Annotated in this window: 49 protein-coding genes and 1 tRNA gene; 45 read left to right on the top strand and 5 right to left on the bottom strand. The window is 61.9% G+C overall.

The window, feature by feature from the left end:
* Positions 1-314: 314 nt before the first annotated feature.
* From ACESMD_RS03675 to rplQ, 41 genes are all read left to right on the top strand, one after another.
* A tRNA-Trp gene (locus tag ACESMD_RS03675) sits at positions 315-390 on the top strand.
* Between the two features lie 70 nt (positions 391-460).
* The gene (secE, locus tag ACESMD_RS03670; protein WP_372610430.1) at positions 461-829 is read left to right on the top strand and encodes a preprotein translocase subunit SecE; all 369 of its coding nucleotides are present in this window, start codon (positions 461-463) and stop codon (positions 827-829) included.
* 8 nt (positions 830-837) lie between these two features.
* Positions 838-1,371: a transcription termination/antitermination protein NusG gene (gene nusG / locus ACESMD_RS03665; RefSeq protein ID WP_372610428.1), complete on the top strand. Its 534-nt coding sequence runs from the start codon at positions 838-840 to the stop codon at positions 1,369-1,371.
* An 88-nt stretch (positions 1,372-1,459) separates the two neighbouring features.
* Positions 1,460-1,891, top strand: a complete 432-nt coding sequence (gene rplK, locus ACESMD_RS03660) for a 50S ribosomal protein L11 (protein ID WP_372610426.1) — start codon at positions 1,460-1,462, stop codon at positions 1,889-1,891.
* 2 nt (positions 1,892-1,893) lie between these two features.
* A complete protein-coding gene (gene rplA, locus ACESMD_RS03655) occupies positions 1,894-2,586 on the top strand; it encodes a 50S ribosomal protein L1 (RefSeq protein ID WP_372610424.1) in 693 nt (230 codons plus the stop codon).
* 272 nt (positions 2,587-2,858) lie between these two features.
* Positions 2,859-3,359: a 50S ribosomal protein L10 gene (rplJ, locus tag ACESMD_RS03650; RefSeq protein WP_372610422.1), complete on the top strand. Its 501-nt coding sequence runs from the start codon at positions 2,859-2,861 to the stop codon at positions 3,357-3,359.
* Positions 3,360-3,448: 89 nt separating this feature from the next.
* Positions 3,449-3,820: a 50S ribosomal protein L7/L12 gene (gene rplL, locus ACESMD_RS03645; RefSeq protein WP_372610420.1), complete on the top strand. Its 372-nt coding sequence runs from the start codon at positions 3,449-3,451 to the stop codon at positions 3,818-3,820.
* A 232-nt stretch (positions 3,821-4,052) separates the two neighbouring features.
* Positions 4,053-8,189, top strand: coding sequence for a DNA-directed RNA polymerase subunit beta (gene rpoB / locus ACESMD_RS03640; protein ID WP_372610418.1), 4,137 nt, complete (start codon positions 4,053-4,055; stop codon positions 8,187-8,189).
* Between the two features lie 10 nt (positions 8,190-8,199).
* Complete coding sequence (gene rpoC / locus ACESMD_RS03635; RefSeq protein ID WP_372610416.1) at positions 8,200-12,420, top strand: DNA-directed RNA polymerase subunit beta'; 4,221 nt, start codon at positions 8,200-8,202, stop codon at positions 12,418-12,420.
* Positions 12,421-12,582: 162 nt separating this feature from the next.
* Positions 12,583-12,957, top strand: coding sequence for a 30S ribosomal protein S12 (gene rpsL, locus ACESMD_RS03630; RefSeq protein ID WP_372610414.1), 375 nt, complete (start codon positions 12,583-12,585; stop codon positions 12,955-12,957).
* Between the two features lie 142 nt (positions 12,958-13,099).
* Positions 13,100-13,570 carry a 30S ribosomal protein S7 gene (rpsG, locus tag ACESMD_RS03625; RefSeq protein ID WP_372610412.1) on the top strand — a complete coding sequence of 157 codons (471 nt, stop codon included), beginning with the start codon at positions 13,100-13,102 and terminating at the stop codon, positions 13,568-13,570.
* A 92-nt stretch (positions 13,571-13,662) separates the two neighbouring features.
* Entirely contained in the window at positions 13,663-15,783 is a 2,121-nt protein-coding gene (gene fusA, locus ACESMD_RS03620) for an elongation factor G (protein ID WP_372610410.1), read from the top strand.
* A gap of 30 nt (positions 15,784-15,813) precedes the next feature.
* The gene (gene tuf, locus ACESMD_RS03615; RefSeq protein WP_372610408.1) at positions 15,814-17,007 is read left to right on the top strand and encodes an elongation factor Tu; all 1,194 of its coding nucleotides are present in this window, start codon (positions 15,814-15,816) and stop codon (positions 17,005-17,007) included.
* Positions 17,008-17,170: 163 nt separating this feature from the next.
* Positions 17,171-17,482: a 30S ribosomal protein S10 gene (gene rpsJ, locus ACESMD_RS03610; RefSeq protein ID WP_372610406.1), complete on the top strand. Its 312-nt coding sequence runs from the start codon at positions 17,171-17,173 to the stop codon at positions 17,480-17,482.
* A gap of 153 nt (positions 17,483-17,635) precedes the next feature.
* Positions 17,636-18,274: a 50S ribosomal protein L3 gene (gene rplC / locus ACESMD_RS03605; RefSeq protein WP_372610404.1), complete on the top strand. Its 639-nt coding sequence runs from the start codon at positions 17,636-17,638 to the stop codon at positions 18,272-18,274.
* A gap of 15 nt (positions 18,275-18,289) precedes the next feature.
* Positions 18,290-18,898, top strand: a complete 609-nt coding sequence (rplD, locus tag ACESMD_RS03600; RefSeq protein WP_372610402.1) for a 50S ribosomal protein L4 — start codon at positions 18,290-18,292, stop codon at positions 18,896-18,898.
* Positions 18,895-19,191 (top strand): 50S ribosomal protein L23, encoded by a 297-nt coding sequence (rplW, locus tag ACESMD_RS03595; RefSeq protein ID WP_372610400.1) that lies wholly within the window; start codon positions 18,895-18,897, stop codon positions 19,189-19,191. Before rplD ends, rplW begins: the two co-directional genes overlap by 4 nt.
* A gap of 17 nt (positions 19,192-19,208) precedes the next feature.
* Entirely contained in the window at positions 19,209-20,039 is an 831-nt protein-coding gene (rplB, locus tag ACESMD_RS03590; protein WP_372610398.1) for a 50S ribosomal protein L2, read from the top strand.
* 30 nt (positions 20,040-20,069) lie between these two features.
* A complete protein-coding gene (rpsS, locus tag ACESMD_RS03585; protein ID WP_027337511.1) occupies positions 20,070-20,345 on the top strand; it encodes a 30S ribosomal protein S19 in 276 nt (91 codons plus the stop codon).
* A gap of 18 nt (positions 20,346-20,363) precedes the next feature.
* On the top strand, positions 20,364-20,696 hold the full coding sequence (gene rplV / locus ACESMD_RS03580) for a 50S ribosomal protein L22 (protein ID WP_372610396.1): 333 nt from the start codon (positions 20,364-20,366) through the stop codon (positions 20,694-20,696).
* Between the two features lie 11 nt (positions 20,697-20,707).
* Entirely contained in the window at positions 20,708-21,406 is a 699-nt protein-coding gene (gene rpsC / locus ACESMD_RS03575; RefSeq protein ID WP_372610394.1) for a 30S ribosomal protein S3, read from the top strand.
* Between the two features lie 15 nt (positions 21,407-21,421).
* Positions 21,422-21,835, top strand: coding sequence for a 50S ribosomal protein L16 (rplP, locus tag ACESMD_RS03570; protein WP_372610392.1), 414 nt, complete (start codon positions 21,422-21,424; stop codon positions 21,833-21,835).
* On the top strand, positions 21,835-22,026 hold the full coding sequence (gene rpmC / locus ACESMD_RS03565; protein WP_040183129.1) for a 50S ribosomal protein L29: 192 nt from the start codon (positions 21,835-21,837) through the stop codon (positions 22,024-22,026). Before rplP ends, rpmC begins: the two co-directional genes overlap by 1 nt.
* A 1-nt stretch (position 22,027) precedes the next feature.
* Positions 22,028-22,288 (top strand): 30S ribosomal protein S17, encoded by a 261-nt coding sequence (gene rpsQ / locus ACESMD_RS03560; RefSeq protein ID WP_089797138.1) that lies wholly within the window; start codon positions 22,028-22,030, stop codon positions 22,286-22,288.
* Positions 22,289-22,340: 52 nt separating this feature from the next.
* Positions 22,341-22,712: a 50S ribosomal protein L14 gene (rplN, locus tag ACESMD_RS03555; RefSeq protein ID WP_238978573.1), complete on the top strand. Its 372-nt coding sequence runs from the start codon at positions 22,341-22,343 to the stop codon at positions 22,710-22,712.
* A 14-nt stretch (positions 22,713-22,726) separates the two neighbouring features.
* On the top strand, positions 22,727-23,041 hold the full coding sequence (gene rplX, locus ACESMD_RS03550) for a 50S ribosomal protein L24 (protein WP_372610389.1): 315 nt from the start codon (positions 22,727-22,729) through the stop codon (positions 23,039-23,041).
* 18 nt (positions 23,042-23,059) lie between these two features.
* A complete protein-coding gene (gene rplE / locus ACESMD_RS03545; protein WP_372610387.1) occupies positions 23,060-23,599 on the top strand; it encodes a 50S ribosomal protein L5 in 540 nt (179 codons plus the stop codon).
* A gap of 10 nt (positions 23,600-23,609) precedes the next feature.
* A complete protein-coding gene (rpsN, locus tag ACESMD_RS03540) occupies positions 23,610-23,915 on the top strand; it encodes a 30S ribosomal protein S14 (protein ID WP_372610385.1) in 306 nt (101 codons plus the stop codon).
* Between the two features lie 32 nt (positions 23,916-23,947).
* Positions 23,948-24,340, top strand: coding sequence for a 30S ribosomal protein S8 (gene rpsH / locus ACESMD_RS03535; RefSeq protein WP_372610383.1), 393 nt, complete (start codon positions 23,948-23,950; stop codon positions 24,338-24,340).
* A 9-nt stretch (positions 24,341-24,349) separates the two neighbouring features.
* Positions 24,350-24,880, top strand: a complete 531-nt coding sequence (gene rplF, locus ACESMD_RS03530) for a 50S ribosomal protein L6 (protein ID WP_372610381.1) — start codon at positions 24,350-24,352, stop codon at positions 24,878-24,880.
* Positions 24,881-24,889: 9 nt separating this feature from the next.
* Entirely contained in the window at positions 24,890-25,240 is a 351-nt protein-coding gene (rplR, locus tag ACESMD_RS03525; protein ID WP_372610379.1) for a 50S ribosomal protein L18, read from the top strand.
* 12 nt (positions 25,241-25,252) lie between these two features.
* The gene (gene rpsE, locus ACESMD_RS03520; RefSeq protein WP_372610377.1) at positions 25,253-25,753 is read left to right on the top strand and encodes a 30S ribosomal protein S5; all 501 of its coding nucleotides are present in this window, start codon (positions 25,253-25,255) and stop codon (positions 25,751-25,753) included.
* A 5-nt stretch (positions 25,754-25,758) separates the two neighbouring features.
* Positions 25,759-25,941 carry a 50S ribosomal protein L30 gene (gene rpmD, locus ACESMD_RS03515; RefSeq protein WP_372610375.1) on the top strand — a complete coding sequence of 61 codons (183 nt, stop codon included), beginning with the start codon at positions 25,759-25,761 and terminating at the stop codon, positions 25,939-25,941.
* 3 nt (positions 25,942-25,944) lie between these two features.
* Positions 25,945-26,379: a 50S ribosomal protein L15 gene (gene rplO / locus ACESMD_RS03510; RefSeq protein ID WP_372610373.1), complete on the top strand. Its 435-nt coding sequence runs from the start codon at positions 25,945-25,947 to the stop codon at positions 26,377-26,379.
* Positions 26,380-27,711 carry a preprotein translocase subunit SecY gene (secY, locus tag ACESMD_RS03505; RefSeq protein WP_372610371.1) on the top strand — a complete coding sequence of 444 codons (1,332 nt, stop codon included), beginning with the start codon at positions 26,380-26,382 and terminating at the stop codon, positions 27,709-27,711.
* Between the two features lie 73 nt (positions 27,712-27,784).
* Positions 27,785-27,898 (top strand): 50S ribosomal protein L36, encoded by a 114-nt coding sequence (gene rpmJ / locus ACESMD_RS03500; RefSeq protein WP_372610369.1) that lies wholly within the window; start codon positions 27,785-27,787, stop codon positions 27,896-27,898.
* Positions 27,899-28,022: 124 nt separating this feature from the next.
* Positions 28,023-28,379 carry a 30S ribosomal protein S13 gene (gene rpsM, locus ACESMD_RS03495; RefSeq protein ID WP_372610367.1) on the top strand — a complete coding sequence of 119 codons (357 nt, stop codon included), beginning with the start codon at positions 28,023-28,025 and terminating at the stop codon, positions 28,377-28,379.
* Positions 28,380-28,418: 39 nt separating this feature from the next.
* Positions 28,419-28,805 carry a 30S ribosomal protein S11 gene (rpsK, locus tag ACESMD_RS03490; protein ID WP_372610365.1) on the top strand — a complete coding sequence of 129 codons (387 nt, stop codon included), beginning with the start codon at positions 28,419-28,421 and terminating at the stop codon, positions 28,803-28,805.
* A gap of 12 nt (positions 28,806-28,817) precedes the next feature.
* Positions 28,818-29,438, top strand: a complete 621-nt coding sequence (gene rpsD / locus ACESMD_RS03485; RefSeq protein ID WP_372610363.1) for a 30S ribosomal protein S4 — start codon at positions 28,818-28,820, stop codon at positions 29,436-29,438.
* An 82-nt stretch (positions 29,439-29,520) separates the two neighbouring features.
* A complete protein-coding gene (rpoA, locus tag ACESMD_RS03480; RefSeq protein ID WP_372610361.1) occupies positions 29,521-30,573 on the top strand; it encodes a DNA-directed RNA polymerase subunit alpha in 1,053 nt (350 codons plus the stop codon).
* Positions 30,560-30,952, top strand: coding sequence for a 50S ribosomal protein L17 (gene rplQ, locus ACESMD_RS03475; RefSeq protein ID WP_372610359.1), 393 nt, complete (start codon positions 30,560-30,562; stop codon positions 30,950-30,952). The genes rpoA and rplQ overlap by 14 nt, the downstream gene beginning before the upstream one ends.
* A gap of 106 nt (positions 30,953-31,058) precedes the next feature.
* Here rplQ and uvrA read toward each other — a convergent pair whose 3' ends face one another.
* Complete coding sequence (uvrA, locus tag ACESMD_RS03470; RefSeq protein ID WP_372610357.1) at positions 31,059-33,929, bottom strand: excinuclease ABC subunit UvrA; 2,871 nt, start codon at positions 33,927-33,929, stop codon at positions 31,059-31,061.
* A gap of 163 nt (positions 33,930-34,092) precedes the next feature.
* On the opposite strand from uvrA, the gene ACESMD_RS03465 reads away from it, so the two are divergent.
* The 4 genes from ACESMD_RS03465 to ACESMD_RS03450 all read left to right on the top strand — a co-directional run bounded on the left by ACESMD_RS03465 (position 34,093) and on the right by ACESMD_RS03450 (position 37,841).
* Positions 34,093-35,484 (top strand): MFS transporter, encoded by a 1,392-nt coding sequence (locus tag ACESMD_RS03465; RefSeq protein ID WP_372610355.1) that lies wholly within the window; start codon positions 34,093-34,095, stop codon positions 35,482-35,484.
* An 81-nt stretch (positions 35,485-35,565) separates the two neighbouring features.
* Positions 35,566-36,162 (top strand): single-stranded DNA-binding protein, encoded by a 597-nt coding sequence (gene ssb / locus ACESMD_RS03460; protein ID WP_372610353.1) that lies wholly within the window; start codon positions 35,566-35,568, stop codon positions 36,160-36,162.
* A 45-nt stretch (positions 36,163-36,207) separates the two neighbouring features.
* Positions 36,208-37,101 (top strand): sugar nucleotide-binding protein, encoded by an 894-nt coding sequence (locus tag ACESMD_RS03455; protein WP_372610351.1) that lies wholly within the window; start codon positions 36,208-36,210, stop codon positions 37,099-37,101.
* Positions 37,098-37,841: a lysophospholipid acyltransferase family protein gene (locus ACESMD_RS03450; RefSeq protein ID WP_372610349.1), complete on the top strand. Its 744-nt coding sequence runs from the start codon at positions 37,098-37,100 to the stop codon at positions 37,839-37,841. The genes ACESMD_RS03455 and ACESMD_RS03450 overlap by 4 nt, the downstream gene beginning before the upstream one ends.
* A gap of 132 nt (positions 37,842-37,973) precedes the next feature.
* On the opposite strand, the gene fabB is transcribed toward ACESMD_RS03450, so the two are convergent.
* The 4 genes from fabB to ACESMD_RS03430 form a co-directional block, all read right to left on the bottom strand.
* Positions 37,974-39,191, bottom strand: a complete 1,218-nt coding sequence (gene fabB, locus ACESMD_RS03445; RefSeq protein WP_372610347.1) for a beta-ketoacyl-ACP synthase I — start codon at positions 39,189-39,191, stop codon at positions 37,974-37,976.
* Positions 39,192-39,204: 13 nt separating this feature from the next.
* Complete coding sequence (fabA, locus tag ACESMD_RS03440; protein WP_372610345.1) at positions 39,205-39,720, bottom strand: 3-hydroxyacyl-[acyl-carrier-protein] dehydratase FabA; 516 nt, start codon at positions 39,718-39,720, stop codon at positions 39,205-39,207.
* A 204-nt stretch (positions 39,721-39,924) separates the two neighbouring features.
* The gene (locus ACESMD_RS03435) at positions 39,925-40,401 is read right to left on the bottom strand and encodes a DUF2878 family protein (RefSeq protein WP_372610343.1); all 477 of its coding nucleotides are present in this window, start codon (positions 40,399-40,401) and stop codon (positions 39,925-39,927) included.
* Positions 40,398-41,093: class I SAM-dependent methyltransferase (locus ACESMD_RS03430; protein WP_372610341.1), on the bottom strand; the 696-nt coding region annotated here is incomplete at its 5' end. The genes ACESMD_RS03430 and ACESMD_RS03435, both read right to left, overlap by 4 nt.

The following is a 41,093-nucleotide window of genomic DNA, read 5'->3' as shown; positions in this document are numbered from 1 at the left end:
TAAGCGCGTGTATTAGCTGCCACTTCTATCTGCCTTAGAGGGATGATTTAATGACAATTCCAAGCATTCCTTGACGTTGAGCGCCGCTGCTTTATCATGCCTGCCAGTCTTTGGTAAGGGTGAGGTCGACGGTTCAAATCCGTCCATGAGCTCCATATCGAAAAGGCGAGCCGCGGCTCGCCTTTTCTTTGGCTCTGGTGTACGAGTCCAGTCAGAGTAAGAGTGGCAGGGGTTGTCAAGGCCTCGTGCTTTCGCTATTATGGCGCCCGCTGTCGTGCTGGTCGCCTGCACAAGGGTGGGAGCAGAGCAGATACAGGCCAGTAGCTCAATTGGCAGAGCAGCGGTCTCCAAAACCGCAGGTTGGGGGTTCGATTCCCTCCTGGCCTGCCAGTCTTCCCCAGGCTGGCCGCCAGACTGAATTTCTTGTTTCGATTGCCGCACCCTGAGGAGTCTCGTTTTCATGAAGCACATCGCCGAGGTGCCGGAGTCGCGCCGCGACGGGCTCAAGTGGTCGGTTGTCGTTACCTTGCTGGTTCTGGCCGTGGTGGGCAATGCCTATTTCTCCGATCAGGCCATCCTCTATCGTGTACTGGGTGTCGTCGTGTTGTGTGCATTGGCGGCGGTCATTGCCTTTACCACGACCAAGGGTCAGGAGCTTCTGGAGCTTGCCAGGAGTGCCAAGAAGGAAATTCAGCGCGTGGTATGGCCGACACGCCCCGAAACCATACAGACCACGGGTATCGTCCTTGTTGCCGTTCTGGTAGTGGGTCTGATGCTGTGGATGATCGACACCCTTCTTGGCTGGGCGATGTCCGGCGTCATCGGTTAGGAGCTTCCATGTCCAAGCGTTGGTATGTCATTCACGCCTACTCCGGCTTCGAGAAGCATGTCATGCGCTCGTTGACCGAGAGCGTGAAGATGCATGGCATGGAGGATCGCTTCGGCGAAATTCTGGTGCCGACCGAAGAAGTCGTCGAGATTCGTGATGGCAAGCGCCGCAAGAGTGAGCGCAAGTTCTATCCCGGTTATGTCCTCGTCGAGATGGAGATGGATGACGATACCTGGCACCTGGTCAATGAGACTCCCCGTGTAATGGGGTTCATTGGCGGTACCAAGGAGAAGCCGGCGCCGATCAGTCAGAAGGAAGCCGATGCCATTCTCCGCCGTGTACAGGATGGCACCGACAAGCCGCGGCCGAAGACCCTCTTCGAGCCGGGCCAGTCAGTGCGTGTCGTCGATGGTCCCTTCGCCGACTTCAACGGCGTGGTGGAAGAGGTCAATTACGACAAGAGCCGCGTCCAGGTCAGCGTGCTGATTTTCGGCCGCTCCACGCCCGTCGAGCTTGAGTTTGCACAGGTCGAGAAGGAATAACGGTCTCGACATTTGATTGAGACGGTCGCCATGGGGCGGCCGACAACCCGGGGAGCCGAAAGGCGCTACTACCCAACTGGAGTGAATCATGGCCAAGAAAGTTCAGGCTTACATCAAGCTGCAAGTCGCAGCCGGTAAAGCCAATCCGAGTCCCCCCGTGGGCCCTGCGCTGGGTCAGCACGGTGTCAATATCATGGAGTTCTGCAAAGCCTTCAATGCGGCTACTCAGGACATCGAGCCAGGTCTGCCGACGCCGGTGGTCATCACCGTTTATTCGGACCGCAGCTTCACCTTCATCACCAAGACCCCTCCTGCAGCGGTTCTGCTGAAGAAGGCAGCGGGCATCAAGTCCGGCTCGGGTGAGCCGAACAAGAATAAGGTGGGCACCGTGACCCGGGATCAGCTCGAGGAGATCGCCAGGACCAAGGAGCCGGATCTGACCGCTGGCGATATCGACGCCGCTGTCCGTACCATCGCCGGTAGTGCCCGCAGCATGGGCCTGAACGTGGAGGGTCTCTGATCATGGCCAAGTTGACCAAGCGTGCGAAGCTGATTCAGGAAAAGATTGATTCGGCCAAGACCTATCCGCTGGAAGAAGCCGTGGCACTGCTCAATGAACTGTCCACCGTGAAGTTCAATGAGTCCCTGGATGTGGCCATCAACCTGGGCGTCGATCCGCGCAAATCGGACCAGGTCGTGCGTGGTGCCACCGTGATGCCCAATGGTACCGGCAAGGACGTGCGTGTTGCCGTCTTCACCCAGGGTGCCAACGCCGACGCGGCCAAGGAAGCCGGTGCCGACATCGTCGGCATGGACGACCTGGCCGACCAGGTCAAGAAGGGACAGCTGGACTTCGACGTGGTCATCGCCTCGCCGGACGCCATGCGTGTCGTCGGTCAGCTGGGGCAGATCCTCGGTCCGCGCGGCCTGATGCCGAACCCCAAGGTCGGAACCGTAACCGCGGATGTGGCCACTGCGGTCAGGAATGCCAAGGCCGGGCAGGTGCGTTTCCGTACCGACAAGAACGGCATCATCCACACTACCCTTGGCAAGGTCGATTTCGATGCGACCGCCATCCAGGGCAACCTGGAAGCGCTGGTCTCCGATCTGAAGCGGCTCAAGCCCAGTACCTCCAAGGGGATTTATCTCAAGAAGGTCACCGTGTCCAGCACCATGGGCCCGGGGCTGACAATCGATCATTCCGCCCTCGTCTGAGAACGGCTGGATCGATACAGGCAAGAGAACTTTGCGGTCCCCGGTACGGCGTCGATGACAGTCGGGTGGGGCACCGTCAAAGACCGCAGGCGTCGCGGTTGTTTTGAAGTGCGACTTAATCTTCCTCCGGGAAGGCCTGCGCAGATGGTGTGGCCGCCAGATATCTGGTGAGCACCATCCCAGGACTCCCGGTGCCTCCTGCTGGAGGGGTCGGGGGAGATGGTAACCACCGGAGCACTCATCAGAGGTTCCGGCATGAAGGAGTGATCGCTGTGCCACTAGCACTTGAAGGCAAGAAGGCCATCGTTGCCGAAGTCAGTGAAGCGGCCAAGGGTGCTCTCTCCGTCGTCGTTGCCGATTCTCGCGGCGTCACGGTCGAAAAGATGACCGACCTGCGCAAGCAGGGACGCGAGAATGGCGTGCAGATTCGTGTTGTTCGCAACACCCTGGCACGTCGCGCCCTGTCAGGCACCCAATGGGAATGCCTGACCGACAGCTTCGTGGGCCCGACCCTGCTGGCATTCTCCACTGACCATCCGGGTGCTGCCGCCCGTCTGTTCAAGGAGTTTTCCAAGCAGGATCAGAACTTCGAAATCAAGGCGCTGGCCTACGAGGGCGAGCTGATCCCGGCTGCCGACATCGACCGCCTGGCGACCCTGCCGACTTACGACGAGGCCATCGCCAAGCTGATGTCCGTCATGAAGGAGGCTTCCGCCGGCAAGCTGGTTCGTACCCTCGCCGCGCTGCGCGATCAGAAGCAGGAAGCCGTCTGAAAGGCGAGCTCTGCCGTGCAGCCCGATACGAACACTGAATCCTCGAGTCCTCGTTACCCCGAGGCTCCCGCAAAGTTAGGAACACGAAAATGGCACTGAGCAAAGAAGACATCATCAACGCCGTCGCCGACATGTCTGTCATGGAAGTCGTCGAGTTGATCGAGGCAATGGAAGAGAAGTTCGGCGTTTCCGCCGCCGCGGCTGTCGTTGCTGGTCCGGGCGGTGGTGAAGCCGCCGTCGAGGAAGAGCAGACCGAATTTGACCTCGTGCTGACCGCCGTCGGCGAGAAGAAAGTCAACGTGATCAAGGTCGTGCGCGAAATCACCGGCCTGGGCCTGAAGGAAGCCAAGGGTGCCGTCGATGGTGCACCGGGTACCATCAAGGAAGGCATGTCCAAGGACGATGCCGAAGCGGCCAAGGCCAAGCTGGAAGAAGCCGGCGCGAGCGTGGAGCTCAAGTAATCCTTGTGCTCATGGTTGCGCGCGCTGCGTAAGCTTCCATGGCTGGTGGCGGGACACCCGCTGCCGGCCTTTTTCTGTTGTTACTGGCCTCTGCATCTGCAGAACTGCCAGCCGAATTCCGAAGGCGAGCGTCCTGACTGGGCGCTTGCCTTCATCGCCTGACGGCACTACTCCCGTCGGGTGGCGCCGACCACGTGTCGGTCACCTATGGTGAACAAGCTGGGGAATACAGATGGCTTACTCATACACTGAGAAAAAACGCATCCGCAAGGATTTCGGCAAACTGCCACAAGTGATGGATGTGCCCTTCCTGCTGGCAATCCAGCTTGATTCCTACTACGACTTTCTCCAGCAGGACCGCTCCCCGGAGGAGCGTCTGGAAATCGGTCTGCATGCGGCCTTCAAGTCCGTGTTCCCGATCGAGAGCTTCTCCGGCAATGCCGCTCTCGAGTACGTCAGCTATCGTTTCGGTACGCCGGCCTTCGATGTCAAGGAATGCCAGTCGCGTGGCGTCACCTATTCGGCACCGCTGCGCGTCAAGGTTCGCCTGATCATTCATGACAAGGAGTCATCGAACAAGGCGATCAAGGACATCAAGGAGCAGGAAGTCTACATGGGGGAGATTCCCCTGATGACCGAGAACGGTACCTTCGTCATCAATGGTACCGAGCGGGTCATCGTCTCCCAGCTGCATCGCAGCCCGGGCGTGTTCTTCGATCATGACAAGGGCAAGAGCCACTCCTCCGGCAAACTGCTCTATTCCGCCCGCGTGATTCCCTACCGCGGCTCCTGGCTGGACTTCGAGTTCGATCCCAAGGACAGCGTCTTCGTGCGCATCGACCGTCGCCGCAAGCTGCCGGCGAGCGTGCTGCTGCGCGCCCTGGGCATGAGCGCCGAGGAGATCCTGGCGGAGTTCTTCGAGACCAGCACCTTCCACGTCGAAGCCTCGGGCTTCTCTGTCGAACTTGTGCCCTCTCGCCTGCGCGGTGAAACCGCGACCTTCGACATCAAGGACGGCGAGGACAACCTCATCGTCGAGGAAGGCCGTCGGATTACCCAGAAGCACATTCGTCAGCTCGAGAAGGCCGGCCTCGAGCGCCTCGACGTGCCGATGGAGTACCTCAAGGGCAAGGTGCTTGCTAAAGATCTAGCCGATCCGAATACTGGTGAGGAAATTGCTCGAGCTAATACGGAGCTTTACCTTGGCTATTACGAAAAGCCCAGAGCCCCTTCTCAGGCTAGACCTGAAATGGATGTTGAGGCTTTCGTGCAGGCTTTGGCGGAAAGTGGTCTAACTACGTTTGAGACTCTTTACACTAATGATCTCGACTGTGGCCCTTTCATCTCCGAGACCCTACGACTGGACACTACCGGCTCCCAGCTCGAGGCGCTGGTCGAGATCTATCGCATGATGCGTCCTGGCGAGCCACCGACCAAGGAGGCGGCCGAGACCCTGTTCCGCAATCTCTTCTTCACCGAGGATCGCTACGATCTTTCCGGTGTCGGTCGCATGAAGTTCAACCGCCGGCTGCGCCGCGACGCCGACCAGGGCAGTGGTGTCCTGGATCGTGGCGACATCCTCGATGTGCTGCGTGAGTTGATCAACATCCGTAACGGTTTCGGTGAAGTCGATGACATCGACCACCTGGGCAACCGCCGTATCCGCTGCGTGGGCGAGATGGCCGAGAACCAGTTCCGTGTGGGCCTGGTGCGCGTCGAGCGTGCGGTCAAGGAGCGTCTGTCCATGGCCGAGAGCGAAGGCCTGATGCCTCAGGACCTGATCAATGCCAAGCCGGTAGCGGCGGCGGTCAAGGAGTTCTTCGGCTCCAGCCAGCTCTCCCAGTTCATGGACCAGAACAACCCGCTCTCAGAGGTCACTCACAAGCGCCGGGTCTCCGCGCTCGGCCCGGGTGGCCTGACCCGCGAGCGGGCCGGTTTCGAGGTGCGTGACGTCCACGCCACCCACTATGGTCGCCTCTGCCCGATCGAGACGCCGGAAGGTCCGAACATCGGCCTGATCAATTCCCTGGCGACCTATAGTCACACCAACAGCTACGGCTTCCTCGAGACCCCGTACCGCAAGGTGGTGGATCGCCAGGTTACCGATGACGTGGTGCATCTCTCGGCCATCGAGGAAGGCGACTTCACCATCGCCCAGGCCTCTGCCACCGTCGACGAGAGCAACAAGCTGGTCGATGACCTGGTTCAGGTGCGTCACCGCGGTGAGACGACCTTCATGCGTCCCGATCAGGTGACCCTGATGGACGTCTCGCCACGTCAGGTGGTGTCCGTCGCCGCGGCATTGATCCCCTTCCTCGAGCATGACGATGCCAACCGTGCCCTGATGGGCTCGAACATGCAGCGCCAGGCGGTACCCACCCTGCGCGCCGAGAAGCCGCTGGTGGGCACCGGCATGGAACGCTTCGTGGCCCGTGATTCGGGTGTCTGTGCCGTGGCAGGCCGCGGTGGCGTGATCGATTCGGTGGATGCCCGGCGTATCGTGGTGCGGGTCAACGAGGACGAGATCATCGGCGGCGAAGCCGGCGTGGATATCTACAACCTCACCAAGTATGTCCGTTCCAACCAGAACACCTGCATGAACCAGCGCCCCATCGTGCGTCCCGGCGACGAGGTGGCCCGCGGTGACATCCTGGCAGACGGTCCGTCTGTCGACATGGGTGACCTGGCCCTGGGCCAGAACATGCGCATCGCCTTCATGCCCTGGAACGGCTACAACTTCGAGGATTCCATCCTGCTCTCGGAGCGGGTGGTACAGGAAGACCGCTTCACCACCATCCATATCCAGGAACTGACCTGCGTCTCTCGCGACACCAAGCTTGGGTCGGAAGAGATCACCTCGGATATTCCCAACGTCGGCGAGTCGGCCCTGGCCAAGCTGGACGAGGCCGGAGTGGTCTACATCGGTGCCGAGGTGGGCCCTGGTGATATCCTGGTGGGCAAGGTCACGCCCAAGGGCGAGACCCAGTTGACGCCGGAAGAGAAGCTGCTGAGAGCGATCTTCGGGGAGAAGGCCTCCGACGTGAAGGACACCTCCCTGCGTGCCCCCACCGGCATGCGCGGGACCATCATCGATGTCCAGGTATTCACCCGTGACGGTGTGGAAAAGGATTCCCGTGCGCTCCACATCGAGCAGATGCAGCTCGACGAGGTGCGCAAGGATCTTCAGGAAACCTATCGCATCGCCGAGGATGCCACCTTCGAACGCCTCAAGCGGACCCTCTCCGGTCAGGCGGTGAACGGCGGTCCCAAGCTCAAGAAGGGTGATCTGCTCTCCGAGAGCTATCTCGAGGAACTGTCCCGCCAGGATTGGTTCAAGCTGCGCCTGCAGGATGAGACCCTCAACGAGTTGCTGGCCCAGGCCGACGAGCAACTCGAGAACCGTCGCAAGGAAATGGACGAGCGCTTCGAGGACAAGAAGCGCAAGCTGACCCAGGGCGATGACCTGGCGCCCGGCGTGCTCAAGATCGTCAAGGTCTACATGGCCGTGAAGCGTCGTCTGCAGCCCGGTGACAAGATGGCCGGCCGTCACGGCAACAAGGGTGTGATCTCGGCCATCATGCCCATCGAGGACATGCCCTTCGACGACAACGGTGAACCCATCGACGTGGTGCTCAATCCACTGGGCGTGCCGTCGCGGATGAACGTCGGTCAGATCCTCGAGACCCACCTGGGTCTGGCCGCGGAGGGTCTGGGCGTCAAGATCCAGCACCTCTTGAGGGATGTCCGTGGCCAGCAGATCGCCGAGATTCGTGAATTCCTCGGTCAGATCTACAACTCGACGCCCGGCACCCGGGTCGAGGATATCGACTCCTTGACCGATGATGAGGTGATCGCTCTGGCGAAGAACCTCCAGGGTGGGGTTCCGATGTCCACGCCGGTCTTCGACGGGGCCAAGGAGGGTGAGATCAAGCATCTGCTGAAGCTCGCTGGCCTGCCCGACTCCGGTCAGATGACGCTCTATGACGGCCGCAGCGGCGAGGCCTTCGATCGCTCCGTCACCGTTGGCTACATGTACATGCTCAAGCTCAACCACCTGGTGGATGACAAGATGCATGCGCGTTCCACCGGTTCCTACTCCCTGGTCACCCAGCAGCCGCTGGGCGGCAAGGCGCAGTTCGGGGGCCAGCGCTTCGGCGAGATGGAGGTCTGGGCTCTGGAAGCCTACGGCGCGGCCTACACCCTCCAGGAGATGCTCACCGTCAAGTCCGACGACGTGGAGGGTCGCACCAAGATGTACAAGAACATCGTGGATGGCGATCACGCCATGCAGGCGGGCATGCCGGAATCCTTCAACGTGCTGGTGAAGGAAATCCGCTCGCTGGGCATCGATATCGAGTTAGAGAGCTAGGAGCCTTCCAATGAAAGATTTGGTGAAAGTCCTCAAATCGCAGTCTCAGTCCGACGAGTTCGATGCGATCAAGATCACGCTGGCCTCGCCAGCGCTGATCCGCTCCTGGTCCTTCGGCGAGGTGAAGAAGCCGGAGACCATCAATTACCGCACCTTCAAGCCGGAGCGTGACGGCCTGTTCTGTGCCAAGATCTTCGGCCCGGTAAAGGACTACGAGTGCCTGTGCGGCAAGTACAAGCGCATGAAACATCGCGGCATCATCTGCGAGAAGTGCGGCGTCGAGGTGACCAAGGCCGCCGTGCGTCGCGAGCGCATGGGGCATATCGAGCTGGCCTCGCCGGTCGCCCATATCTGGTTCCTGAAGTCCTTGCCGTCGCGAATCGGGATGTTCCTGGACATGACCCTGCGCGACATCGAGCGCGTGCTCTATTTCGAGAGCTTCGTGGTCATCGACCCGGGCATGACCACCCTGGAGCGTGGCCAGCTGCTCAACGACGAGCAGTATTTCGAGGCCCTCGAGGAGTTCGGCGATGACTTCGACGCCCGCATGGGTGCCGAGGCCGTCCAGGCGCTACTCAAGGACATCGACCTCGAGGAGGAGATCGATCGCCTGCGCGAGGAGATCCCCCAGACCAACTCAGAGACCAAGATCAAGAAGCTGTCCAAGCGTCTCAAGCTGATGGAGGCCTTCTACAACTCCGGTAATTCCCCGACCTGGATGGTCATGGAAGTGCTGCCGGTGTTGCCGCCGGACCTTCGCCCGCTGGTCCCGCTGGACGGTGGCCGCTTCGCGACCTCGGACCTCAACGATCTGTATCGCCGGGTGATCAACCGCAACAATCGCCTCAAGCGGCTGCTCGACCTCAATGCGCCGGACATCATTGTGCGCAACGAGAAGCGCATGCTGCAGGAGTCCGTGGATGCCCTGCTGGACAACGGTCGTCGCGGCCGGGCGATCACCGGCACCAACAAGCGCCCCCTGAAGTCACTGGCCGACATGATCAAGGGCAAGCAGGGTCGCTTCCGCCAGAACCTGCTGGGCAAGCGCGTCGACTACTCCGGTCGCAGCGTGATCACCGTGGGTCCGACGCTGCGTCTGCACCAGTGTGGCCTGCCCAAGAAGATGGCGCTCGAGCTGTTCAAGCCGTTCATCTATTCCAAGCTGCAGTCTCTGGGCTATGCCTCCACCATCAAGGCCGCCAAGAAGATGGTCGAACGCGAGCTTCCCGAGGTCTGGGACATCCTCGCCGATGTCATCCGTGAACATCCGGTGATGCTCAACCGTGCGCCGACGCTGCACCGCCTCGGCATCCAGGCATTCGAGCCGTTGCTGATCGAGGGCAAGGCGATCCAACTGCACCCGCTGGTATGTGCCGCCTACAACGCCGACTTCGATGGCGACCAGATGGCGGTCCACGTACCGCTGACACTGGAAGCCCAGCTCGAGGCGCGAGCGTTGATGATGGCTACCAACAATGTGCTGTCGCCAGCCAACGGCGAGCCGATCATCGTGCCGTCCCAGGACGTGGTGCTGGGGCTCTACTACATGACCCGCGAGCGCATCAACGACAAGGGCGAGGGCATGGTGTTCACCGACCTCGACGAGGTCGAACGCGCCTACGGCACTCAGCATGTCTCCCTGCATGCCAAGATCAAGGTGCGCCTGGACGAGGTAGAGATCGACGAGGAAACCGGCGAGAGAAGCCGCCATCGCCGTCTCTATGCGACCACGGTGGGCCGTGCCCTTCTTTTCCGCATCCTGCCTGACGGGGTGCCCTTCGAGTTGGTCGACCAGCCGATGAAGAAGAAGGCGATCTCCAAGCTGCTCAACGAGGTCTATCGTCGTGCCGGCCTTAAGCCGACCGTCATCTTCGCCGATCAGCTGATGTACACCGGCTTCCGCCTGGCGACCACCTCGGGTGCCTCGATCGGCGTCAATGACTTCGTCATCCCCGACAGCAAGGATGGCATCGTCGATGCCGCCGAGGAGGAAGTGAAGGAGATCGAAGATCAGTTCTCCTCCGGTCTCGTCACCGCCGGCGAGAAGTACAACAAGGTCATCGATATCTGGTCCAGAGCCAACGACAAGGTGGCCAAGGCGATGATGGCGGGGATCTCCCTGGAAACGGTCATCGACCGTGATGGCAAGGAGGTCGAGCAGGACTCCTTCAACAGCGTCTTCATCATGGCCGACTCCGGTGCTCGGGGCAGCGCGGCCCAGATCCGTCAGCTCGCCGGCATGCGTGGCCTGATGGCCAAGCCGGATGGCTCGATCATCGAGACGCCGATCGTCGCCAACTTCCGCGAGGGCCTCAACGTCCTGCAGTACTTCATCTCGACCCACGGCGCGCGGAAGGGTCTGGCGGACACGGCCCTCAAGACCGCCAACTCCGGTTACCTGACCCGTCGCCTGGTCGACGTGGCCCAGGACATGGTCATCACCGAGCATGACTGCGGAGCCGACAACGGTCTGACCCTGCACCCGGTCATCGAGGGGGGCGATATCATCGTCTCCCTGGCACAGCGTGTGCTGGGTCGCGTGGTGGCCCAGGATGTCCTGGATCCGAACGGCGACGACGTTCTCATTCCGCGCGGCACCCTGCTCGACGAGGCCTGGTGTGCGGAACTCGACACCATGGGCGTCGACGAGATCGTGGTGCGCAGCACTATCTCCTGCGAGACCGCTCACGGTGTCTGTTCATCCTGTTACGGCCGTGACCTGGCGCGGGGTCATCAGGTCAACATCGGCGAGTCCGTGGGCGTCATCGCCGCCCAGTCCATCGGTGAACCGGGCACCCAGCTGACCATGCGGACCTTCCACATCGGGGGTGCCGCGTCGCGGGCCTCCGCGGTGGACAGTGTCCAGGTCAAGCACGGTGGCAGGGTTCGGCTGCACAACATCAAGTACGTCGAGCGTGCCGACGGCAAGCTGGTGGTGGTCTCCCGCTCCAGTGCCCTGGCCGTCGCCGACGACCATGGCCGCGAGCGGGAATACTACAAGCTGCCCTACGGCGCGGAGCTGTCGGTCAAGGATGGCGATGCAGTGGAAGCCGGTCAGGCCGTCGCCAAGTGGGACCCGCACACTCACCCGATCGTGGCCGAGGCCGAGGGCCTGGTGCAGTACGCCGACATGGACGAGGGCGTGACCATCCACCGTACGGTCGACGAGATGACCGGCCTGTCGTCCATCGAAGTGATCGAGGCCGCGGGGCGTCCCATGGCGGGTCGCGACAAGCGCCCCATGATCCTGCTGACCGATGACAGCGGGTCGCCGGTGACGCTTTCCGGCTCCGAGGCGCCGGTGCAGTACCTCTTGCCGGGCAAGGCGATAGTCACCGTCGACGACGGTTCCAAGATCAGTATCGGTGAGGTGGTCGCGCGTATCCCGGTGGAGGCCTCGAGCAACAAGGACATCACCGGGGGTCTGCCACGGGTTGCCGACCTCTTCGAGGCCCGCAAGCCCAAGGAGCCGTCCATCCTCGCCGAGATCAGCGGTGTGGTCAGCTTCGGCAAGGAAACCAAGGGTAAGCGTCGCCTGACCATCACCCCGGAAGACGGTGGCGATACCTTCGAGGCGCTGATTCCGAAATGGCGTCAGATTGCCGTCTTCGAGGGCGAGAGCGTCGCGAAGGGCGAGGTGATTTCCGACGGCCCCAGCAATCCGCACGATATCCTGCGCCTGCTGGGCGTCGAGGAACTGGCCAAGTACATCACCGTCGAGGTTCAGGATGTCTATCGCCTTCAGGGCGTCGGCATCAACGACAAGCACATCGAGGCGATCGTGCGGCAGATGCTGCGCAAGGTGGAAATCATCGAATCGGGTGATTCCGACTTCATCCCCGGTGATCAGGTCGAGATCATCCGGGTGCTTGAAGAGAATGCTCGTCTGGAGAAGCAGGACAAGTTCCCGGCGAAATACCAGCGTCTGCTGCTGGGCATCACCAAGGCCAGCCTGGCCACCGAGTCGTTCATTTCAGCGGCGTCGTTCCAGGAAACCACGCGGGTCTTGACCGAGGCGGCGGTGACGGGCAAGCGGGATTACCTGCGTGGTCTCAAGGAAAACGTGGTGGTGGGCCGCCTGATTCCGGCGGGTACCGGTCTTACCCACCATGCGGAGCGTCGGCGCGAGCGTGAAGATGCCGAGCGGATGCTTCACCCGTCGGCCCTCGAAGTCGAGCAGGAGCTGGGTGCCCAGCTCACCGCGCTCGATTCCGATGACGACGAGATCTGAAAACGGGCATTGCCGGATCGCGCCACCCCCCCCCCGACGGGAGTGGCGCGATACTTGACGGCCAGGCCCGCCAGCCATTAAAATGCGCAGCCTTTAACAGTGGGGTGGGTGCGCCCACGCCCGCTGGAAGGCAAGGCAACCCATTGGAGTCAGCGACACACCATGTCAACGATCAATCAGCTCGTGCGCAAGCCGCGCAAGCGCCCCGTCAGCAAGAGTGACGTGCCGGCGCTGCAGGCCTGCCCGCAGAAGCGCGGCGTCTGCACCCGCGTCTACACCACCACCCCGAAGAAGCCGAACTCGGCTCTCCGCAAGGTCTGCCGTGTGCGCCTGACCAACGGCTTCGAGGTGTCTTCCTACATCGGTGGTGAAGGCCACAACCTTCAGGAGCACTCCGTGGTCCTGATCCGTGGCGGCCGTGTCAAGGATCTTCCCGGTGTGCGCTATCACACCGTGCGTGGCGCCCTGGACACCTCCGGCGTGCAGAACCGCAAGCAGGGGCGTTCCAAGTACGGTACCAAACGTCCCAAGGCCTGAGGTTTCGGGGCCACAGGGCTGGCTGACGCCAGCCGCACAGGATACATGGCATCGGTCTGATAAGAGTAAGGTCGAGCGCTGCCAGGCAAACGCCGGCGGGAGTCTCGAGTTTACCTGAAGGACCCTTTACAGAGGGCTTATCATGCCTAGAAGAAGAGTTGCAGCGAAGCGCGAGATCCTTCCGGATCCGAAATTCGGAAGTGAGCGCCTGGCGAAATTCATGAACCACCTGATGTACGGCGGCAAGAAGTCCATCGCTGAGCGTATCGTCTACGGTGCGCTGGACAGGGTTGCCGAGCGCAGCAAGGAAGAGCCGCTGGAGATCTTCGACAAGGCGCTGGAAGCCATCCAGCCCATGGTCGAGGTCAAGTCGCGTCGTGTCGGTGGTGCCACCTACCAGGTGCCGGTGGAAGTTCGTCCCTCGCGTCGTCAGGCACTGGCGATGCGTTGGCTGGTGGATGCGGCTCGTCGCCGTGGCGAGAAGACGATGGTCCTTCGCCTGGCGGGAGAGATGCTCGACGCCGCCGAAGGCAAGGGCTCGGCCGTCAAGAAGCGTGAAGACGTGCATCGCATGGCAGAAGCCAACAAGGCCTTCTCCCACTACCGCTTCTAAGATGGCGTTTGCAATGCGCCGCTAGACGACGAGTCCCATACACGAAGTGTCACCTCCAGGGGTGATGCTTCATAGCAATGGAGAATTCCATCGTGCCACGCAAGACACCGCTCAAGCGTTACCGCAACATCGGTATCGTTGCCCACGTCGACGCCGGCAAGACCACGACTACCGAACGTGTCCTTTTCTATACCGGTCTGTCCCACAAGGTGGGTGAGGTCCATGACGGCGCCGCCACCATGGACTGGATGGAGCAGGAACAGGAACGCGGGATCACCATCACGTCCGCGGCCACTACCTGCTTCTGGCAGGGCATGAACAAGCAGTTCGACGAGCACCGCATCAACATCATCGACACCCCCGGACACGTGGACTTCACCATCGAGGTGGAGCGCTCCCTGCGCGTCCTCGACGGCACCGTGGTGGTGCTTTGCGGCTCATCAGGCGTTCAGCCGCAGACCGAGACGGTGTGGCGTCAGGCCAACAAGTACGAAGTGCCGCGCATGGTGTTCGTCAACAAGATGGACCGTACCGGTGCTGACTTCTTCATGGTCGTCGACCAGTTGAAGGATCGTCTCGGGGCCAACGCCGTGCCGATCCAGATCAACATGGGTACCGAGGAAGACTTCAAGGGCGTCATCGATCTCATCGAGATGAAGGGCATCGTCTGGAGCGAGGAAGATCTGGGCATGACCTATGACCTCGTCGATATCCCCGACGAGCTCCGCGAGACCGCCGAAAAGTACCGCGAGGAGATGGTCGAGGCCGCGGCCGAAGGCACCGAGGAGCTGATGGAAAAGTACCTCGAGGGCGGGGAGTTGACCATCGAGGAAATCAAGGCCGGCCTGCGCGCGCGGACCCTGGCCAACGAGATCGTGCTGGTTACCTGCGGCAGCGCGTTCAAGAACAAGGGTGTCCAGGCCGTCCTGGACGGTGTCATCGAGTTCATGCCGTCACCCACCGAGGTCAAGGCCATCGAGGGTGAGCTGGACGACAGGGATGGTGCCGTCGAGACGCGTGAGGCCGATGACAGTGCGCCCTTCTCGGCCCTGGCCTTCAAGATCGCCACCGACCCCTTCGTCGGCACCCTGACCTTCATCCGCGTCTATTCGGGCGTACTGAACTCCGGGGAGAGCGTCTACAACTCCGTCAAGCAGAAGAAGGAGCGTGTCGGCCGGATGGTGCAGATGCACGCCAACTCCCGCGAAGAGATCAAGGAAGTTCGCGCCGGCGACATCGCCGCCTGTATCGGTCTCAAGGATGTCACGACGGGTGATACCCTGTGCGACATCAACAGCAAGATCGTGCTGGAGCGTATGGAGTTCCCGGATCCGGTGATCTCGGTTGCCGTGGAGCCGAAATCCAAGGTCGACCAGGAGAAGATGGGCGTGGCACTGGGCAAGCTGGCCCAGGAAGACCCCTCCTTTCAGGTCAAGACCGACGAGGAAAGCGGTCAGACCATCATCTCCGGCATGGGCGAGCTCCACCTCGACATTCTCGTCGACCGCATGCGTCGCGAGTTCAAGGTCGAGGCCAACATCGGCAAGCCGCAGGTCGCCTACCGTGAGACCATTCGCGGCAAGGTAGAGCAGGAAGGCAAGTTCGTGCGTCAGTCAGGCGGTCGCGGCCAGTATGGTCACGTCTGGCTGCGCATCGAGCCGCTCACGGCAGAGGACAAGGGCGACGACGAAGAAATGCATTTCAAGTTCGCCTCCGAGATCGTCGGTGGTGCGGTTCCCAAGGAATACGTGCCGGCCGTCGAGAAGGGAGCCTATGAGCAGCTCCAGAATGGTGTCATCGCGGGCTACCCGATGATCGACGTCAAGGTTACGCTGTACGATGGGTCCTTCCACGATGTGGACTCCAACGAGACCGCGTTCAAGATAGCCTCCTCCATGGCAGTCAAGGAAGGGGCTAGAAAGGCCAAGGCCGTGCTGCTGGAGCCGATGATGCGGGTTGAAGTCGTGACCCCCGAGGATTTCATGGGTGACGTCATGGGCGACCTGAACCGTCGTCGCGGTCTGGTGCAGGGCATGGATGACACGTCCATGGGTAAGGTCATCCGCGCAATGGTGCCGCTGGGCGAGATGTTCGGTTATGCGACCGACCTGCGCTCTCAGTCCCAGGGCCGGGCGAGCTATACCATGGAGTTCGCGCAGTACGACGAGGCGCCCAACAGCGTCGTTGAAGCCGTCATCAACCAGAACGGTTAACCCGTTAGCTAACGTAAAGAGGTTATAGCAGTGGCTAAGGCAAAATTTGAACGTTCCAAACCCCACGTCAACGTCGGCACCATTGGTCACGTCGACCACGGCAAGACCACGCTGACGGCGGCCCTGACTCGTGTTTCCGCCGAGGTCTTCGGTGGCGACTGGAGCGAGTTCGACGCCATCGACAATGCACCGGAAGAGCGTGAGCGCGGCATCACCATCGCCACGTCTCACGTCGAGTACCAGTCCGAGGCGCGTCACTACGCTCACGTCGACTGCCCGGGACACGCCGACTACGTCAAGAACATGATCACCGGTGCCGCCCAGATGGACGGCGCTATCCTGGTCGTGTCCACCGCCGACGGCCCCATGCCGCAGACTCGCGAGCACATCCTGCTGTCTCGTCAGGTCGGCGTGCCGTTCATCGTCGTGTTCCTCAACAAGGCCGACATGGTCGACGACGAGGAGCTCCTCGAGCTGGTCGAGATGGAGGTCCGTGAACTCCTCGACCAGTACGACTTCCCGGGCGACGACACTCCGATCATCACCGGTTCCGCCCTGATGGCCCTGGAAGGCAAGGACGACAACGGCATGGGTACCACCGCCGTTGCCAGCCTGATCAAGGCCCTGGATGACTACATTCCGGAGCCGGAACGCGCCATCGATCAGCCGTTCCTGATGCCGATCGAGGACGTCTTCTCCATCTCCGGCCGCGGTACCGTGGTCACCGGCCGTGTCGAACGTGGCGTGGTCAAGGCCGGCGAGGAAGTCGAGATCGTCGGTATCAAGGACACCACCAAGACCGTGGTTACCGGTGTCGAGATGTTCCGCAAGCTGCTCGACGAGGGTCGTGCCGGTGAGAACGTCGGCGCCCTGCTGCGCGGCACCAAGCGTGATGACGTCGAGCGTGGTCAGGTGCTGGCCAAGCCGGGCACCATCACCCCGCACACCGTCTTCGAAGCCGAGGTCTATGTGCTGTCCAAGGAAGAAGGCGGTCGTCATACGCCGTTCTTCAAGGGCTATCGGCCGCAGTTCTATTTCCGTACCACGGACGTGACTGGTACCTGTGAACTGCCGGAAGGTGTCGAGATGGTCATGCCGGGTGACAACGTCAAGATGGTCGTTACCCTGATCCACCCGATCGCCATGGACGACGGCCTGCGCTTCGCCATCCGCGAAGGTGGCCGTACCGTCGGTGCCGGCGTCGTGGCCAAGATCCTTCAGTAAGTCATCGACTGCTGGCGTGATCGAAGGGGGCTCCGCGAGGAGCCCTCTTTCTGTGCACCGTCGAGAGTGTTTGACACTCCTCGGTACTGTGCCTATAATGCGCATCCTTTGAATGCGTGGGTAGACGGCTCGCGCCGTCGTGATCCACTGGAGTTTAGGGCAAATGCAGAACCAGAAGATTCGCATTCGGTTGAAGGCTTTCGACCATCGCCTGATCGACCAGTCCGCCGCGGAGATAGTAGAAACCGCCAAGCGTACCGGTGCTCAGGTCTGTGGGCCGATCCCGCTGCCGACCAATCGTGAGCGCTATACCATCCTGGTATCACCGCACGTCAACAAGGACGCGCGCGACCAGTATGAGATTCGCACGCACAAGCGGGTGCTCGATATCGTCGAGCCCACCAAAAAGACCGTCGATGCCCTGATGAAGCTCGACCTCGCCGCCGGCGTGGACGTTCAGATCAAGCTCGACTGAGACCTCACTAGACACTCGCGGCCCAGCGCTCGACAACGAATGAATTCGAGCAGCAGCCGCCGCGCCGTGAGGCGCCATACAACGTGCTAGTGGAATGCTCTGGAAAGGGCAGCCATAGCGGGTGATAGCCCCGTACACTAAAGGAGACTGAGAATGACTATCGGTTTAGTCGGTAGGAAGGCCGGGATGACCCGTGTCTTCACCGAAGACGGCGCTTCCGTGCCCGTGACCGTGATCGAGGTTGATCCTAACCGTGTCACCTGCGTCAAGACCGTCGAGTCCGACGGCTACGCGGCGGTTCAGGTAACAACCGGCTCCCGCAGGGCCAAGCACCTGTCGAAAGCCCGTTCCGGGCAGTTCGCCAAGGCGGGTGTCGAGGCCGGTCGTTCATTGATGGAGTTTCGCCTTTCCGACGGCGATGAAGCTCCGGAGGTGGGTGGCCAACTCACCGTATCCCTCTTCGAAGCTGGTCAGAGCGTTGACGTGACCGGCACCTCCAAGGGCAAGGGCTTCCAAGGCGTCGTCAAGCGCTGGAACTTCCGCACCCAGGACATGACTCACGGTAATTCCCTGTCGCATCGTGCGCCGGGCTCCATCGGCATGTGCCAGACACCGGGCCGCGTGTTCAAGGGCAAGAAGATGGCGGGCCAGATGGGCAATGTACGTTGCACCATCCAGAGCCTCGAGATTGTCCGTGTCGATGTCGAGCGTAACCTGTTGCTGATCAAGGGTGCCGTACCCGGCGCCACAGGCAGCGATGTCATCGTGCGCAGCGCCGTCAAAGCCGGCTGAAGGGGATAGAAACCGATGAATCTGAATCTAGCAGGTGCAGGCGCCGGTACTGTCGAAGTGTCCGACGCCACCTTTGGCAACGCCTTCAACGAAGCGCTGGTGCACCAGGTCGTGACTGCCTATCTGGCCGGTGGTCGTCAGGGCACCCGCGCCCAGAAGAACCGTTCCGACGTGCGCGGCGGTGGCAAGAAGCCATGGCGGCAGAAGGGCACGGGTCGTGCCCGTGCCGGCACCATCCGCTCGCCCCTGTGGCGCAGCGGTGGTGTGACCTTTGCGGCGCGTCCCCAGGACCATGCCCAGAAGGTCAATCGCAAGATGTACCGTGCGGCCATGCGTTCCATCCTCTCCGAACTGGTCCGCCAGGAACGCCTGGTGGCGGTCGACGAGATCAGTGTCGACTCGCCCAAGACCAAGCAGCTGGTGGCAAAGCTCGGCGAGCTGGGCCTGGAGAAGGTGCTGATCGTGACCGAGGATCTCGACGAGATGCTCTACCTGGCCGCCCGCAACATCCCCAACGTGGATGTGGTCGACGTCGCCGCTGCCGACCCGGTGAGCCTGGTCGCCTTCGACAAGGTGCTGGTCACCGTCTCCGCCCTGCGTAAATTCGAGGAGAAGCTGGCATGAACCAGGAACGTGTATTCAAGGTGCTTCTGGGTCCTCACGTGACCGAGAAGGCTGCCATGGCTGCCGAACGCAACCAGTACGTGTTCAAGGTGGCCAGCGACGCGACCAAGCCCGAGATCAAGAAGGCCGTTCAGGAGCTGTTCGGCAAGCAGGTCGATCGTGTTCAGGTACTGAACATGAAGGGCAAGACCAAGCGGACCGCGCAGGGTCTGGGCAAGCGCAAGGGGTATCGCAAGGCGTACGTGACGCTGGCCGCCGGTGAAACCCTCGAAGACTTCTCTGGCGCCGAATAAGGGCAGGAGTACGGATCATGGCAATCGTCAAGACTAAACCCACATCCGCCGGTCGTCGCCACGTCGTCAAGATCGTTGGCGAGGAGCTCTACAAGGGGCGGCCACATGCGCCGCTGCTCGAGAGACAGTCCCGTTCCGGCGGCCGCAACAACCACGGTCGCATCACCACTCGCCACGTGGGCGGTGGTCACCGTCAGCACTACCGGCTGATCGACTTCAAGCGCACCAAGGATGGCGTTCCCGCCACCGTCGAGCGCCTGGAGCACGATCCCAACCGTAGCGCCCACATTGCCCTTCTGACGTATGCCGATGGCGAACGTCGCTACATCATTGCCCCCAAGGGCGTGAGTGCCGGTGACCGCATCGAGTCCGGGGTCAATGCGGCGATCAAGAAGGGTAATGCGTTACCGCTGCGCAATATCCCGCTGGGTTCCACCGTGCACTGCATCGAGCTCAAGCCCGGCAAGGGTGCCCAGATCGCTCGCAGTGCCGGCACCAGCGCCCAGCTGGTCGCCCGTGAAGGCAACTACGCCACCCTGCGTCTGCGCTCCGGCGAGATGCGCAAGGTGTTGGCGGAGTGCCGCGCGACCCTGGGGGGAGTGAGCAACTCCGAGCACAGCCTGCGTCAGCTTGGCAAGGCCGGTGCGAAGCGCTGGAGAGGTGTGCGTCCCACGGTTCGCGGTGTCGCCATGAACCCGGTGGACCACCCGCACGGCGGCGGTGAAGGCCGCAGCAGTGGTGGTCGTCACCCGGTGTCGCCTTGGGGGGTTCCCACCAAGGGCCACAAGACCCGCAAGAACAAGCGCACCGACAAGCTGATCATCCGTCGCCGCAAGGCCCGGAACTGAGAATCTACGCCAATTTAAGAGGTAATGGCTGTGCCACGTTCACTGAAGAAAGGTCCCTTTATCGACCTTCATCTGTTGAAGAAGGTCGAGGCGGCGGTGGAGAAGAATGACCGCAAACCGATCAAGACCTGGTCGCGTCGTTCGATGATCCTGCCCAACATGGTCGGGCTCACCATCGCGGTCCATAACGGTCGCCAGCACGTCCCGGTGCATGTTTCCGAGGAAATGGTTGGCCACAAGCTGGGCGAATTCGCTGCTACCCGCACCTATCGCGGTCATGTGGCGGACAAGAAAGCCAAACGGTAAGCCAGAGAGGATTGAGAGATGGAAGTCACAGCTAAGCTGCGTGGCGCTCGTTTATCCGCCCAGAAGGCCCGTTTGGTGGCTGATCAGGTGCGCGGTAAACCGGTCGCTCAGGCACTGGACCTGCTGACCTTCTCACCGAAGAAGGCTGCCAAGCTGGTTCGTAAAGTGCTGCAGTCCGCCATCGCGAATGCGGAAGAAAACAACGGCATGGATATCGACGAGCTGCGTGTCTCGACCGTCTGCGTCGATGAGGGCATGACGCTCAAGCGTATCAAGCCGCGTGCCAAGGGCCGCGCGGATCGTATCTTGAAGCGCACCTGCCACATCACCGTCAAGGTAGCCGAGAAGTAGGAGTCGACCAGATGGGTCAGAAAGTACATCCAACAGGCATCCGGCTGGGTATCGTCAAGGATCATACCTCTGTCTGGTATGCCGAACGCGGTGCCTATGCCGACAAGCTGAACAACGATCTCGAAGTGCGTCGTTTCCTGGAGGAGCGTTTGAAGAATGCCTCCGTGAGCCGTATTCACATCGAGCGCCCAGCGAACAACGCCCGCATCACCATTCATACGGCTCGTCCGGGGATCGTGATCGGCAAGAAGGGTGAGGACGTCGACCGTCTGCGCCGCGATGTCACGGCGATGATGGGCGTGCCCGTGCACGTCAACATCGAAGAGGTCCGCAAGCCGGAACTCGATGCCCAACTCGTGGCACAGAACATCGCCGGCCAGCTCGAGCGTCGCGTGATGTTCCGACGTGCCATGAAGCGCGCCGTACAGAACGCGATGCGCCTCGGCGCCGGTGGCATCAAGGTGATGCTGGCCGGTCGTCTCGGCGGCGCCGAAATCGCCCGTACCGAGTGGTATCGGGAAGGTCGTGTTCCGTTGCATACGCTGCGGGCGGACATCGACTACGCCGCCTACGAGGCCAAGACCACCTACGGCATCATCGGTGTCAAGGTCTGGATCTTCAAGGGTGAAATCCTCGGGGGCATCGAGGAGGTCCGCGCCAAGGCCAAGCAGCCGCAGGCAGCGCCCTCCAAGAAGAAAGGTTCCAGATAAGGGGAGAGCGAGTCGATGTTACAACCCAAGCGTATGAAATTCCGCAAGATGCAGAAGGGCCGCAATCGTGGTCTGGCACATCGCGGAAGCAAGGTGAGCTTCGGGGAATACGGTCTGAAGGCAACCGGCCGCGGCCGCATCACGGCCCGCCAGATCGAGGCCGGTCGTCGTGCGATCAGCCGTCACGTCAAGCGTGGCGGCAAGATCTGGATCCGCGTCTTCCCCGACAAGCCGATTTCCAAGAAGCCGCTCGAAGTCCGTATGGGCAAGGGCAAGGGCTCCGTCGAGTACTGGGTCGCGCAGATCCAGCCGGGTCGGGTCCTGTACGAGATCGAGGGCGTATCCGAGGAGCTGGCGCGTGAAGCCTTCTCCCTGGCGGCCCAGAAGATGCCCCTGTCCACCACCTTTGTGAAACGGATGGTGATGTGATGAAAGCACAGGAAATTCGTGAAAAGTCAGCCGAGCAGCTCCAGGAGCAGCTCTTCGAACTCCTCCGCGAGCAGTTCAACCTGCGCATGCAGAAGGCCACCGGCCAGCTGAGCCAGACTCATCTGCTCAAGCAGGTTCGTCGGGATATCGCCCGGGTGAAGACGGTGCTCAACGAGAAGGCAGGTGACTGAGATGGCCGAAGAAAAGAAAGCCCGTACGCTCACCGGCAAGGTGGTGAGCGACAAGATGGACAAGTCCATCGTTGTGATGATCGAGCGTCGAGAGCGTCACCCGATCTACGGAAAATACATGAAGCGCTCCACCAAGCTGCACGCCCATGACGAGGCGAATCAGGCCAAGGCCGGCGATACGGTTTCCATCCAGGAATGCCGCCCGCTGTCCCGCAAGAAGGCCTGGACGCTGGTCGAGGTGGTCGAGCAGGCCAAGGGCTGATCGGCTCACGCCAGTCAAACCAGTGCAGTCAGATTAGGTTCGGAGAAAACCGATGATTCAGACTCAGACAATGCTGGATGTCGCCGACAACAGCGGGGCGCGCCGGGTGCAGTGCATCAAGGTGTTGGGCGGTTCCCACCGTCGCTATGCCCGCGTTGGGGACATCATCAAGGTCACCGTGAAGGAAGCGATTCCGCGTGGCAAGGTCAAGAAGGGCCAGGTCCTCAAGGCGGTGGTGGTTCGCACCCGCAGTGGCGTCCGTCGTAGCGACGGTTCGCTGATCCGCTTCGATGGAAATGCGGCGGTTCTGTTGAACAACACCAACGAACAGCCGATCGGTACCCGTATCTTCGGACCGGTGACCCGTGAGCTTCGCAACGAGAAGTTCATGAAGATCATTTCCTTGGCGCCTGAAGTGCTGTAAGGAGCGAGGCGGATATGCAAAAAATCAAACGTGACGACGACGTAGTCGTCATCGCCGGCAAGGATAAGGGCAAGCGCGGCAATGTGAAGCGGGTGTTGGAAAATCGCTTCGTCGTGTCCGGTGTGAACATGATCAAGCGTCACACCAAGCCCAATCCCATGGCGGGCAATCAGGGCGGTATCGTCGAGCGTGAGGCTTCGATTCACGCGTCCAACGTAGCCATCTTCAATTCGGAGACCGGTAAGGCGGATCGCGTCGGCTTCCAGGTGAAGGAAGACGGTACCAAGGTACGTATCTACAAGTCGACGCAGACGCAGATCGACGCCTAACGCGAGTCGGGTAGCAATATGGCGAACTTGAAAGAACGTTATCAGAACGAGGTAGTGGCTCAGCTCAGAGAGCAGTTCAGCTACGCCAACGTGATGCAGGTACCCCGGGTCACCAAGGTGACGCTGAACATGGGTATCGGCGAGGCGACCAGCGACAAGAAGCTGATCGACAATGCGATCAGTGACCTGGAGAGGCTGTCGGGACAGAAGCCGATCGTGACCAAGGCACGCAAGTCCATCGCGGGCTTCAAGGTCCGTGAAGGCTGGCCGATCGGGATCAAGGTCACCTTGCGCTCCGGGCGCATGTGGGACTTCCTGGATCGCCTGGTGAACATCGCGATCCCCCGTGTTCGTGACTTCCGCGGTCTCAACCCGAAGTCCTTCGACGGTCGTGGCAACTACTCGATGGGGGTGCGTGAGCAGATCATCTTCCCGGAGATCGAATATGATAAGATCGATCGGATTCGTGGTCTGGACGTCACCATCACCACCACTGCCAACAACGATGAAGAAGGCCGTGCGCTGCTGAGCGCGCTGAACTTCCCGTTCAAGAAATAAGGGTGGGATCATGGCAAAGAAGAGCATGGTAGAGCGTGAGCTCAAGCGCACCAAGCTGGTGGCAAAATATGCCGCCAAGCGGGCCGAGCTCAAGGCGATCATCCAGGGCGTGAATGCTTCCGATGAAGAGCGCTTCGAGGCGACGCTCAAGTTGCAGCAGCTGCCGCGTGACTCCAGTCCGGTGCGTCAGCGCAATCGCTGTCGGATCACTGGCCGTCCGCACGGCTACTACAACAAGTTCGGCCTCGGCCGCAACAAGCTGCGTGAAGCCGCCATGCGTGGCGACGTTCCCGGTCTGAAGAAGTCCAGCTGGTAACGCCACGTCGCTATATCAGGAGCGCAATGTAAATGAGCATGCAAGATACGCTGGCGGATATGTTCACTCGTATCCGCAATGCGCAGATGGCCACCAAGGAAACGGTGTCCATGCCGTCTTCCAAGCAGAAGGTCGAAGTGGCACGCGTGTTGAAGGAAGAGGGTTACATCAACGATTTTGCGGTGTCCGACAACGCCAAACCCGAGCTGACCGTGACCCTGAAATATTTCGAGGGCAAGCCGGTCATCGAGCACATCCAGCGAGTTTCCAAGCCGTCGCTTCGCTCCTACAAGGGCAAGGACGATCTGCCGAAGGTCGCCGAGGGTCTGGGAATCGCGATCGTCACCACCTCTACCGGGGTAATGACCGATCGTGCGGCTCGCAAGGCTGGTGTCGGTGGCGAAGTCATCTGCACCGTATTCTAGGAGTTTGGAATGTCCCGCGTAGCCAAATATCCGGTTAAAGTGCCTAACGGCGTCGAGATCAAGCTCGATGGCGACCAACTGACCGCCAAGGGCGGCCAGGGCACGCTTTCACTGACCATCCACTCCGACGTGACGGTGGCTCATGAGGAAGGTCAGCTGACTTTCCAGCTGAGCCAGTCCGCCAAGAGTTGGGCGATGGCTGGTACCACCCGTGCCCTGGTTCAGAACCTGGTCACTGGTGTCTCCGAGGGCTTCACGCGAAGCCTGGAGATCAACGGCGTCGGTTACCGTGCCCAGGCAAAGGGCCAGACGCTCAACCTGACACTGGGCTTCTCGCACCCGGTCGACTACACGCTGCCTGAGGGTGTCTCCGCGGAAACGCCGAAGAACACCGTCATCGTGCTGAAGAGCGCGGACAAGCAGAAGCTCGGCCAGTGCGCAGCGGAGATCCGCGCCTTCCGTCCACCCGAGCCCTACAAGGGCAAGGGAATCCGGTACGGCAACGAGCAGGTCCGCCGCAAAGAAGCCAAGAAGAAGTAAGGCAGGGTTATGAACGCGAAGAAAGAATCTCGTCTCCGTCGTGCCCGCCGCGCTCGCGCCAAGATCCGCGAGCTGGGCGTGCACCGCCTGTGCGTCAATCGTACTCCGCGTCACATCTACGCGCAGATCATCTCGCCGGATGGTGGCAAGGTCCTCGCCAGTGCTTCCACGCTGGACAAGGCCCTTCGCGAGGGTGCGACCGGCAATGCCGACGCCGCCTCCAGGGTGGGCGCCATGATTGCCGAGCGCGCCAAGCAAGCAGGCATCACCCAGGTAGCCTTCGACCGTGCCGGCTTCAAGTACCATGGCCGTGTCAAGGCCCTGGCCGACGCCGCACGTGAAGGCGGCCTGGAATTCTAAAGGGTTTTTACGATGGCGAAGAATGAACAGCAGAACGGCGACCTGCAGGAAAAGCTCGTGCAGGTCAACCGAGTCGCCAAGGTGGTCAAGGGTGGTCGAATCTTCGGCTTCACCGCCTTGACCGTCGTGGGTGACGGCAAGGGCCGTGTCGGTTTCGGTCGTGGCAAGGCGCGTGAAGTGCCGGTCGCGATTCAGAAGGCGATGGACCAGGCGCGCCGCAACATGATCAAGGTCCATCTCACCGGCGGCACCCTTCAGTATCCGGTCAAGGCTCGCCATGGCGCCTCCAAGGTCTACATGCAGCCGGCCTCCGAGGGTACCGGTATCATCGCCGGTGGCGCCATGCGTTCGGTTCTCGAGCTGGCCGGCGTCCACGACGTCCTGGCCAAGTGCTACGGTTCCACCAATCCGGTGAACGTGGTGCGGGCGACCGTCAATGGCCTGGCCTCCATCCATTCGCCGGACGACATCGCTGCCAAGCGTGGTCTGTCCGTCGAAGCGATCACGGGGTGAATACCATGTCAGCAACACTCAAGGTTACCCAGACCCGTAGTTGTATCGGTACCCTGCCCAAGCACAAGGCCACCATGAAGGGCCTGGGCTTGCGGCGTATCGGTCACTCGGTCGAGCTGGAAGATACCCCTGCCGTGCGCGGCATGATCCACAAGGTCAACTACCTTGTGCGCGTTGAGGGAGAGTAATCCATGAAACTCAATAGCCTGAGCCCGGCACCGGGTTCCAAGCACGCCGCGAAGCGTGTCGGTCGTGGCATCGGTTCCGGTCTGGGCAAGACCGGGGGTCGTGGCCACAAGGGCCAGAAGGCACGCAGTGGCGGTAGTGTGAAGCCAGGTTTCGAAGGCGGTCAGATGCCGTTGCAGCGTCGCCTGCCGAAGTTCGGCTGCACCTCCGCCAAGTCGCTGGTCTCGAAGGAAGTCCGCCTGGCCGAGCTGGCCAAGGTCAGTGGTGACGAGGTCACCTTGGAGTCCCTCAAGCAGGCCAACGTGCTCAAGAACGCCACGCTGCATGCGAAGGTGATTCTTTCCGGTGAATTGAACAGGGCGGTTACCGTTCGCGGCATCAAGGTCACCCAGGGTGCCCGTGCCGCCATCGAAGCCGCCGGCGGCAAGGTGGAGGACTAAATGGCTAAGTCAGGAAACATGCCGGCGATGGGCAGCGGTCTGAGTGAACTGTGGGCGCGTCTGCGCTTCGTGCTCCTCGCCATCGTGGTCTACCGTATCGGTGCCCACATCCCCGTGCCGGGTATCAATCCTGACCAGCTTGCTGCCTTGTTCAGGGACCAGCAGGGTACCATTCTGGGCATGTTCAACATGTTCTCGGGCGGGGCCCTGGAGCGCATGAGTATCATGGCGCTGGGCATCATGCCCTACATCTCCGCCTCGATCATCATGCAGCTGATGACGGCAGTTTCACCGCACCTCGAGCAGCTCAAGAAGGAAGGCGAGGCCGGCCGCCGCAAGATCAGTCAGTATACCCGCTATGGCACCGTGGTCCTGGCGTTCGTCCAGTCGTCCGGCATGTCGGTGGGACTGGCCAGCCAGGGTATCGCCTACACGGCCGACTTCAGTTTCTACTTCACTGCCATCGTCAGCTTCGTGACCGGTGCGGTGTTCCTGATGTGGCTGGGTGAACAGATCACCGAGAAGGGTATCGGCAACGGCATCTCGCTGCTGATCTTCGCCAGCATCGTCGCCGGATTGCCCGGTGCGGTAGGTCAGGCCTTTGAACTGGCGCGCAACGAGGGCGCCTGGAATGTGCTGCCGCTGCTGGCGTTGACCGTGCTGGGTGTCGCGACTGTCGCCTTCGTGGTGTTTATCGAGCGTGGCCAACGCCGCATCACGGTGAATTATCCTCGTCGTCAGGTGGGCAACAAGATGTATGCCGGCCAGAGCAGCTATCTACCGCTCAAGGTCAACATGGCAGGTGTAATTCCGGCCATCTTCGCCTCCAGCATCCTGCTGTTCCCGGCCTCGCTGGGTCAGTGGGTCGGTGCCGGCGATGGCATGGAATGGTTGCAGCGTGCCTCTCAGGCCCTCGGCCCGGGTCAGCCGCTGTACATCTTGCTTTTCGGCGCGGCGGTGATATTCTTCTGCTTCTTTTACACAGCGCTGGTCTTCAATCCCAAGGATGTCGCCGACAACCTCAAGAAGTCGGGGGCCTTCCTGCCGGGGATTCGTCCGGGCGAGCAGACGGCTCGCTATATCGACAAGGTCATGACGCGTCTGACTCTGTTCGGTGCCTTATACATCACCGGGGTATCCCTGATGCCCCAGTTCCTGATCGTGGCCTGGAACGTGCCGTTCTTCTTTGGCGGTACCGCGTTGCTGATCGTGGTGGTAGTGACCATGGACTTCATGGCCCAGGTGCAGTCGCATCTCATGTCGAACCAGTATGAGTCGGTGATGAAGAAGTCAAACCTGAAAGGCTACGGTAGCGGCGGCATCATGCGCTGAGTGCTGTGAGCCGGTTTCGAAAGGTGCCGCCCGTCGATTCGGTACGACGCGAGCCGATTTTGGAGAAAGAACGATGAAAGTTCGAGCTTCTGTAAAGAAAATGTGCCGTAACTGCAAGGTCATTCGTCGCAATGGCGCCGTGCGCGTCATCTGCAGCGAACCACGGCACAAGCAGCGCCAGGGCTGAGCCCTACGCTGGTAGTGAATGGGGTGCCGGCATGCCTCTTGCCCTTGATGAGGGAAAGAGGTACGCTGTTGCGCCTTTTGTAGATGATCCAACGAGCAAGCCGCTCATATTTCGGAGTAAGCTGATGGCCCGTATTGCAGGCGTCAATATCCCGGACAACAAGCATGCGGCGATCTCGCTGACCTATATCTTCGGGATTGGCCGCACGCGTGCGCAGGAAATCTGTTCCGCAACCGGCATCGCGCCGACCACTCGGATCCAGGAACTGTCCAGCGAAGAGCTGGATGGTCTGCGCTCCGAGATCGGCAAGTACACCGTGGAAGGCGACCTTCGCCGTGATGTCACGCTGAATATCAAGCGTCTCATGGACCTGGGTTGCTATCGTGGTCTGCGTCATCGTCGTGGTCTTCCGCTGCGTGGTCAGCGTACCAAGACCAATGCGCGTACCCGCAAGGGCCCGCGCAAGCCGATTCGCAAATAATACGCACGTTCTGGCGTAAAGACAGGAAACGACATCAACATGGCTAACCCGCGTAGCAACCGTAAGAAGGTGAAAAAGCAGGTAGTGGATGCCATCGCGCATATCCACTCCTCTTTTAACAACACGATCATTACGATCACAGACCGCCAGGGCAACGCGCTTTCATGGGCGACTGCCGGTGGTTCGGGTTTTCGTGGTTCTCGCAAGAGCACCCCGTTCGCGGCTCAAGTAGCAAGCGAACGTGCAGCGACCGCTGCAGCCGAGTATGGTGTGAAAAACGTCGACGTGCTGGTCAAGGGCCCCGGTCCTGGCCGTGAATCCGCCGTGCGGGCACTCAATGCCGCCGGCTTCCGCGTGCAGAGCATCACCGACGCGACGCCCATTCCCCATAATGGCTGCCGTCCGCCGAAGAAACGCCGCGTTTAAGGAGACAGATTCATGGCTCGCTACATTGGACCCAAGTGCAAACTGTCTCGTCGTGAGGGGACCGATCTCTTCCTCAAGAGCGGTGTCACTCCCTTCGAGAAGAAGTGCAAATCCGAGCAGATTCCGGGTGTGCACGGCCAGCGCCGTCAGCGTCTTTCCGACTACGGCTTGCAGCTTCGCGAGAAGCAGAAAGTACGTCGCATGTATGGCGTACTCGAGAAGCAGTTCCGCAACTACTACAAGGAATCGGCCCGTCTCAAGGGCGCGACCGGTGAGGTGTTGCTGCAGTTGCTCGAATCCCGACTGGACAATGTCGTCTACCGCATGGGCTTCGGCTCAACCCGTTCCGAATCGCGTCAACTTGTCAGCCACAAGGCCATCACCGTGAATGGCAAGGCCGTCAACGTGGCGTCCTACCAGGTCAAGCCCGGTGACGTCGTTGCAGTGCGCGAGAAGTCGAAGAACCAGGCACGTATCCAGAATGCCCTGGCCATCTCCGCCAATCGTACCGAGGTCGCCTGGATCGAGCTTGATGCCAAGAAGATGGAAGGCACTTTCAAGGCTCTGCCTGAACGTGGTGACCTGACTGCCGACATCAACGAAAACCTGATCGTCGAGCTGTACTCGAAGTAATCGGCGCCGAGCGTCGTCCGGCCTCCGCCAGGAGGTCGGCTAGAGTACCGAGTATCCGTTTGGCAGCCTCAAAGGTGTTCATATGCAGCGTTCAGTGACAGAGTTTCTCCGTCCTCGCGACATCAAGGTCGAAGAAATCAGCGCACATCATGCGAAGATCGTGTTCGAGCCCTTCGAGCGTGGCTTTGGCCACACCCTGGGCAATGCCCTGCGTCGCATCCTGCTCTCGTCCATGCCCGGCTGTGCCGTGGTGGAAGCCGAGATCGCAGGCGTCGAGCACGAGTACAGTGCCATCGAGGGTGTCCAGGAAGACGTGATCGAGATCCTCCTGAACCTCAAGGACGTGGCGATCAAGATGCACAGCCGTGAGGAGGCCATTCTCACGCTGAACAAGCAGGGACCGGCCGTGGTCACGGCGGGTGACATCGCCATCGACCACGATGTCGAAATCGTCAATCCCGATCACATCATCTGCCACGTCAATGAGGGTGCCGAGCTCAAGATGCAGCTCAAGGTTCTCAGCGGTCGTGGTTATGAGCCGGCCGATGTTCGCGTCGGTGCCGAGGACGAATCCCGTGCGATCGGTCGCCTGCAGCTGGATGCGACCTTCAGCCCGGTTCGTCGTGTTTCCTACTCCGTCGAGGCCGCGCGCGTCGAACAGCGCACCGACCTGGACAAGCTGATCATCAGCCTGGAAACCGACGGCACCCTGGATCCGGAAGAGGCCATCCGTCGCAGCGCCACCATCCTGCAGGATCAGTTGGCGGCGTTCGTCGATCTGGAGGCCGACAAGGAACAGGAAGTGGAGGAGGAGCACGATCATATCGATCCGATCCTGCTGCGCCCCGTAGACGATCTCGAGTTGACCGTCCGCAGTGCCAATTGCCTCAAGGCCGAGAATATCTATTACATCGGTGACCTGATTCAGCGCACCGAGGTGGAGCTGCTCAAGACACCCAATCTCGGCAAGAAGTCCCTGAATGAAATCAAGGACGTCCTGGCAGCCCGCGGTCTTTCCCTGGGCATGCGGCTGGAAAACTGGCCGCCGGCAAGCCTGAAGGACGACCAAGGTCTCCGCGTGAGCGTCGACTCGAGTCCCAGTTTGGTAAGGAACTATAACCATGCGTCATCGTAAGAGTGGTCGTCACCTTAATCGCACGAGTTCGCACCGTCAGGCCATGTTCAAGAACATGAGCGTGTCACTGGTCGAGCACGAGGTGATCAAGACAACCCTGCCCAAGGCCAAGGAACTGCGTCGCGTCATCGAGCCGCTGATCACCCTGGCCAAGCAGGACAGCGTCGCCAATCGCCGCCTGGCCTTCAGCCGCACCCGGTCCAAGGAAGCGGTCGGCAAGCTCTTCAACGAGCTGGGTCCGCGCTATGCCGAGCGTCCGGGTGGCTATATCCGCATTCTCAAGTGCGGTTTCCGCACCGGCGACAATGCGCCCATGGCCTATGTCGAACTCGTCGATCGCCCGATCATCGAGGACGAGGAGATCGCCGTCGAGGAGTGATCCCCGACCGGCCTTCCGCCTATGGCACGTTAAACCGGCTCCTTTCGAGGGGCCGGTTTTTTTAGGTTCGTCGCATTTTGCCGTGACATGCGGCTGTGCTTCCGGTTCAGGTCTCCGCCGCGCTCGTGGCTCTCGGCTCCTGGCTGGTCGCTTGTCGCTCCAGAAGCGGCTTGAGGAAGCGTCCGGTGTGCGACACCTCCATGCGTGCCACCTGTTCCGGCGTGCCCTCGGCGATGATGCGCCCGCCGCCGGAGCCGCCCTCGGGACCCAGGTCAATCAGCCAGTCGGCGGTCTTGATGACGTCCAGGTTGTGCTCGATGACCACCACGGTGTTTCCGTGGTCGCGCAGGCGGTGCAGCACCGTGAGGAGTTGACGTATGTCCTCGAAGTGCAGGCCTGTGGTGGGTTCATCGAGGATATAGAGCGTCTTTCCGGTGTCGCGCTTGGCCAGCTCGCGAGCCAGCTTGACCCGTTGGGCTTCGCCGCCGGACAGAGTGGTGGCACTCTGCCCCAGGCGGATGTAGGAGAGCCCCACGTCGAGCAGCGTCTGCAACCGGCGGGCGATGGCCGGTACTGGCGAGAAGAACTCCAGCGCCTCCTCCACGGTCATCGCCAGCACCTCGTGGATGCTCTTGCCCTTGTAGGCGATCTCCAGGGTCTCCCGGTTGTAGCGCTTGCCCTTGCAGACGTCGCAGGGGACATAGATGTCGGGCAGGAAGTGCATCTCGACCTTGATCATGCCCTCGCCCTGGCAGGCCTCGCAACGTCCGCCCTTGACGTTGAACGAGAAGCGGCCGGGCTTGTAGCCTCGGGCACGGGCCTCCTGGGTACCCGAGAAGAGCTCGCGGATGGGCGTGAAGATCCCGGTGTAGGTGGCCGGGTTGGAGCGGGGTGTACGACCGATGGGGCTCTGGTCGATGTCGATGACCTTGTCGAGTTGATCCAGACCCTCGATCCCGGTGTATGCCTCGGGGGTTAGGCTGGTGGCCCTGTTGAGTTCCCGGGCGGCGATGGGCATCAGGGTGCCGTTGATCAGTGTCGACTTGCCGGAACCGGAGACTCCGGTGATGCAGACCAGCAGGCCCAATGGCAGTTCCAGGGTGACCTCTCGGAGGTTGTTGCCGGTGGCGCCGGTCAGGCGCAGCACCTTTTCCGGGTTGCCGGGTATCCGCCAGGGCGGCACCTCGATGCGTCGGGTGCCGGCCAGATACTGGCCGGTCAGAGACCCCGGCGTGTCCATGATGTCCTTCGGGGTGCCCTGGGCGACGATGCGTCCCCCATGGACCCCGGCCCCGGGGCCGATATCGAGCACATGGTCGGCGGCGCGGATGGCTTCCTCGTCGTGTTCTACCACGATCACGGTATTGCCCAGATCGCGGAGGCGTTTGAGCGTCTGCAGCAGGCGGTCGTTGTCGCGCTGGTGCAGGCCGATCGAGGGCTCGTCGAGGATGTACATGACCCCGACCAGACCGGCACCGATCTGACTGGCCAGGCGGATGCGCTGGGCCTCGCCGCCGGAGAGGGTCTCGGCGCTGCGCTCCAGATTGAGGTAATCGAGTCCGACATTGACCAGAAACTCCAGCCGGGCATGGATTTCCTTGACGATCTTGACGGCGATCTCGCCCTTGCGTCCGGGAAGCGTCAACTGATCGAAGTAATGCCAGGCCTCGCCGATGGGCAGTCGGACCAGCTCCGGCAGGCTGTGGTCGTCGATGAAGACGTTCCGCGATTCCTTGCGCAGTCGTGTTCCCTGGCAAGTGGGGCAGGGCTGCACGGCGATATGGCGGGCCAGCTCCTCCCGGACCATGGTCGATTCGGTCTCGCGATAGCGGCGCTGCATGTTGGGCAGTACGCCTTCGAAGGGATGCTCGCGGGTCACCTTGCGGCCGCGGTCGTTGACGTAGTGGAAGGCGATGTCGTCCTGGCCGCTGCCATGCAGGATCACCTCCTTCTCATGCCGCGCGAGATCCTGCCAGGGTGTCTCCAGGGTGAAACGGTAGTGATCGGCGACTGACTGTAGCTGGTTGAAGTAGTAGACGCTGCGTCGGTCCCAGCCCTTTATCACGCCCTCGGCAAGCGAGAGCTCGGGGTGGCTGATCAACTTGGCGGGGTCGAAGACCTGCTGTACCCCCAGGCCATCACAGCCGGGACAGGCGCCGGCCGGATTGTTGAAGGAGAACATGCGCGGCTCTAGTTCGGCGATGGAATAGCCGCACACCGGACAGGCGAAGCGCGCCGAGAAGGGGATATCCTCATGCTCGCCGTCCATGAAATGGATCATGGCGACCCCATCGGCCAGGGCCAGTGCCGTTTCGAAGGATTCCGCCAGCCGCTGGGCCAGGCCGTCACGAACCTTGAGGCGGTCCACCACCACGCTGATGTCGTGCTTGCGGGTCTTGTCCAGCGGGGCGATGTCATCCAGTTCCAGCACCTGGCCGTCGATCAGGGCGCGCACGAAACCCTGGGCGCGCAGCTCGGCAAGCAGCTGCAGATGCTCGCCCTTGCGGCCCTTGACCACCGGGGCGAGCAGCATCAGCTTGCTGCCCTCGGGAAGGGCCAGCACCTGATCGACCATCTGCGAGACGGTCTGGGCCTCGAGGTCCTCGCCATGCTCCGGACAGCGCGGGGTGCCGGCACGGGCAAACAGCAGCCGCAGGTAGTCGTAGATCTCGGTGATGGTGCCCACGGTGGAGCGGGGGTTGTGGGAGGTGGATTTCTGCTCGATGGAAATCGCCGGTGACAGCCCCTCGATATGGTCGATGTCGGGCTTCTCCATCATCGACAGGAACTGGCGCGCATAGGTGGAAAGCGACTCCACGTAGCGACGCTGCCCCTCGGCATAGAGGGTGTCGAAGGCCAGCGACGACTTGCCCGAGCCCGAGAGCCCGGTGATCACGATCAGCTTGTCGCGGGGCAGATCCACATCGATCTGCTTGAGGTTGTGGGTGCGGGCACCCCTGACCAGAATCCTGTCCATTCCCACCTCATGGCACGCGGCAAAAGAGAGAGTATACGGGTCGCGCGGCCCGCCGGGCAAAACGGACGGCGGCGGATGGCTTTCCCTCCCGGGTGGCGAGCCGCTAGACTATGCGGTCCATCAACGGGCGCCACGCGTTCGCTCACGGAAAGCCGAATCCCCTATGCGAAAGCTCTCAGGACTGCTGTTAGCCACCGAACGACGCGCCATCGCCGGTCTTGCCTGCCTCTATGCCACCCGCATGCTCGGCCTGTTCATGGTGCTGCCGGTGCTGGCCATCTATGCCGACGACCTGCGAGGTGCCACCCCCCTGCTGGTCGGCCTGGCACTGGGTGTCTATGGCCTGACACAGGCGGTGCTGCAGATCCCCTTCGGTCTGGCTTCCGACCGGCTCGGGCGCAAGCCAGTGATCGCCTTCGGCCTTCTGCTTTTCCTGCTGGGCAGTGTGGTGGCGGCCCAGGCAGAGACCATCGCCATGGTGATCGCGGGACGCTGCCTGCAGGGCAGCGGTGCCGTGGCGGCGGCGATCATGGCCTTGCTGGCCGACCAGACCCGGGAGCAGGTGCGAACCGCGGCCATGGCGACTATCGGCCTGTCGATCGGGGCGGCCTTCGCTCTGGCCATGGTGCTGGGCCCCTGGCTGGCGTCGGGATTCGGCCTGGCCGGGGTCTTCTGGTTCACCGTGGGACTCGCCGTCCTGGGGCTGGGCGTGCTGTGGAAGCTGGTGCCGCCGGCACCACGTCGAATGCGCCATCGCGATGTGGGCCTCGACCGTCAGCAGGTCCGCCAGATCCTGGGGAACAGCGACCTCTGGCGGATGGATTTCTCGATCTTTGCGCTCCACCTCATCCTGATGGCGATCTTCGTCGCCGTGCCCTTTCGCCTGCTCGAGGCCGGGATTCCCGTCGAGCGCCATGGTCTCACCTACCTGGGGGTCATGGCCCTGGCCTTCGTGACCATGGTTCCTCTGGTGGTCGTGGCGGAGAAGTATCGTCGGATGAAGGCCATGTGTCTGCTGGCGATCACCCTGATCACCCTGAGCCTGGGCGGTCTGGCCGGCCTGGCCGAGAGTGCCTGGGGCCTTTTCGGCTGGTTGTGGCTGTTCTTCATTGCCTTCAACCTGCTCGAGGCGACCCTGCCCTCCATGCTCAGTAAGCTGGCTCCCGCCGGTGCCAAGGGCACGGCCATGGGTATCTACTCCACCAGCCAGTTCCTGGGTGCCTTCCTGGGCGGGTTGATGGGGGGGCTGCTCGCCCAGACCTGGAGCCTGTCGGCGGTCTTTGTCGGCGCTGCCCTGGTGGGTCTGGCCTGGCTGGTCTTGATGGTCGGCATGTCGGCACCTCCTCATCTGTCGAGTGAGGTCATCACGCTGGACGATGACCACGAGGGAGACGCCCTGGAGACCTTGATGACACACCTTGCCGACATCGCCGGCGTCGAGGATGTGCTGGTGGTGCCCGAAGAACGCCTGGCCTATCTCAAGGTGGATCGGCGTCACCTCGATCAAGACGCCCTGACAAGATTGATGGAGTCACGCCGGGACCCGGGCACCTGAGCAGGGTATGATTTGACACAGGGCGCAGCTTGCGCCACTCCTAGGGACATACAACCCATCCATGACAGCAAGGAGTCCACCATGGCCCGCGGCGTCAACAAGGTCATCCTCATCGGCAACCTGGGACAGGATCCCGAGGTACGTTTCCTGCCTTCCGGGGCGCCGGTTGCCAATCTGCGTCTGGCTACCACCGACACCTGGACCGATCGTCAGAGCGGCCAACGCCAGGAACGCACCGAGTGGCACACCCTGGTGATGTTCAACAAGCTCGCCGAGATCGGCCAGCAATACCTCAAGAAGGGCTCCAAGCTCTACATCGAGGGCCGCATCCAGACCCGCAAGTGGCAGGGTCAGGACGGCCAGGACAGATACAGCACCGAGATTGTCGTCAATGACATGCAGATGCTCGACTCGCGTGGTGGCGGCGACATGCAACAGGGCAGCGGGTATCAGGGTGCCGGTCAGCCCCAGGGCGGCAATGGCAACGCCGCCTCGCAAGGCGGCCAGGACCCGCAGCGTCCGGCGCCCCAGCCGGCAACACAGCAGGGCGGCGGACAACAGGGCGGTGGACAACAGGGTGGCGGACAACAGGGCAATCCCGGGCAGACCAAGCAGGGCAACTATGGGGCCCCGGACCCGGGCAGCTTCGATGACTTCGACGACGAGATACCCTTCTGACGAGCCATCGATGCTGGCCGTGCCTCGGAATGTGAAGGAGTTGCCGTGAAGCTGCTGATACTGGATGCAGGCCATTGCCTGAGCCTGGCGCTGGCACGCGTGGCCAACCGACGCAGTGACACCGAACTGACGATCGACGCTGGTTGCGAACTGACACCCGGGCAACTCGAGGCCTTGGCGCCGGATGCCCTGGTGATTCCGCCGCTGGCCAGGCCGATCAGTGCCGAGCCTGCGGCGGTCACGGCCCATGCCCAGTCGGTGGAAACCTGCATGGAAGCCTGCGTGGCGTCGCGTGTCCCCCTGGTGTGGTGTGTCTCCGACCAGCTCTATGAGGATGGTTTCGACTCACCCATTGACGAGCATGTGATCCCCCGGCCCCGTGACGAGAGTCTCAGGCGGCTGGTCGCCACCGGCGACCGGATCCGGGCGGAATGCCCTCGACACTTGATCGTGCGCGTGGGACCGATGTTTGCCCTGGAAGGGGGGCATGCCTGGCTCAATGAGTTGATCGACACCCTGCTGGCCGGTGGCGAACTGCGTGGCGAAACCGACGTGATCTTCTGCCCGACGTCGGTGGATGCCGTGGCCATGGCCCTGGTCGGCATGCTCCAGCAGCAGCGCTGTGGCGCGGAGGCCTGGGGAAGCTACCATCTGGCCGGCACCGAGCCGGTCAGTGCCTATACCTTCGTCTCGACGGTCAGGACCCAGCTGGCGACACGCCTGGAGGGTCGCGGTGACCATCGCCAACTGGGGACCCTGAAGGCGTTGAGCCATCATCACGGTCAGCCGCTGCGGCGTGTGCTCAATTGTCGACGTGTGCTCGAGGTCTTCGGGGTGCACCAGAAGCCCTGGCGCCTGGAGATGGGGCTCATGCTGGACGCCTGGTGCCAGGCAAATGAGGTCGTTCCCCCGGGCCCGGCCAGCGAGGTGACGCCATGAACCACCTTCGCAGCTTGCTCTTCTATGCCGGGTACTTCCTGGCCATGCTGGTCTGCGGCGTGCTCTTCCTGCCGGTCTCGCCCCTGTTGCCTCTGCAGGAGCGCTATCGCCTACTGAATCTCTACAATCATTTCATCATCGCCTGGTTCCGCCTGGCGTGTGGCGTGCGCTACGAGATCAGCGGTCTGGCGAATGTGCCGCCGGGACCCTGCGTTATCCTTGCCAATCATCAGTGCGAATGGGAAACCGTTTACCTGCAATTGATCAAGCCGCCGGTATGCACCGTACTCAAGCGTGAGCTGTTGAATATCCCGATCTTCGGCTGGGCCCTGCGCCTGCTGCATCCCATCGCCCTGGATCGCTCCAGGCCCTCGCGGGCCATTAAACAGGTGTTGACCCAGGGCACGCAGCGTCTGGATCAGGGATTGTCGGTGCTGATCTTTCCGGAAGGAACGCGAGTCGACCCGGGGAGCCGCCAGCGCTACAATAAGAGCGGAGCGGTGATCGCCTGTCGTGCCGGCGTGCCGGTGTTGTCGGTTGCACACAATGCCGGCGAGCGCTGGCCAGGTCGGCATTGGGTCAAGAACCCCGGGCGCCTGTCGCTGGTGGTCGGTGAGCCCATTGCCACCGAAGAGCGCACATCCGATGAGGTGATGGCCGAGGTGGAGGCCTGGATCGAAGCGAGGCTGGCCGAGATCTCCGAAGTGCCCCGGCCGCACGAGGCGGTATCTTTCCCGTAAATGCCGTCATCGGCCGGCTACATCGCGCCGGATGCGCCTTCGGCTTGTCCGGCCTACGCCTGCTTCCCGTGCAGCCTAAAAAAACGGCGCCCCGCGGGCAAGCCGTTCTTGTCACGGTGAACCCGGTCGGGATCAGTCCTGGAACCTCTCCAGCACCAGGCAGGCATTGGTACCGCCGAAACCGAAGCTGTTGGACAGCACGCGATCGATCTTCGCCCCCTCGCGACACTCGGTGACGATATCGAAGCCATCGGCCTGGTCGTCGAGGTTGTCAATATTGGCCGATGCCGCGATGAAGTTGTGCTCCATCATCAACAGCGAGTAGACGGCCTCCTGCACGCCGGTGGCGCCCAGGGAGTGGCCGGTCAATGACTTGGTGGAGCTCATCGCCGGGGTGGTGTTGCCGAAGACGTCGCGGATGGCCTTGAGCTCGGCGACATCGCCCACCGGGGTGGAGGTGCCGTGGGTGTTGACGTAGTCGATGTCGCCATCAACCGTGGCCATGGCCTGACGCATGCAGCGGGCCGCGCCCTCGCCGGACGGGGCGACCATGTCGTAGCCGTCGGAGGTGGCGCCATAGCCTACCACCTCGGCATAGATCTTCGTGCCGCGGGCCTTGGCGTGCTCGAGGTCCTCGAGCACCAGCATGCCGCCGCCGCCGGCAATCACGAAGCCGTCGCGCGTCTGGTCATAGGGGCGTGAGGCCGTTTCCGGGGCGTCGTTGAAGTGGGTCGACAGGGCGCCCATGGCATCGAAGAGACAGGACAGGGTCCAGTGTTCCTCTTCACCGCCACCGGCAAATACCACATCCTGCTTGCCCATCTGGATCTGCTCCATGGCGCTGCCGATGCAGTGGGCCGAGGTGGCACAGGCCGAAGAGATCGAGTAGTTGACGCCCTTGATGCGAAACGGTGTCGCCAGGCAGGCGGAAACGGTGCTGCCCATGGTGCGCGTCACGCGGTAGGGGCCGACACGGCGCAGGCCCTTCTCGCGCATGACATCGGCAGCCTCGACCTGATTGGAGCTGGAGGCGCCGCCGGAGCCGGCGATCAGGCCGGTACGCTCGTTGGACACCTGCTCCTCGGTCAGCCCAGAATCCTTAATGGCCTGGGCCATGGAGATATAGGCATATGCCGCGGCATCGCCCATGAAGCGAAGCAGTTTGCGGTCGACCAGCGATTCAAGGTCGATATCCACCACCCCGGCGACCTGACTGCGGAAGCCGCGTTCGGCATATTCCTCCTTGAAACGAATACCAGAGCGCCCGTTCCTGAGCGCCTCGAGGACCTGTTGTGCATCGTTGCCGAGGCAGGACACGATGCCCAGGCCGGTGACTACCACTCGTCGCATGGGAGCCTCCTGATCAGAAATTCGCGGTGGAGGTGAATAGGCCGACCCGCAGGTCATTGGCCTGATAGATGTCTCGCCCGTCAACGGCCACGGTGCCGTCGGCCATCCCCAGGATCAGGCGCTGGGTGATGATGCGCTTGATATTGATCCGGTAGGTGACCTGGCCTGCATCGGGCAGTATCTGCCCGCTGAACTTGACGTCGCCGCAACCGAGGGCTCGACCACGGCCGGGATAACCCAGCCAGCCAAGATAGAACCCCACCAGCTGCCACATGGCATCCAGGCCCAGGCAGCCAGGCATCACCGGGTCGCCGGGGAAGTGGCAGTCGAAGAACCACAGGTCGGGATGGATATCGAGCTCGGCGAGCAACTCGCCCTTGCCGTGGTCGCCGCCCGCTTCATGGATGTGCGTGATGCGGTCGAGCATCAGCATGTTGGGCGCCGGTAACTGGGCGTTGCCGGGGCCCAACAGCTCGCCACGTGAGCAGGCCAGCAGATGGTCGCGATCGAAGGAGTGTTGCTTGGTCACTGAATCATTCCGATAATCGAACTTTTTTGTACCGAGGGCGGTATGCCGCCGCCGGGCGGCCTTACCTAGTCTACTGTCCGTGGCTGGCAAATGCACGCCACCGCCCGACGTTGAAAGAGCAGGCGGCTGAGCACGTTACCGTTTTGTCGCGTCCTGTCGATAGCCAACCCAGGGTATGTGTCCCGGTGCTGCGCGTCAACTTGATCAGCGGGTGGTCTGGGCGACGGCGCCTCGATGGCCTCCCAGGTATCGGCTTAGCGTCAGGCAGATCAGCGCCCAGGCCAGTGCCTCGAGGGGCAATAGCCAAGGCGCGAGTTCCACGCCCGCCAGGCGGGCGCCGGTGAAATAGGATAGGGGGCCACTGGTAGCACCACCGAGCATCGCCAGCCATGGATAGCGCCACAGCCAGGCCAGGGAATGATGCAGGAGGCTGGCAAACAGTGGCCACAGCAACCATAGCCAGAGCGGCAGTGCCCCCATTAGGCGAGGCTGGTTGCCCAGATCGAAACCGGCCAGCCAACGCCACTCCCCGGGATAGGCGAGAGAGCTCAGGTGCAGCGCGAGGATCGCCCCGACTACGACGGCGCCCACCAGCGAGCCGCCGAGCACGCAGGCAAACCAGCCGACCTGGAAGGCCGCCAGGTTGATCAAGGTGGCCGTCAGGCCCTCGGGTCGACTCACGGTACACCCGCGGGGGTTGCCGGCCGGGCGCCAGGACGTGCCAGCAGGAGATGGCAGGTGCCGATGGTGCGCTCAAGAAAGCCCCCCTCGCAGTAGCACAGATAGTAGCGCCACATGCGGATGAAGCGCTCCTCGTAACCGAGCTTCCGGACGGTTTCCAGGTTGGCCTCGAAGCGATGACGCCACTCGCGCAGGGTGCGGGCATAGTGGGGGCCGATCTCGTCGAGCGACAGCAGGTTCAGCGAGGTGCGCCGCGACAGGCCGTCGAGGATGGCACGATGCGACGGCAGGAAGCCCCCGGGGAAGATGTAGCGCTTGATGAAATCCATCTCGCGCTTGGCGTCCTCGTAGCGCTGGTCGCGAATGGTGATCGCCTGCAGCATGGCCAGGCCATCATCGGTGAGCAGCCGGTCCAGTGTCGCCAGGTAGGTGTCCAGGTAGTGGTGACCCACGGCCTCGATCATCTCCACCGAGATGAGCCGGTCGTAACACCCCTCCCCCAGCTCACGATAGTCCTGCTTGAGCAGGGTGATGCGATCTCCCAGGCCTTCTTCCTCGATGCGGCGGGCCGTATGGGCGTACTGCTCCTCGGAGATGGTGGTGGTGGTGACCCGGCAGCCACGCGTCCTGGCGGCATGGATCGCGAGGCCGCCCCAGCCGGTGCCGTTCTCCATCTCGCCGTTGACCCGCTC

The organism is Halomonas sp. (genome assembly GCF_041689495.1).
Taxonomy (GTDB): Bacteria; Pseudomonadota; Gammaproteobacteria; order Pseudomonadales; family Halomonadaceae; genus Halomonas.
Note: the sequence above shows the minus strand (reverse complement) of the source record. Positions and strands in the feature narration are given on the sequence as shown.

Excerpts from the sequence above, each read along its gene's own strand:
- secE (WP_372610430.1), top strand. The coding sequence starts at position 461 with ATGAAGCACATCGCCGAGGTGCCGGAGTCGCGCCGCGACGGGCTCAAG.
- nusG (WP_372610428.1), top strand. The coding sequence starts at position 838 with ATGTCCAAGCGTTGGTATGTCATTCACGCCTACTCCGGCTTCGAGAAG.
- rplK (WP_372610426.1), top strand. The coding sequence starts at position 1,460 with ATGGCCAAGAAAGTTCAGGCTTACATCAAGCTGCAAGTCGCAGCCGGT.
- rplA (WP_372610424.1), top strand. The coding sequence starts at position 1,894 with ATGGCCAAGTTGACCAAGCGTGCGAAGCTGATTCAGGAAAAGATTGAT.
- rplL (WP_372610420.1), top strand. The coding sequence starts at position 3,449 with ATGGCACTGAGCAAAGAAGACATCATCAACGCCGTCGCCGACATGTCT.
- rpoB (WP_372610418.1), top strand. The coding sequence starts at position 4,053 with ATGGCTTACTCATACACTGAGAAAAAACGCATCCGCAAGGATTTCGGC.
- rpoC (WP_372610416.1), top strand. The coding sequence starts at position 8,200 with ATGAAAGATTTGGTGAAAGTCCTCAAATCGCAGTCTCAGTCCGACGAG.
- rpsL (WP_372610414.1), top strand. The coding sequence starts at position 12,583 with ATGTCAACGATCAATCAGCTCGTGCGCAAGCCGCGCAAGCGCCCCGTC.
- rpsG (WP_372610412.1), top strand. The coding sequence starts at position 13,100 with ATGCCTAGAAGAAGAGTTGCAGCGAAGCGCGAGATCCTTCCGGATCCG.
- rpsJ (WP_372610406.1), top strand. The coding sequence starts at position 17,171 with ATGCAGAACCAGAAGATTCGCATTCGGTTGAAGGCTTTCGACCATCGC.
- rplC (WP_372610404.1), top strand. The coding sequence starts at position 17,636 with ATGACTATCGGTTTAGTCGGTAGGAAGGCCGGGATGACCCGTGTCTTC.
- rplD (WP_372610402.1), top strand. The coding sequence starts at position 18,290 with ATGAATCTGAATCTAGCAGGTGCAGGCGCCGGTACTGTCGAAGTGTCC.
- rplW (WP_372610400.1), top strand. The coding sequence starts at position 18,895 with ATGAACCAGGAACGTGTATTCAAGGTGCTTCTGGGTCCTCACGTGACC.
- rplB (WP_372610398.1), top strand. The coding sequence starts at position 19,209 with ATGGCAATCGTCAAGACTAAACCCACATCCGCCGGTCGTCGCCACGTC.
- rplV (WP_372610396.1), top strand. The coding sequence starts at position 20,364 with ATGGAAGTCACAGCTAAGCTGCGTGGCGCTCGTTTATCCGCCCAGAAG.
- rpsC (WP_372610394.1), top strand. The coding sequence starts at position 20,708 with ATGGGTCAGAAAGTACATCCAACAGGCATCCGGCTGGGTATCGTCAAG.
- rplP (WP_372610392.1), top strand. The coding sequence starts at position 21,422 with ATGTTACAACCCAAGCGTATGAAATTCCGCAAGATGCAGAAGGGCCGC.
- rpmC (WP_040183129.1), top strand. The coding sequence starts at position 21,835 with ATGAAAGCACAGGAAATTCGTGAAAAGTCAGCCGAGCAGCTCCAGGAG.
- rpsQ (WP_089797138.1), top strand. The coding sequence starts at position 22,028 with ATGGCCGAAGAAAAGAAAGCCCGTACGCTCACCGGCAAGGTGGTGAGC.
- rplN (WP_238978573.1), top strand. The coding sequence starts at position 22,341 with ATGATTCAGACTCAGACAATGCTGGATGTCGCCGACAACAGCGGGGCG.
- rplX (WP_372610389.1), top strand. The coding sequence starts at position 22,727 with ATGCAAAAAATCAAACGTGACGACGACGTAGTCGTCATCGCCGGCAAG.
- rplE (WP_372610387.1), top strand. The coding sequence starts at position 23,060 with ATGGCGAACTTGAAAGAACGTTATCAGAACGAGGTAGTGGCTCAGCTC.
- rpsN (WP_372610385.1), top strand. The coding sequence starts at position 23,610 with ATGGCAAAGAAGAGCATGGTAGAGCGTGAGCTCAAGCGCACCAAGCTG.
- rpsH (WP_372610383.1), top strand. The coding sequence starts at position 23,948 with ATGAGCATGCAAGATACGCTGGCGGATATGTTCACTCGTATCCGCAAT.
- rplF (WP_372610381.1), top strand. The coding sequence starts at position 24,350 with ATGTCCCGCGTAGCCAAATATCCGGTTAAAGTGCCTAACGGCGTCGAG.
- rplR (WP_372610379.1), top strand. The coding sequence starts at position 24,890 with ATGAACGCGAAGAAAGAATCTCGTCTCCGTCGTGCCCGCCGCGCTCGC.
- rpsE (WP_372610377.1), top strand. The coding sequence starts at position 25,253 with ATGGCGAAGAATGAACAGCAGAACGGCGACCTGCAGGAAAAGCTCGTG.
- rpmD (WP_372610375.1), top strand. The coding sequence starts at position 25,759 with ATGTCAGCAACACTCAAGGTTACCCAGACCCGTAGTTGTATCGGTACC.
- rplO (WP_372610373.1), top strand. The coding sequence starts at position 25,945 with ATGAAACTCAATAGCCTGAGCCCGGCACCGGGTTCCAAGCACGCCGCG.
- secY (WP_372610371.1), top strand. The coding sequence starts at position 26,380 with ATGGCTAAGTCAGGAAACATGCCGGCGATGGGCAGCGGTCTGAGTGAA.
- rpmJ (WP_372610369.1), top strand. The coding sequence starts at position 27,785 with ATGAAAGTTCGAGCTTCTGTAAAGAAAATGTGCCGTAACTGCAAGGTC.
- rpsM (WP_372610367.1), top strand. The coding sequence starts at position 28,023 with ATGGCCCGTATTGCAGGCGTCAATATCCCGGACAACAAGCATGCGGCG.
- rpsK (WP_372610365.1), top strand. The coding sequence starts at position 28,419 with ATGGCTAACCCGCGTAGCAACCGTAAGAAGGTGAAAAAGCAGGTAGTG.
- rpsD (WP_372610363.1), top strand. The coding sequence starts at position 28,818 with ATGGCTCGCTACATTGGACCCAAGTGCAAACTGTCTCGTCGTGAGGGG.
- rpoA (WP_372610361.1), top strand. The coding sequence starts at position 29,521 with ATGCAGCGTTCAGTGACAGAGTTTCTCCGTCCTCGCGACATCAAGGTC.
- rplQ (WP_372610359.1), top strand. The coding sequence starts at position 30,560 with ATGCGTCATCGTAAGAGTGGTCGTCACCTTAATCGCACGAGTTCGCAC.
- uvrA (WP_372610357.1), bottom strand. The coding sequence starts at position 33,929 with ATGGACAGGATTCTGGTCAGGGGTGCCCGCACCCACAACCTCAAGCAG.
- ACESMD_RS03465 (WP_372610355.1), top strand. The coding sequence starts at position 34,093 with ATGCGAAAGCTCTCAGGACTGCTGTTAGCCACCGAACGACGCGCCATC.
- ssb (WP_372610353.1), top strand. The coding sequence starts at position 35,566 with ATGGCCCGCGGCGTCAACAAGGTCATCCTCATCGGCAACCTGGGACAG.
- ACESMD_RS03450 (WP_372610349.1), top strand. The coding sequence starts at position 37,098 with ATGAACCACCTTCGCAGCTTGCTCTTCTATGCCGGGTACTTCCTGGCC.
- fabB (WP_372610347.1), bottom strand. The coding sequence starts at position 39,191 with ATGCGACGAGTGGTAGTCACCGGCCTGGGCATCGTGTCCTGCCTCGGC.